The organism is Noviherbaspirillum autotrophicum (assembly GCF_000818395.1).
Classification (GTDB): domain Bacteria; phylum Pseudomonadota; class Gammaproteobacteria; order Burkholderiales; family Burkholderiaceae_D; genus Noviherbaspirillum; species Noviherbaspirillum autotrophicum.
Map to the genome: position 1 here is coordinate 1,803,167 of NZ_JWJG01000028.1, position 57,671 is coordinate 1,860,837.

52 protein-coding genes and 1 tRNA gene are annotated in these 57,671 nt (G+C 61.6%); 31 read left to right on the forward strand and 22 right to left on the reverse strand.

What is annotated here, in order from left to right:
• A partial coding sequence (locus TSA66_RS27685; protein WP_232429439.1) for a hypothetical protein occupies nt 1–245 on the forward strand: 245 nt, incomplete at its 5' end.
• A gap of 400 nt (nt 246–645) precedes the next feature.
• Here TSA66_RS27685 and TSA66_RS09675 read toward each other — a convergent pair.
• Nucleotides 646–1,071: a hypothetical protein gene (locus TSA66_RS09675; protein ID WP_040039848.1), complete on the reverse strand. Its 426-nt coding sequence runs from the start codon at nt 1,069–1,071 to the stop codon at nt 646–648.
• 247 nt (nt 1,072–1,318) lie between these two features.
• On the opposite strand from TSA66_RS09675, the gene TSA66_RS09680 reads away from it, so the two are divergent.
• Nucleotides 1,319–2,293, forward strand: coding sequence for a class I SAM-dependent methyltransferase (locus TSA66_RS09680; RefSeq protein ID WP_157691649.1), 975 nt, complete (start codon nt 1,319–1,321; stop codon nt 2,291–2,293).
• Nucleotides 2,294–2,296: 3 nt separating this feature from the next.
• On the opposite strand, the gene TSA66_RS09685 is transcribed toward TSA66_RS09680, so the two are convergent.
• Nucleotides 2,297–4,309, reverse strand: a complete 2,013-nt coding sequence (locus tag TSA66_RS09685) for an EAL domain-containing protein (protein WP_157691650.1) — start codon at nt 4,307–4,309, stop codon at nt 2,297–2,299.
• Nucleotides 4,310–4,577: 268 nt separating this feature from the next.
• Between TSA66_RS09685 and TSA66_RS09690 the strand changes: the two genes are divergently transcribed.
• Nucleotides 4,578–4,988: a MerR family DNA-binding protein gene (locus TSA66_RS09690; protein ID WP_040039850.1), complete on the forward strand. Its 411-nt coding sequence runs from the start codon at nt 4,578–4,580 to the stop codon at nt 4,986–4,988.
• Nucleotides 4,985–5,941 (forward strand): NAD-dependent epimerase/dehydratase family protein, encoded by a 957-nt coding sequence (locus tag TSA66_RS09695; RefSeq protein WP_040039851.1) that lies wholly within the window; start codon nt 4,985–4,987, stop codon nt 5,939–5,941. Before TSA66_RS09690 ends, TSA66_RS09695 begins: the two co-directional genes overlap by 4 nt.
• Before the next feature lie 336 nt (nt 5,942–6,277).
• Here TSA66_RS09695 and TSA66_RS09700 read toward each other — a convergent pair whose 3' ends face one another.
• Together TSA66_RS09700 and TSA66_RS09705 are read right to left on the reverse strand one after the other, a co-directional pair.
• On the reverse strand, nt 6,278–6,736 hold the full coding sequence (locus TSA66_RS09700) for a hypothetical protein (protein ID WP_232429440.1): 459 nt from the start codon (nt 6,734–6,736) through the stop codon (nt 6,278–6,280).
• Between the two features lie 72 nt (nt 6,737–6,808).
• Entirely contained in the window at nt 6,809–7,207 is a 399-nt protein-coding gene (locus TSA66_RS09705; RefSeq protein ID WP_040039852.1) for a VOC family protein, read from the reverse strand.
• A 999-nt stretch (nt 7,208–8,206) separates the two neighbouring features.
• On the opposite strand from TSA66_RS09705, the gene TSA66_RS09715 reads away from it, so the two are divergent.
• Nucleotides 8,207–9,193, forward strand: coding sequence for an aldo/keto reductase (locus TSA66_RS09715; RefSeq protein WP_040042401.1), 987 nt, complete (start codon nt 8,207–8,209; stop codon nt 9,191–9,193).
• 459 nt (nt 9,194–9,652) lie between these two features.
• On the opposite strand, the gene TSA66_RS09720 is transcribed toward TSA66_RS09715, so the two are convergent.
• The 4 genes from TSA66_RS09720 to TSA66_RS09735 form a co-directional block, all read right to left on the reverse strand.
• The gene (locus tag TSA66_RS09720) at nt 9,653–11,680 is read right to left on the reverse strand and encodes a sigma-54-dependent Fis family transcriptional regulator (protein WP_232429441.1); all 2,028 of its coding nucleotides are present in this window, start codon (nt 11,678–11,680) and stop codon (nt 9,653–9,655) included.
• Between the two features lie 262 nt (nt 11,681–11,942).
• Nucleotides 11,943–12,449: an acetone carboxylase subunit gamma gene (locus tag TSA66_RS09725; protein WP_040039854.1), complete on the reverse strand. Its 507-nt coding sequence runs from the start codon at nt 12,447–12,449 to the stop codon at nt 11,943–11,945.
• 30 nt (nt 12,450–12,479) lie between these two features.
• Nucleotides 12,480–14,804 carry a hydantoinase B/oxoprolinase family protein gene (locus TSA66_RS09730; protein ID WP_040039855.1) on the reverse strand — a complete coding sequence of 775 codons (2,325 nt, stop codon included), beginning with the start codon at nt 14,802–14,804 and terminating at the stop codon, nt 12,480–12,482.
• An 11-nt stretch (nt 14,805–14,815) separates the two neighbouring features.
• Entirely contained in the window at nt 14,816–16,960 is a 2,145-nt protein-coding gene (locus tag TSA66_RS09735) for a hydantoinase/oxoprolinase family protein (RefSeq protein WP_040039856.1), read from the reverse strand.
• A gap of 753 nt (nt 16,961–17,713) precedes the next feature.
• Here TSA66_RS09735 and TSA66_RS09745 point away from each other — a divergent pair.
• Nucleotides 17,714–18,529 (forward strand): HoxN/HupN/NixA family nickel/cobalt transporter, encoded by an 816-nt coding sequence (locus TSA66_RS09745; RefSeq protein WP_040039858.1) that lies wholly within the window; start codon nt 17,714–17,716, stop codon nt 18,527–18,529.
• Nucleotides 18,530–18,538: 9 nt separating this feature from the next.
• Here the strand turns inward: TSA66_RS09745 and hypA are convergent, their stop codons facing one another.
• From hypA to TSA66_RS09785, 8 genes are read right to left on the reverse strand one after another with little or no spacing between them, the layout of a single operon-like run.
• Complete coding sequence (gene hypA, locus TSA66_RS09750; RefSeq protein WP_040039859.1) at nt 18,539–18,880, reverse strand: hydrogenase maturation nickel metallochaperone HypA; 342 nt, start codon at nt 18,878–18,880, stop codon at nt 18,539–18,541.
• Complete coding sequence (locus TSA66_RS09755; RefSeq protein WP_040039860.1) at nt 18,873–20,006, reverse strand: nickel-dependent hydrogenase large subunit; 1,134 nt, start codon at nt 20,004–20,006, stop codon at nt 18,873–18,875. The genes hypA and TSA66_RS09755 overlap by 8 nt, the downstream gene beginning before the upstream one ends.
• Nucleotides 20,007–20,033: 27 nt before the next feature.
• Nucleotides 20,034–20,258 (reverse strand): HypC/HybG/HupF family hydrogenase formation chaperone, encoded by a 225-nt coding sequence (locus TSA66_RS09760; protein WP_232429442.1) that lies wholly within the window; start codon nt 20,256–20,258, stop codon nt 20,034–20,036.
• 5 nt (nt 20,259–20,263) lie between these two features.
• Nucleotides 20,264–20,755, reverse strand: coding sequence for a hydrogenase maturation protease (locus TSA66_RS09765; RefSeq protein WP_040039862.1), 492 nt, complete (start codon nt 20,753–20,755; stop codon nt 20,264–20,266).
• Entirely contained in the window at nt 20,756–22,459 is a 1,704-nt protein-coding gene (locus TSA66_RS09770; RefSeq protein WP_040039863.1) for a nickel-dependent hydrogenase large subunit, read from the reverse strand.
• Between the two features lie 9 nt (nt 22,460–22,468).
• A complete protein-coding gene (gene hybB / locus TSA66_RS09775; protein WP_040039864.1) occupies nt 22,469–23,620 on the reverse strand; it encodes a Ni/Fe-hydrogenase cytochrome b subunit in 1,152 nt (383 codons plus the stop codon).
• Nucleotides 23,613–24,620 (reverse strand): hydrogenase 2 operon protein HybA, encoded by a 1,008-nt coding sequence (hybA, locus tag TSA66_RS09780; protein WP_040039865.1) that lies wholly within the window; start codon nt 24,618–24,620, stop codon nt 23,613–23,615. The genes hybB and hybA overlap by 8 nt, the downstream gene beginning before the upstream one ends.
• Nucleotides 24,617–25,801 (reverse strand): hydrogenase small subunit, encoded by a 1,185-nt coding sequence (locus tag TSA66_RS09785; protein ID WP_052452213.1) that lies wholly within the window; start codon nt 25,799–25,801, stop codon nt 24,617–24,619. Before TSA66_RS09785 ends, hybA begins: the two co-directional genes overlap by 4 nt.
• A gap of 464 nt (nt 25,802–26,265) precedes the next feature.
• On the opposite strand from TSA66_RS09785, the gene hypB reads away from it, so the two are divergent.
• The 12 genes from hypB (at nt 26,266) to cobA (ending at nt 39,819) form a co-directional block, all read left to right on the forward strand.
• Complete coding sequence (hypB, locus tag TSA66_RS09790; RefSeq protein WP_084199454.1) at nt 26,266–27,240, forward strand: hydrogenase nickel incorporation protein HypB; 975 nt, start codon at nt 26,266–26,268, stop codon at nt 27,238–27,240.
• Nucleotides 27,237–28,397 carry a Kae1-like domain-containing protein gene (locus TSA66_RS09795; RefSeq protein WP_052452214.1) on the forward strand — a complete coding sequence of 387 codons (1,161 nt, stop codon included), beginning with the start codon at nt 27,237–27,239 and terminating at the stop codon, nt 28,395–28,397. Before hypB ends, TSA66_RS09795 begins: the two co-directional genes overlap by 4 nt.
• Nucleotides 28,388–28,645, forward strand: a complete 258-nt coding sequence (locus tag TSA66_RS09800) for a HypC/HybG/HupF family hydrogenase formation chaperone (protein WP_040039866.1) — start codon at nt 28,388–28,390, stop codon at nt 28,643–28,645. The genes TSA66_RS09795 and TSA66_RS09800 overlap by 10 nt, the downstream gene beginning before the upstream one ends.
• On the forward strand, nt 28,642–29,781 hold the full coding sequence (hypD, locus tag TSA66_RS09805; RefSeq protein WP_040039867.1) for a hydrogenase formation protein HypD: 1,140 nt from the start codon (nt 28,642–28,644) through the stop codon (nt 29,779–29,781). The genes TSA66_RS09800 and hypD overlap by 4 nt, the downstream gene beginning before the upstream one ends.
• On the forward strand, nt 29,778–30,830 hold the full coding sequence (gene hypE / locus TSA66_RS09810) for a hydrogenase expression/formation protein HypE (RefSeq protein ID WP_040039868.1): 1,053 nt from the start codon (nt 29,778–29,780) through the stop codon (nt 30,828–30,830). Before hypD ends, hypE begins: the two co-directional genes overlap by 4 nt.
• A 12-nt stretch (nt 30,831–30,842) precedes the next feature.
• Nucleotides 30,843–32,570 (forward strand): enoyl-CoA hydratase-related protein, encoded by a 1,728-nt coding sequence (locus tag TSA66_RS09815; RefSeq protein ID WP_040039869.1) that lies wholly within the window; start codon nt 30,843–30,845, stop codon nt 32,568–32,570.
• Nucleotides 32,571–32,576: 6 nt separating this feature from the next.
• Nucleotides 32,577–34,049, forward strand: a complete 1,473-nt coding sequence (locus tag TSA66_RS09820) for a sigma-54-dependent transcriptional regulator (protein WP_040042406.1) — start codon at nt 32,577–32,579, stop codon at nt 34,047–34,049.
• Complete coding sequence (locus TSA66_RS09825; RefSeq protein ID WP_198358764.1) at nt 34,046–35,071, forward strand: NADH-quinone oxidoreductase subunit B family protein; 1,026 nt, start codon at nt 34,046–34,048, stop codon at nt 35,069–35,071. The genes TSA66_RS09820 and TSA66_RS09825 overlap by 4 nt, the downstream gene beginning before the upstream one ends.
• Nucleotides 35,072–35,078: 7 nt before the next feature.
• A complete protein-coding gene (locus TSA66_RS09830; RefSeq protein WP_040039870.1) occupies nt 35,079–36,539 on the forward strand; it encodes a nickel-dependent hydrogenase large subunit in 1,461 nt (486 codons plus the stop codon).
• A 55-nt stretch (nt 36,540–36,594) separates the two neighbouring features.
• A complete protein-coding gene (locus tag TSA66_RS09835) occupies nt 36,595–37,986 on the forward strand; it encodes a sensor histidine kinase (protein WP_084199456.1) in 1,392 nt (463 codons plus the stop codon).
• Nucleotides 37,987–38,054: 68 nt separating this feature from the next.
• On the forward strand, nt 38,055–39,053 hold the full coding sequence (ybiB, locus tag TSA66_RS09840) for a DNA-binding protein YbiB (RefSeq protein WP_052452215.1): 999 nt from the start codon (nt 38,055–38,057) through the stop codon (nt 39,051–39,053).
• On the forward strand, nt 39,037–39,819 hold the full coding sequence (cobA, locus tag TSA66_RS09845) for a uroporphyrinogen-III C-methyltransferase (protein ID WP_052452216.1): 783 nt from the start codon (nt 39,037–39,039) through the stop codon (nt 39,817–39,819). The genes ybiB and cobA overlap by 17 nt, the downstream gene beginning before the upstream one ends.
• 133 nt (nt 39,820–39,952) lie before the next feature.
• On the opposite strand, the gene TSA66_RS27305 is transcribed toward cobA, so the two are convergent.
• Complete coding sequence (locus TSA66_RS27305; RefSeq protein ID WP_040039872.1) at nt 39,953–40,183, reverse strand: hypothetical protein; 231 nt, start codon at nt 40,181–40,183, stop codon at nt 39,953–39,955.
• Between the two features lie 39 nt (nt 40,184–40,222).
• Between TSA66_RS27305 and TSA66_RS09855 the strand changes: the two genes are divergently transcribed.
• From TSA66_RS09855 to dnaG, 6 genes are all read left to right on the forward strand, one after another.
• Nucleotides 40,223–41,440 carry a cation:proton antiporter gene (locus tag TSA66_RS09855; protein WP_040039873.1) on the forward strand — a complete coding sequence of 406 codons (1,218 nt, stop codon included), beginning with the start codon at nt 40,223–40,225 and terminating at the stop codon, nt 41,438–41,440.
• Nucleotides 41,441–41,457: 17 nt separating this feature from the next.
• Nucleotides 41,458–42,612 (forward strand): YbdK family carboxylate-amine ligase, encoded by a 1,155-nt coding sequence (locus tag TSA66_RS09860; RefSeq protein WP_052452217.1) that lies wholly within the window; start codon nt 41,458–41,460, stop codon nt 42,610–42,612.
• A 72-nt stretch (nt 42,613–42,684) separates the two neighbouring features.
• Nucleotides 42,685–43,881: a BaiN/RdsA family NAD(P)/FAD-dependent oxidoreductase gene (locus TSA66_RS09865; RefSeq protein ID WP_040039874.1), complete on the forward strand. Its 1,197-nt coding sequence runs from the start codon at nt 42,685–42,687 to the stop codon at nt 43,879–43,881.
• Nucleotides 43,882–43,983: 102 nt separating this feature from the next.
• A complete protein-coding gene (gene rpsU, locus TSA66_RS09870) occupies nt 43,984–44,196 on the forward strand; it encodes a 30S ribosomal protein S21 (RefSeq protein ID WP_005665410.1) in 213 nt (70 codons plus the stop codon).
• Between the two features lie 126 nt (nt 44,197–44,322).
• Nucleotides 44,323–44,772: a GatB/YqeY domain-containing protein gene (locus TSA66_RS09875; protein ID WP_040039875.1), complete on the forward strand. Its 450-nt coding sequence runs from the start codon at nt 44,323–44,325 to the stop codon at nt 44,770–44,772.
• A gap of 110 nt (nt 44,773–44,882) precedes the next feature.
• Nucleotides 44,883–46,682, forward strand: coding sequence for a DNA primase (gene dnaG, locus TSA66_RS09880; protein ID WP_040039876.1), 1,800 nt, complete (start codon nt 44,883–44,885; stop codon nt 46,680–46,682).
• A gap of 59 nt (nt 46,683–46,741) precedes the next feature.
• On the opposite strand, the gene TSA66_RS27690 is transcribed toward dnaG, so the two are convergent.
• The gene (locus TSA66_RS27690; protein WP_232429443.1) at nt 46,742–47,188 is read right to left on the reverse strand and encodes a hypothetical protein; all 447 of its coding nucleotides are present in this window, start codon (nt 47,186–47,188) and stop codon (nt 46,742–46,744) included.
• Between TSA66_RS27690 and rpoD the strand changes: the two genes are divergently transcribed.
• The 4 genes from rpoD to TSA66_RS09905 all read left to right on the forward strand — a co-directional run bounded on the left by rpoD (nt 47,178) and on the right by TSA66_RS09905 (nt 50,945).
• Entirely contained in the window at nt 47,178–49,394 is a 2,217-nt protein-coding gene (rpoD, locus tag TSA66_RS09885) for an RNA polymerase sigma factor RpoD (RefSeq protein ID WP_232429444.1), read from the forward strand. The genes TSA66_RS27690 and rpoD overlap by 11 nt on opposite strands.
• A 65-nt stretch (nt 49,395–49,459) precedes the next feature.
• A tRNA-Ile gene (locus TSA66_RS09890) sits at nt 49,460–49,538 on the forward strand.
• Nucleotides 49,539–49,869: 331 nt separating this feature from the next.
• Nucleotides 49,870–50,076 carry a hypothetical protein gene (locus TSA66_RS09895; protein WP_040039878.1) on the forward strand — a complete coding sequence of 69 codons (207 nt, stop codon included), beginning with the start codon at nt 49,870–49,872 and terminating at the stop codon, nt 50,074–50,076.
• A gap of 73 nt (nt 50,077–50,149) precedes the next feature.
• A protein-coding gene (locus TSA66_RS09905; RefSeq protein ID WP_408639473.1) for an IS5 family transposase occupies nt 50,150–50,945 on the forward strand; the annotation gives its coding sequence in 2 pieces (ribosomal slippage) (nt 50,150–50,427 and nt 50,426–50,945; 798 coding nt in all).
• 666 nt (nt 50,946–51,611) lie between these two features.
• Here the strand turns inward: TSA66_RS09905 and TSA66_RS09910 are convergent.
• The 3 genes from TSA66_RS09910 to pqqA all read right to left on the reverse strand — a co-directional run bounded on the left by TSA66_RS09910 (nt 51,612) and on the right by pqqA (nt 53,025).
• Nucleotides 51,612–52,505: a cache domain-containing protein gene (locus TSA66_RS09910; protein WP_094298978.1), complete on the reverse strand. Its 894-nt coding sequence runs from the start codon at nt 52,503–52,505 to the stop codon at nt 51,612–51,614.
• Nucleotides 52,506–52,678: 173 nt separating this feature from the next.
• On the reverse strand, nt 52,679–52,891 hold the full coding sequence (locus tag TSA66_RS09915; protein ID WP_094298979.1) for a pyrroloquinoline quinone biosynthesis protein PqqD: 213 nt from the start codon (nt 52,889–52,891) through the stop codon (nt 52,679–52,681).
• 59 nt (nt 52,892–52,950) lie between these two features.
• The gene (pqqA, locus tag TSA66_RS28200; protein WP_084199171.1) at nt 52,951–53,025 is read right to left on the reverse strand and encodes a pyrroloquinoline quinone precursor peptide PqqA; all 75 of its coding nucleotides are present in this window, start codon (nt 53,023–53,025) and stop codon (nt 52,951–52,953) included.
• A 683-nt stretch (nt 53,026–53,708) separates the two neighbouring features.
• Here pqqA and TSA66_RS27695 point away from each other — a divergent pair.
• On the forward strand, nt 53,709–54,575 hold the full coding sequence (locus TSA66_RS27695; protein ID WP_232429373.1) for a transposase: 867 nt from the start codon (nt 53,709–53,711) through the stop codon (nt 54,573–54,575).
• Entirely contained in the window at nt 54,542–55,108 is a 567-nt protein-coding gene (locus TSA66_RS27700) for a transposase (protein ID WP_232429374.1), read from the forward strand. The genes TSA66_RS27695 and TSA66_RS27700 overlap by 34 nt, the downstream gene beginning before the upstream one ends.
• Nucleotides 55,109–55,326: 218 nt before the next feature.
• Here the strand turns inward: TSA66_RS27700 and TSA66_RS09925 are convergent, their stop codons facing one another.
• Nucleotides 55,327–56,535, reverse strand: coding sequence for a glycosyltransferase (locus tag TSA66_RS09925; protein WP_040039879.1), 1,209 nt, complete (start codon nt 56,533–56,535; stop codon nt 55,327–55,329).
• Between the two features lie 57 nt (nt 56,536–56,592).
• Between TSA66_RS09925 and TSA66_RS09930 the strand changes: the two genes are divergently transcribed.
• A complete protein-coding gene (locus TSA66_RS09930; RefSeq protein ID WP_052452218.1) occupies nt 56,593–57,246 on the forward strand; it encodes a TetR/AcrR family transcriptional regulator in 654 nt (217 codons plus the stop codon).
• Nucleotides 57,247–57,671: the final 425 nt, after the last annotated feature.

A 57,671-nucleotide genomic window follows, 5' to 3' on the forward strand; every position in this document is an offset into this window, starting at 1 on the left:
TATTAACAGAATCGACAACCGACGCAAGAAGGTATGGACTTCCATCCTGTCACGGACTATTACTGCAGGGGAAAAGAGATGTCGAAGGTCCGGTATTGAGTGCTCCAAACCGGCTGCTACTGACTGCTTATGGCCGGAAGTGCATGGTCGACACCCTTGAGGCACCGGCTGCTATCGGCGGCCTTTCAGACGATCACAAGGGTGGAATGAAGGAGGACAGCCGCCCCAAAGCGGCCATCTACTGAACCAGCAGCAGACAGTGCGGCCAAGCTGTTCATTCTTTACCAAGAAGTCGAGAGATGCGCTGACAGGTGTGGTGTTCACTATGGGGATCGCAATTCTGAAAATGAGCGACACCTTAGCTTCGCTGATGAAGCGCTCGACAATGCGCTATATAAGGTCAAGGAAAATGGCCGTAATCAGGTCGTCTCTGAAGCGACTGACACTGTCGTGCGCCTGCACATAAAATAGCCATATTACTGGGCAGCCCTCCGAAATGTTTGGAAGAGACGTGCTCACCAATGTTGCTCGTCACTGGGGCGACTCTTCTTCATTGCCCCTTTCGTTAGGAAGTACTCTTCTCAAATGTATTGTGATCCGAAACTCTCAGGACAGGTCAGTCATTACGCTGCCCCTCCCCGCTGTTTAAAAACTTCCACGAGAAGGTCTGACCCTGAGGGTGAGTGTATAGGAGCCTTCCCGACGCTGACGAATCCAGGGGTCGTAATTCGACAGCGGAAGAGAATGTAACAGCGACACCATTGACGGCGTCAAGTCGCATGTACGTAACGCACGCTCCGTGTTCAACAAATGATATTTGGTTCGTAAAAGCGCGAAGGTGACGAACCATGCCATTAAGGATGGCAACAACTGCCCGGTCAGACTGTCGTGGAACATCGTCTCCATGCTTTGACCAAGCCAAACCACCAGCCAAACGACCCACATCAGGATCATCGCACGAACGCTGCGCCATTCAAAGGATTGCTTGACCCGGATAAAGCAGGTGATCGCCTCCACTTGGGTGCCTGAGAGATGCTCGAAACGCGGCGGTTCAGACTGCAGCGCGTGCATAGTTGGCCTCCTCAAATTTTTACTCTTTTAAAATTTAGCACGGATGATTTTTTCAACTGCACACAAGCTCGTGTCGGCTCGATTAATGTCTTTTAATCAACATAGCGTTTTGTTAATATTCGTTGCAGCTAAAATAATTTCCCATCTGCATTTTTCTCAAAATCCATCGAATTGTTCCTAATGTGCAAGGGACATAGGGTCAATGCAGTCCAATTAATTAGCATATAAACAACTAAAAGGAGTAGACATGAGTATGAGTAATCCAGTGACCGCAGTGCATTCGCGCTTCAGTCAATTCCTTGCCGTCCATCCTGATATCGGCCGACTGGTTGCCGACTTGAGTCCGGTATTTGCGTACGTGCGCAGTAATCCAGAAGCGGCCGAAAGTATTGTGCCCATGTACAAGCGCTGGATATTTGCGTCCCCTATCCGCCATTTTGCACTGCTTCAGGCGAGGCCACTGTGGCAGCGCGTGCTGTTGATGGCCTTCGGGATGACCTTGGGACCGTTGTGGACCCTGTTTCTGCACCAAATGGCGAATATTCGGGATGTGCGTTGGCGCGCGCATATGGTGAGCGCGATCCTCAAAGACGAAGCGTCCAAACGTCAGGCGCGCTCACAGACCATGACCGTGGACGTGCTAGGATCCGGGTCCGGGTTATATGTGATTGACGCATACCGGCGTCTACCGAGCAATTGCCGCACGCAATTTGGGCTAATCGACCATCTCCCGGAAACCTACGATCTCGCGCGACAGTATGCGAAAACGACCGGTCTGGACGTGACCACGTTTAACTCAACATTCCAACAGCACTGTGCCGATATTACGGCGCTGGAATTTTATGCGAATCAGGCCGGCACGCGCGATATGGTGTTGATGATTGGCGTGGGTGACCATATCGACAAGGTCATCAAGAGCCGGGTGCTGCGCGCATTGAAGGGCAGCGAACATCCGCAGGATGTGGCGTCGACCAACCCGGACATGATTCGTCTGATGAGCAAGATTAAATCGACGTTGAAGCCCGGCGGCGTGTTTGTCTATTCCTTCGTGCAAGCCAACGTGGAAGACGCGTATCTCGAAAAAGTCATTCGCTGGCGCCATCGCTACCGCACCCGCACCATGGTCGAGCAAATGTTTGCTGCAGCTGGCTGGGACAGTGACCAGATCGAATATGTGGCAGGCCCGACGGGCGTGCAGCATATCGCGATTGCCCGCGCCTGATTATCAAGACACTTTAACTGCCCTGCCGGCATCAGGGAACGCTCCCTGATGCCGGCAGGCGTACCACACCTCGAGATCGTCCGCCGTCATTGGCTTGGCAAAGAGGAATCCCTGCACATAGTCGACACCGATATTGCGCAAGAATTCGGTCTGATCGGCCGTTTCCACACCTTCCGCAATGGTTTTCAGTCCAAGCGATTGCGCTGCCGACACCATCGAACAGACCAAGGCTCGGGATCGATTGTCTTCGATGGACGAGGAAATAAAGGATCGGTCCAGCTTGACGACATCCAGCGGCAGACGCGCCAGACGCGACAGCGACGAATAACCGGTGCCAAAGTCGTCCAGATGAATCTGAGCGCCCAGTTGGCGGAATCGTTCAATGCGCTCCAGTGCAAGCGTTTCATCTTCAGCCAGACAGCTCTCCGTCAGTTCAATGTCCAGGAGGGATGGCGCGAGCCGGTTATCTAACAGCGCATTGGTGAAGTCCTCCATCAAGGTCGTGTGACACAGCTGTCTGGCGGAGATATTGACCGCAATACGCAGGTTCAGTCCGGATTTCTGCCATTTGTAAGCCTGGGCCGCCGCTTCACGAATGACCCATTTGCCGAGCTGAATGATCAGGCCGGATTCTTCGGCATAAGGAATGAACGCCGCCGGGGAAATCATGCCGCGTTCAGGAGATCGCCAACGCAGCAGCGCCTCTACACTGCGTGTCTGCCCAGTGGTCAGGCATACCTTGGGCTGATAGTACAAGTCGAGTTCGAACTTCGCCATTGCGGCGCGCAGATGGGTATCGAGCCAAATGTGTTCTTCGACGCGCGCATGCATGTCTTTTTCAAACGTAAGGAATGTTCTTCCGCCGTTTTCCTTGGCGACGTACTTGGCAGTGTCCGCGTTGCGAATCAACTCTGTGGCCGTGCTTCCGTGATCCGGATAAGTTGAAATTCCAATTTTGAAATCCGCATAGACAAGGCCGCTGCCCAGATCAAATGGCTCCTTCATGCGCGCCAAAATACGAGCAGCAACACGTTCTGCCGACTCCGTGCCCGCGCCACCGCCGAGCAGCACAAGGAAGGCATCTCCGCCCGAACGCGCCAGCAAATCGCATTCACGCAAACAACTGAGAATGACATCTCTCGCACGCTCGAGCAGTTGGTCGCCGACGGCATGGCCATACAGGTAATTGACCTTGGCGAAACCGTTCAGATCAAGCATCATGATGGAAAACGCCTGATCGGGCTGCTGCGCAATCTGGTTCTGGATAGTCTCCTGAATGGATAACCGGTTCGGCAGTCCCGTTAGCTGATCGATATGCGCCAGCGCCAAGAGCTTCTTCTGTGCGGCACGCTCTTCGGTGATGTCCGTTCCAGCCGAGATCAGGTGCCATTCATCCGGACCAGACCCACTCCTGACCAGCTTGTTGCGCCACCGGATTAAACGTTCGCCGCGTAAGGTTACGACCGGCCTCTCCATTTCAAAGGGAACGAGTTTTTGGAAAATCTCGGCGACTTTTTCTCGCGATTGCTCGCGCTGAAACCCTTGCGGAATAAAATCGAAAGCCGGTTGACCCAACACCTGCGCTTCACTATATCCAAACGTTTCTTCACACAACTTGTTGCACCGGCGAATCCTGCCCTCGTGATCAATCACGACCACTAGACAATTGACCTCGGCGAGCACGGTTTCAGTGTAAGCCAGCCCATTTTGCAAGCTGCGCACGACGGAATCCGTATCGGACAACATCGCTGCTGTCCCGTGCCATTCAGATTGGTTCATCCGCCGACCAACCAAGTGCATCCGGATCGTTTCCCCGCCAAGGACCGCTTCGACTTCCATTGCAGTGACCGTTCCCGAACTCGCGCGCAGTTGTTCCGTTTCGAGGGAATTAATGGTGACCGTGATCGCTTCGTATCCTTCTGCTCCAACCAGGGTCATGGAGCAACCTGTTGCCGGCAAGATCCAGCGCGGCGTTGCGGTTCCAAGTAAGCGTTGAAATGGATGGATGGAATTCAATGAGACCTCTGTCTGCTAACAATCTTGGCATTTCCTTAAGTCAATAATTTAGAGGCTATGTAATTTGATTGCAAGAAAGGAATCCCATACACCTTGGCCGACACCGGATACGTTGACACGATGGAGCCAAAGATGACTTCACAAGCCAACTGATGTGACGAGCCAATCAGAACGAGAGATACATGAAGCTCGCCGCACGTCTGAATGCAAAAGATGCCCAATATGCGCTTGATCTGGTAGTGCACTACCGACTTTATACTTTTTCCGTATGAACGCCGAACAACATTTCAGAACCAGCCAAATCTGCAAGGAGGCCGGCATCGATCGCGAAACCTTGCGTTTCTATGAAATACGAGGGCTGGTGCCTGAACTGCACCGATCGTCCAACAGTTACCGGGAATATCCGTCGGATACATTGCTGTGCCTGGACTTTATCCGCCAGGGCAAGGCCGCCGGGTTCACGCTCGCTGAGATTGGCCGGCTGCCGAGCCTGACGGCCGATAGCGATTTCACCGAGCTGCGTGCGGCAGCGGAATCGCAAATTGCCGCGCTGAATGTACGGATCGCCGAATTACAGGAAATGCGGGCCTTGCTTACCGAGCTGGCGAGCAAGCCGATCGCCGATGCCGACGTGGGGTGCCCGATTCTACGTTTATTTGCCAGGAAGGGAAGAAAATGAAGGTGTTCGTGACGGGCGCATCCGGTTTTCTCGGCAAGCACTTGGTGCAGCGCTTGCGCCAGGCTGGACATGAGGTGGGCGCGAATGGCCGTAGCCAGGAATGCCGCAAAGCGCAGATGCTGGCGGGCGTGACGCAGGTCGTCGACGGCTCAATGGAGAATATCGATGCCTGGGCTAGCACGCTGAGCGGCTACGATGTACTGGTGCATGCCGCCGCCCCGATCGAAATGTGGGGGCCGCGGCCGCGCTTTCGGGAGCAGATTGTTGATGCGACTGCCAGGCTGATTGACGCCGCATCGCGCCAAGGTGTCAGCCGCTTTGTCTACATCAATTCGGAATCGGTGTGGCAAGATGCCGATCCGCTCGTCGGCATCGATGAAACACTGCCGCCGGCGGCCGAACCGAATTCCTATTACGGGCACGCGAAGAAGCTGGCAGAACAGGCGGTGTTCGGGTACGACGGGCCGATCGAGCGGATCGTCCTGCGTCCGACCTTTATATGGGGCGAGGACTGCCCGGCGCTAGCCGGGATACTGCAGCAAGCCGCACATGACGGGTTTGTCTGGATTGATAGTGGCCGGGCGCCGTTCGAGGCGGTCCACGTCGACAACGTGGTCGAAGCGATTGTGCTGGCGCTCGATCATGGGCGCAGCGGCGAAGCCTATGCCGTGACCGATGGCCGCGAGTGCACCGTGCGCCAGTTTTTCAGTGCGATATTCGAACGGACTGGAATACGTGTTCCGCACCTGTCGCTGCCGGGCAGGCTGCTGCGGCCGGCGGCGAAACTGATGGAAAAGACGTGGCGCGCTTTCGGCGCTGCCACGAAACCGCCGCTCACGCGGTTCGAGGTGGCATTTGTGTCGCAGCCCCTGCACTACCGGATCGACAAGATCCGGCGCGAACTCGGATACCAGCCGGTCTTCGCCGACATGCCTTCGCAGTTGTATGCTTGAAGCGGGCGCCTGTCCCGCTGTGAAGCACGAATGGCGGAAAACGGAAAAATTGCTGAATGCGGGCTTCTGGCCGGATATACCTAGCCTGCATTTTTCCGGTACCGGCGGCTATACGCACGGTTGCAGACCTTCGCCTGTCGGTCGTGAACAGGAGCAGCCGACCCAAAGCTGCCTCTCGGTAAGTCAGAAAGCTGCCGTTCAACGCTATGCTGACCGGCGCCTCTGCAGCGCTGGGCACATGGCTAACATCGTCCGGGATATGCATCCGATGCGCGCCCAATTGCGAGGCTATCCAAAATCAGCTTTGTCTGAAAAATCGGTCAGGTGACTGAGGCATTACAGCGTTTGCCAAAGGGAGAGTGTCCCGTAGGCGTACGCCAGGCCAATGAGGCCACAGATGCCAGAGGAAATCCACCAAAAGGTATTTGAGTTTTCAGGAAATGCAGGCTTAAGAAACGGAAAGGCTATGGCCCTGACGAGATAGACGGCGCAGGCTAGAACTAGCACGAGTCGGATCAGTGGCAGTGGGCCGATGACTCCAGCGCCGGATAGGGCATACACCGACCATAGCAAGAGAATCATTGTGATCACCAGCGTGACAAGTGTCGGTCGGAGCCTTCCAGCCTCGGCTGCGCGAGCCATGCGTTCGCCAGCACCCATGAAGCGATAGGCAGGTGCGCCGATCAGGATGCAGGCCAGGTGCGCCATGGCGGCAGTCGCACTAAGCGCTGCGCCAACAACTAGAGCTTGAGCACCGGCACTAAGCATAGAGGAATGAGTTTTAACGTTCAACATGAGCGGATGTCCTGCAGCTGATTACGCCAGCGGCAGGACATCCGCTTGATGGGGGGGAAGGCCACGGTTGGTTCACTCACCTTCCTCCGCATGGCAGACAACGCACAGCTTATTTCTGTCCGGATCGCGGAAGTAGGCTCCGTAGTATGACGAGTGGTACTCGAGCCGCAAGCCTGGCTTGCCTTCTGATGATCCACCGCACGCCAGCGCAACTTCATGCGCCTTGCGGACCACAGCCCGACTCGCTGCTTGAAAGGCAACCATTTGTCCATTGCCCGCCGAATGAGGCTGACGATCGTACGGCACCCCGATGAGGAAGAGGGGCCTTGGGCCGCCAGCAGTTTGCCAACCTGCCCAAGGCCGACCGCGATCACAGAACCGACGCTCAATGCCCAGCGTAGCCATTAGAGGCTCGTAGAACGCCAGCGCTCGATCAAAGTCGGATACGCCGACGAAGACATGAGAGAACATGTGCTTGCCCTTTTTTCCCTGTGTCTAGCTTCAAATAGGGTGAAAAAATTTCTGTGTAACCTGGCAAGCTGTTCACCTATCCCGGCTCACCAATTCAGTTGGAACCCTTGCCGTTCCTGCCTTCCGATAAGGTACCGTGTTTTCATGCGGCATTAAATAAGCGGGAAAAGCAGACAGCTTCCGTGGATGCCCCATCCCGCATCGTCACCATCTTCCCAAGCTACTCGACCGAGTCCGGCGGTGCATTCGTGACAGGCATTACAGCTTACGCACCGAAGACGCGTACGTCTACTGGAGCTGATGGTATATCCGGTTTCACAAATTGAAAGGCCCCATGGGCATGGGAGCCGCCGAGGTTAAAGCTTTCCTGTCCTATCTAAGCAACGAGTGTCAAGCCAATCTCGCTACCCGCAAGCAAGCGCTTTGTCTGCTCGTCGTAGCGGGTGGGCCGGGCCGTGAGCGCGAGGTGCTGAACGTTGGCGCCAGCACTGTCGCAGTGCGCGGCGCGAGTGCACTCTTGGGTGTGCGCCAAGCATCTTTCGTGGCTAGTATTCTTCACCATCGGCACACGTGGCGCATATGCAGCTGGCATCTAAACCCTCCGCCTAGCGAACGCTTTGGAGTCCGCTGCGGTGGCCTAACTCTGCCACTCGTGTCGAACTGTCGATATAACGAAAGGGAGACCATGGGAAGATGCTCTTATCTTGATGCGCCGGAAAAAATGCAGAGCCTTCCGCTTGCGCTGCCGCAAGTATGAGTGACACGGGGCGGTCCCGTGTTCGGGGAAGCGCAGCTCGGACCATCCTGCTTGCGTAATCGATCCGGCGTTGAATGAGGCTGTGGCAAGTTGCTGCGGCACGTTCCGAAACCTGCGCACCGAAAGGCTGTCGTGAACAGGATGGCGCAGCTTGCCATTGCATCCGCGACGCTGCAAATTATCCTGTATTCGCGGAAAAGGAAACGCGCGGTTTTTCCATATTTTCAGAGGATGGTGAATCTATGCAGACACGAAAACTGGGACAGCAAGGGCTGGAAGTTTCGGCGCTCGGCCTTGGCTGCATGGGCATGTCCGAATTTTATGGCCGCGGCGACGAGGCAGAGTCGATGGCGACCATCCACCGGGCACTGGAACTGGGCATCAACTTTCTGGATACCGCAGACATGTACGGCCCGTTCGTCAATGAAGTACTGGTCGGCAAGGCCATAGGCGATCGCCGGGACAAGGTGATACTGGCGACCAAGTTTGGCAACGTGCGCGGCGAAAAAGGAGAATTCCTCGGCATTCGCGGCGATGCAGCCTACGTCCGGCAAGCCTGCGATGCTTCACTGAAGCGATTGGGTGTCGACCACATCGATCTGTATTATCAGCATCGGGTCGACCCGAATGTACCGATCGAGGAAACCATTGGCGCCATGGCCGAACTGGTTAAGGCCGGCAAGGTGCGCTATCTCGGTATGTCGGAAGCGGCGCCGGAAACCATCCGGCGTGCGCACAAGGTGCATCCCATCAGCGCATTGCAAACGGAATACTCGCTGTGGAGCCGTGATGTGGAAGCGCAGGTCCTGCCGACCGTGCGCGAACTCGGCATCGGCTATGTGGCGTATAGCCCACTGGGGCGCGGGTTTCTTACTGGTCAGATCAAGCGTCCCGAAGACCTCGCGGAAGACGATTACCGCCGGCATTCCCCGCGCTTTCAGGGCGAAAACTTCCAGCGCAATCTGAACCTGGTGGCGGAAGTCGAGCGCATGGCGCAGGAGAAGGGCTGCTCCCCGGCCCAGCTCGCCCTGGCCTGGGTGCTGGCGCAAGGCGAGGACATCGTGCCGATCCCCGGCAGCAAGCGCCGGCGCAATCTGGAGGACAACGCCGGCGCGCTGACGGTGCAGCTCAGCGCGGAGGATCTCGCGCGCATGGACCGCATTCTGCCGCCCGGTGCGGCGGCAGGCGACCGCTATGCGGCAGCGGCAATGCAGGCGCTTAACCGGTAGCGCGCCATGAACATGTCGCGGCGACGATACAACGCCGGCGCTGCGGGTTGCGGCTGCAGCCGCTCATGAGGCGGCGCGCGGAAAGAAACGCAATGCATGGCCTGCTCCGGTGCCGTCCGTTCCGCATGGAGACTGTTAACCCCGAGTCGATAGGCGCGGCAAGGAAGCGCTGACGCAGGATCTGCACCCGGCATGAAGGCAGGCCGCAGACGGCCGGTCGTTACTCCGGCTGCTATGTCCGCACCACTGTGTCGGGCGAAATCGTCCGACCATACATAGACGGCTTTGCCGCTAGTTCTGCGCTGACGGTGAAGTGGGCCTGACGTCCAAAAACGAAAGCTACGCGATCCCGAAAGCGGCCTTTCATCTTCGCTTGGCATGCGGCTCAGAAGTGTCGATGAAAGCCATGGCGATTCGTCCTGAAACTTATTCGGCGCGAAACCGGTTGTCAAGGAACCGCTATGCGTGTGTATCGCCCCGTCCGTTTCTGGTATTGCTTACGGCATCGGAAAGTCTGTATTTCCGAATCTTTTCATACAAGGTGCTTTTCGCTATGCCTAAATGCGTAGCCGCCTTGGTCAGATTGCCTTCGCAATGCGCGAGCGCATTACGAATCGATTCGACTTCAGCAGATTCCAGCGAATAGATTTTTGCCTGCGTGGATGCCAATGGCTCTTGCCTCGTGCCTGACGGGAGAGCGGCGCTGGGCAGGATTTCGGGTGGCAGACTGTCCGATGTGATGACGCTGCCTTGTGCCATGAGCAGGGAGCTCTCGACTGCGTTTCGAAGTTCTCGTACATTGCCGGGCCAGTCGTAGCGTTCAAGGCAGGCGGCGGCTTCATCGTCGAAGGTGGGCGGTGCCATGCCGTAGCGCTCGCAAAGACGATGCAGCCACTCGGCGACGAGCGCGGGAATATCGCTTCTGCGCTCCCGCAGCGGCGGTATGCAGACGTTGGTGACGGCGATCCGATAGAACAGATCCATGCGGAATTTGCCCTGCGCAACCTCTTCGCGCAGGTTACGGTGAGTAGCTGCGATGAGGCGGATGTTGACCTTGCGCGGGGCATTCTCGCCGAGCCGGTAGATTTCCCCCTCTTCCAGCACGCGAAGCAGGTGCGGCTGTATATCGATCGGCATTTCGCCGATTTCGTCGAGGAACAGGGTGCCGCCATTCGCGGCTTCGATCTTGCCGGCGGCGCCAGACTTGCGGGCGCCGGTAAACGCGCCCTCGGCATAGCCAAACAGTTCGCTGGCAAGCAGGTCGCGCGACAGGCCGCCGCAGTTCAGGGCAACGAAGGGGCCGCTGGCGCAGCTGCTGCTCTGGTGGATACCCTGCGCAAACAACTCCTTGCCCACCCCGGTCTCACCGAGGAGCAACACGGGTACCCGCGACGGCGCAAGTTTTTCCGCCTTGGCGACGGCGGCACGGAGGGCGGCGCTCTCGCCGACGATCCGGGCAAACGGCGTTGCGCTCTTCTCTTTCGTCCTGGCCGCCCGCAAGGACATGGATGCGGCGATGCGTGCCGCGGCGGGCATGACGATCAGGAAGCCGAGCACCGCTCCGTGATCGCGCATGGTGTCGATATGCGCACTGCGCAGCCATTCGGGCAGGAGCGCCGGAGCGTCGCCCGCAAGGGCGCTCGTGCTGGCTACCGGCGCCGTATCTCCCAGCTTCACGGTCACGCCGCGTTGCGCAAGCATCGTCGCCGCGTGCTGGTTGGCCTTGACGATGCGCCCGTGTTCATCGATCACGAGCACGCCATCGTTTCGGTCGGAACCAAGGTACTCAGCACACCGGTCGAGCAGACGCATGCGGCGCTCCATCAGGAGCCGCGCCAGCCGCCCCTCGATCCGGTCCGCCAGTGAAACGGCCAGTGCCAGGCTGTGGCGGCTATAGGTATGGGCGAGGCCTGATACATCGATCACGCCGAGCACGCCATGGTCAAGCGGATCGCGGATCACCGTCGCCGAACAGGTCCAGCGCTTGATGCCCGCGCAGAAGTGTTCGGCGCCGTGGATTTGGACTGGCTGCTGGAGTGCAAGCGCGGTGCCGATGGCGTTGGTGCCGCAATTGATTTCCGTCCAGTTGCAACCCGGGATCAGCCGTACCTCGCCGGCCGGTTCCACGATGCGTGCATCGCCTGCCAGTTGCAGGATCACGCCGTCCGGGTCCGCCAGCAGCATGATGGTGCCGGTCTGGGAAAGGAAGTCGCGGGTCTGTTCGATCAGCGGCATGCTCGCATCCATCAGCCGCGCATTCTTTTCGAGACTGGCGGCAAGCCGGCCGTCGTCCAGCGGTGGCGGCGCGCTCTCGGCCTTGGGATTGACCCTGCTGTCCAAGCAGCGGCGCCAGGACTTGTCGACGACGCTGCGAAGTCCGCCGTCCGGCAACTTGTCACCGCTAATCATATGTTCCCAGGCAAGAAGAACGCTGGCGTCGTGGTCGGGCCGGGAAATCCAGTCCATCGGCGTGCTTGTCATCGGCATTCCGTGTCTCCTTGGGGACCGGATTCTCCGGATGGGCGTCCGGTTCCGGCTTGTCGATATTGTGTATTTGGAAAGGAATGGCTTCTATCCTACTCCCATCCGCCGGGGCGATGCCAGCGGCCGTAGGTGATGACGATTAAGCAAGATGCAAACCAGCGCAGGTCCCGGGCCAAACTGTCTTGGCAGTAGCGAAAACCGTTCGAAAACACGACGACCGTCCGAAAATCGGACGGTCGTATTCCGGACGTGGCAAACGTGAGTATCAGTCGGCGCGCTCAGGCACCGGCAGCTTCACCCATTCCGCATAGAAGGCCTCGATGTCCGGCTCGAAGTCATGCACGACCGGGTACCACGGCGTCGGCGCTTCCACGTCGTGCATGGTGCCGCATTCCGGGCAGTAATACTCGCGGTAGACCTGCCATTTGGTATCGGGCGCCATCATCTTCGGATAGACCTCGGTCATCGCTTCCTCGTTGTCGCGCACGTAGATATTGGCATGCAGCTTCCAGTTTTCCCGGTAGTCGCAGAACACGTGGCCACAGTCGCATTGCGTAACCCATTTCTTCGTCTTCGCCTGCTGCACGATATACATGTGCGGCCCGAGCGGCAGGACGATGCGGTCTTTCCAGCCAAGCTTCTTTTGCAGCGTATCGACATACATCTGGAAGCGCTCTGCATCCTTGGGCATCGACAGCATGCGCAAGGTGGTGTCCCAATCGAGCTTGCCGTCGACCAGGTTCTTGATCTGTTCACTGGTATAGGTAGTCATGTTGATTCCTTTCTGTTTGATCTGGCAGGCTCATTCTTCGACCAGCACGACGGTGTTGACGTCGGGCATCTGAGACAGGTCCATGCGGAACTTCGAGCCGTAGGTCGGCACGTCGAGTTCGTCCTCGGTCAGCGTCCAGGATTCCGGGAGATCCCAGAAGTCGCGGAACTGCTGCTCGAACTTCTGCGACAGGCCAAAGCTGGTCGCAAACATGTGCTGTACTTGCGGAGCGGCATGCTTGACCAGGATGTGGTCGCGCTCGGCTTTCATCCACTCGGCGGTTGGCTGCGAACGGGCCAGTCGCTGCTTGCGGATTTCCAGGCGCTGCAGCGCAGTCTTTTGCGCGTCGACATGCCATACGCCATTGGCATCCATCGTCGCGACCGCGCCGTAGACCTTCTGCGCGTACTCCGGCAGCAGCAGCGCATTGTTGAGATCACGCGCGATGCCTTCCGGCTCGCGGTCGAGCGGGTCGCCGAAGCCTGGGCCGCCGCGCAGGTAGTTCAGGTACAGGTCGTAGTTGTCGTAGCAGTCCTCGGTCGTCATGCACTGCTTGTCGCGCTTGACCACCGCACCCGCGTTGAGATGGTTTTCGTAGTCGGGCAGGTCCGGATTGAGGTCGCCTCCGAGCGGGAGGGAATCGCCCGCGGCAATCCGCTCCTTCAGGCCGGTCTTGTGCGCCTCGAAGCGGTAGCCGGTCGCCGCCGGATAGCCACCCATCAGGCCCCAGTCGCTGTTCATGTAGCCATTGCCCATGAAGAACATGGTCCAGTCCTGCGCGTTCCAGACCATGCGCAGCGTCTCGAATCCGCAGCCGCCGCGATATTTCCCGTAGCCGCCGGAGTTGGTCTTGATGTTGCGGCCAAGGTAGAGCAGCGGCTCGGCCATTTCCCATATCTCGATGTCGCCCATGTCGCCTTCGGGATTCCAGATCGCCGCCGCGTGGCTCAGGCCATCCTTGATCGCGCAGGCGCCGGTGCCGCAGGACGACGCTTCGAAACTGTTGACCGCATGGATCTCGCCATCCTGGTTGATACCCCCGCCCTGCAGCCAGTTCGAGGTGTTGGCATTGCCCGCGTTGACTTCCTCGAGGTAGCCGCGGCTGAAGTAGGCCTGCGACAGGCCGCGCCACATCGCGCTCCAGCCGGAGACGAGGAAGTGCCAGGCGTAGGCGTGGCCGGTGCGGCGGTCATCCGGATTCATCCATGTGCCCTTGGGCAGGTGGAACTCCGTGCCGAAGTAGGCGCCATCATTGATGCGCTGCGTCGGCACCAGGGTCTGCGTCATCATCACCCAGATACCGCTGGTGAAGGCGACCTGGTGCGCGTTGTACGAGTGCCAGCCCCAGCGGCTCGCGCCCTCGAAATCGAGGCGCCATGTGCCGTCCTTGCGGATCTCCATCTCGACCGGCGAATGCATGATCGAATCGAGCTTGGCGAACGCGTTGGATGTCTGCACGTCCTCGTGCGCATAGGGCACGTCGACGAAGGCCACCTTGCGGTACTTGCCCGGCAGCGTCATCGCCTTGATGCGCGTTTGCAGCCCGCGCCGTCCTTCCTCGATCACTTCGAACGCGAACTTCTCGTAGGCTTCCAGGCCTTCCTCCGCAATCACCTCTTCGATCAAGTCCCGGATCATGTGGCAGCCGGCGATACGGGTACGTTCGTCGAGAATCCAGTATTTCGGCGTACGCACCGAGCGCTGGCTCTCGTGCAACCAGTCGCGCAACGGCGTGTCATTCACGCCGGTCTTGCGGCAGGTGATCATGTAGCCGTCGCCGAAGCGCTGCGTCTGGCCGGTGGACATCGAACCCGGCGTGACGGCGCCGGTGTCGATCACATGGGTGACGCCGCCGACCCAGCCGACCAGCTTGCCATGCGCGAAGATCGGCACAATGGTGGCGATGTCGCACGGGTGCACGTTGCCGATCGAGCAGTCATTATTGGTGAACATGTCACCGGGGTTGATGCCGGGATTGGCTTCCCAGTTGTTCTCGATCATGTACTTGATCGCTGCGCCCATCGTGCCGACGTGGATGATGATGCCGGTCGACGTCAGGATGCAGTCGCCGGCGGCGTTGTAGAGCGTGAAGCAGAGTTCGCCTTCCTGCTCGACGATCGGACTGGCGGCGATCTTCTTCGCCGTTTCGCGGGCATGCACCAGGCCGCCGCGCAGTTTCGAGAACAGCTTTTCGTAGCGGATCGGGTCCTTCTCGCGCAGCTCCAGGCGGGTCAGGCCGTTGTAGTGGCCGGTGTCGGCGGTGCGCTTGAGAATGCCGTCGCGGAATTCCTTGAGCGTTTCGCCGGTCTTGAGCAAGTCGGCAAAACCAACTTCCTTGGTGGACATCATGTTCATGGCGTGTCTCCTTAGTTCGTTTCTTTGAGATGAAAGAGGCGATGCTTGTCGAGCGTGGTCGAGAAACCGTTCGGTACGACAAAGGTGGTGGCGTCGGATTCGATGATGGCGGGGCCGACGATCGTGTTGCCCGGCTTGAGGGCCTCCATCTTCCACACGATCGCGTCATGCCACTTCTTGTGGCGGTACAGCGGACGGGTACCGATCAGTGCTTCCTTCGGCGGCATCAGGTCGCCTGCCGGGTCTTCCGGCAGCACCGGCTTTTGCGTAACGACCATGCCGCGCATGATGGCGCCGGTGACGGAGAAGCCCAGCTCGGGAGACTGTGCCGAACTCGCGTACACCCGGCCATAGGTTTCCTCGAATGCGTCGACGATGCGGTCCCAGTCCTCGGCGGTCGACGCAGTGGCGATCGGCGAGCTGATTTCGAGGTCGTTGAGCTGCCCCATGTACTGCATGCGGTAGCCAGGACGCAGAATCACCTCCTCCGGCTTGAAACCGTTGATCTTGAATTCCTCGATCACCTTTGCCGCGAGGTCGGCCCATGCATCCTGGATGGTTTGCGCTGCCTGTACCTTCGCCTCATTGCCGGCATGCTGCGGCAGCGCCAGGTCCACGCTCTTGTCGTAACGGTATTCAAAGTCCGCGCATGCGCAACCGAAGGCCGAGAAACCTGCCGCCCACGCCGGCACGACGACGTCCTTGAAGCCAAGTCCCTCCGTATAGCCATAGGTATGCACAGGGCCGGCACCGCCGTAGGAGAAGCAAACGAAGTCCGTCGGGTTGTAACCCTTGGCGCTGACGTTGGAACGCAGGTACTCGCGCAACTGCAGATCGAGCAGTTCGATCACGCCGGCGGCCGCATCTTCGACCGACAGGCCGAGCGGATCGGCGATCTGCGCCTTGATGTGCTGGCGCGCGCGGTCGACATCGAGCTTGATGGCACCGCCAAGGAAGTTGTTCGGATTCAGGTAGCCGAGCACCACGTGGCAATCCGATACGGACACGGTATCGAGTCCGCTCTCCGGCCAGCAGGTGCCGACGCGGTAGCCTGCGCTGTCCGGACCGAGCTTGATCGCGCCGCTATACGGGTCGAGGCGCACAAAACTGCCCGCGCCCGCGCCGACGGAATCCATCGTTACCAGCGGCAGCGAAAGCACCAGACGCGCCATGTCGGGATCCGAAGCAATGGCGAAATTGCCCTTGGTGATCAATGCCATGTCGAAGGAAGTGCCGCCGATATCCGAGCAGGCGACGTTGTCGTAACCGAGCACCTCGCCCAGCAGCTTGGAGCCGATCACGCCGCCGATCGGGCCGGACACGATGGTGCGCGCCAGCTCCTTGGCCTTCCAGCTGATCGTCCCGCCATGCGTGGCCATCACCCGCAGGTCGAATTTCGCACCGTGCTTCTTGAAGCGGTCGCTGACTTTTTTCAGCGTCTCGCGCGACGGTTCAGCCGCATAGGCTTCCAGCACCGTGGTATTCATGCGGTGGCTTTCCTTGCGTTGCGGGTAGTAGTCGACCGATGCAAAGACTGGAACCTGGGAACCTATCTTCTTCAGCTCATCTCGCACCACGTCACGTGCACGCTGCTCGCTGGAGCCGTTTTTGTGCGACTGCAGGAAGCAGATGACGATGGCCTTTGATCCTGCAGCAACCAGCTCACGCGCCGCCTTGCGCACCTCGTCCTCGCGTAGCGGGATCACGACCTTCCCCTGGACGTCGGTGCGCTCGGTCACGCCGCGCGTGCGTGACAGTGGCACCAGCGGTTCGTCATAGCGGTGGGTGTTGAGGTGGATGCGTTCTTCCAGTGCATAGCCGAGATAGCTTTGTATCGCGCGGCCCATGGAATGCACATGCTCGAACCCCTTGTTGACCATCAGGCCGACATCCAGCCCCTTGCGCTGCACGACGCGGTTCAGCATCGCCGTACCGGAATACACGCAGGTCAGCAGTTCCGGATACACGTCGTCAACAGTTCGTTCCCAGTGCGCGAGCGCGTCCTGTGAAGAGTTGAAAATGGCGAGCGACTCATCCTGCGGGTTGCTCTGCGCCTTGCCCACGACGAAACGTCCGTCGGAGCGCACAAAAAAGGTGTCGGTCATCGTGCCGCCGGCGTCGATGCCCATCACCTGTACTTGGGACTGTACTTGCATAGCGATATCTCCTTCCGTTGTTGTCATCCACGCGTGCAGAAGCGCAGTACGTGGTCAAACGCACCCGATCAAGCGAGGTGGTCGGAGCGCTGTTTCGCAAGGGCTGTGCCAGAGGGAGGAGGAGGACGTTTTCCCTTTTCGATCAATTACTTACAGCTTGGGAGAGGCTTGAAAGCCGGCAGATCAGAGAGGCGTACGACGCCGAGCGCCGTGATTTCGGACGGGAGTGTCGTACGATTTTCGAACAGCGATTCTCGCTATGGCTTTACATTGATCGGTGTATCGATATCGTGCAGGTCGGTTGGCCGGGCCTCACGTTGGGAACAACTTTGGCCATGATATTTTTCCTATCGGCGGAAAGCATGGAATGAACAGTGCGTTTACTGCCCGGTTGTTGCATACGAAGCTTAGTAACGGCAATGGCCGTTTCAGGTCACAAAGTAATCGCTCTAGCCCATGATCACGTCATCAAAACGGACGGTTCTCGCAGCGGCGCAACGGCCGACAAGACACCGGGCAGGCTTTGACAGGAAGCATATCGGCTGCAAGCGCGGCTTGCGGCTTGCGCAGGCGCTGCAAGCGCACTGAGCGCCAGGAATGCTGCCGCCGGCAAGCGGCTTAGCGGAAGGGTGCGCAAAACCGCCGCAACCGAAGCCGGATCATGCGCGCACCGGCGTTCCTCATCCTCGTGTAACGCGTGGCATGGTTCTTGTATGGAACACCCGAACCATTCCTATAAGGTCGGAGACTCACATGCCTGAAGCATCCCTGGCGTTTGGCAGCCTGATGGCGTTTTCCCTGTTGTTCGGACTCAAGCATGGCTTCGATGCGGATCATCTGGCCAGCATCGACGGTCTGGCGCGGCTGCATGTGCAGCGCGGCGTGGGCCGCCTGGCGCGTTCGGCCGGGTTGCTGTTTTCGCTTGGGCATGGGGGCACGGTGCTGGCCGCCGCCTGGATCTTCGAATGGCTCGGCGCCGGCAGCCTGCCAGACTGGTTGGACCCGCTGGGCGCCTGGATCTCGATGCTCTTTCTTGGCGCGATAGGCATCACGAACCTGCGCAATGCATTGCGTCCGGCCGGGCATGCGCCGGCGATGTCGCCATTGGCGCGCTCGGTCATGCGCCTGCCGCTGCCGCCCGGCATCTGGGGTGCATTGAGCGTGGGGGCGGTCTTTGCGTTGTCGCTCGATGCGCTGTCGCTGGCCGCGTGGTTCGGCATGGCCGGCGGCAGGCATGGCGGACTGACGTCGACGCTGGCGCTGGCGGTGTGCTTCGTCATCGGCATGGTGCTCACCGATAGTATCAACGGCGTGGTGGTGGCCAGCCTGATCCGACGCAGCGAACGGTTCGTGGAACGCGCCGGGCGGATGTTTTCGCTGCTGGTGGCCGGCAGCGCGCTGCTGGTGGCGGGCTTCGGCGCGTCGAGGCAGGCGTCGGGCTTCATCGACGGCTGGGCCGACGGCAAGGAGCTGCTGTTCGGCCTGTCGGTACTGGGGATTATCCTGTGCGGCTACGCGCTGGCGCGGCGCATGCATCAGTCCGCCGCGCGGGCGATGCCGGAGTGCTGACCCGCAAACCTAATCGACTTCGAGTTCCCGCACCTTCAGTTCCAGCCCGCCGGTCGGCTGCACCTGGTAGCCGCCGCAATGCGGGCAGGGGTCGTAGCGCTGGCTGATCGGCACGGTTTTGTCGCAATGCATGCAATAGCCCTCGCCGGGTGTCTCGATGATGTCCAGCCGCGCGCCGTCGGCGATGCTGTTCTTGACCACCGCATCGAAGCAAAAGCGCAGCGCGTCCGCCTCCACGCCGGCGAGCGCCCCGACTTCCAGCCACACCGTCTTCACCTGCGAAAAGCCGTTCGTTCTCGCGCTGTCTTCGATTACCTGGAGCACGCCTTCGGCGAGTGACATTTCATGCATGGTCAACCTCGATCTGATGGGAAACGCACGGGTCCAGCGCCTGCACCAGCCATTCGGCGCAGGCGCGCGCCTCATCTTGGCTCGCTGCGGCGCACCCGGTCAAGCCTTGCGCGCAGGGGCCGGCCGGATGGAAGTTCCACTCCGTCGGCGCAACGATGCGGTAAGCGCTGATCGCGCCCTGCGAATCCAGCGCCACATGGTGCAGCAGCAAGCCGCGCGCATTCTGCACCCAACCCACGCCAATGCCGGGCGCGGGCGACAAGCCCTGCACCCAGCGTTGCCGGGACGGGGTTTCGGCGAGCAGATCCGCGAACAGTTGCGGGATTTCATACAGCCGCGCAATCAGGCGGGCAAATGGCGAAGGCCCTGCATCGCGCAGCAGCGCGTCAATCAGCGGATGATCCTGCATGCGCGCCAGGGAACCGGTTTCCATGCACTGGCCGTTCCAGTGCGGCAGCAGCGCAAAATCCGGATCGTCCGCGAGTGCGGGCAGCAGGACGGCTTGTACGTGTTCCGCATGCACCGGCGGCATCAGGGTCGCGGTGCAGGATGCACCCGGAATGGATGGCTGATGGCAGCGCAGCAGGCTGGCGCCGGTAACGGTATTCGCTTTTGCCAGCACGGCAAGCAGCGCCTGCTCATCGATGGACTCGCGCAGCGCAGCCATGCCGCTGCCGAGCAGCGCCGAGCCGGCCTCCGATTCGATCTCGTGCAGCTGACGGCGCCAGCCGGCGTCGTCGATGCCGGGAGCGGCAAGGGCGGCAAAGCGCCGGCGCAGTGACGCCAGACACTGCACATCGGGGGGAAGACCGGCCAGGCGCGGCAAGTCGAGCAGGAAGCGCCACAGCAGCTCCTGCAATGCTTCCATCAGCACCAGCCGCTCGCGCCGTGGCGGCACGGCGGGCACGCCGCCGGATTGTGCGGCATCCAGCGCCGCTGCCGCAGCGGCGGCCTGCGCCTTGCCGCACAGGCTGAAGACGGCGGGAATGATTTGCAGCGCTTGCGACGGCTGCTTGCCGCATAGCAGAGCATCAATGGCCGGCAATGCGCGCGGCGTGATGCTCGCGCTGGTGATGCGGCTGCCATCCCAGTGCAGATGCAGCCCGATCTTTCCTTCGGTATTCACAGTTCGCAGCCGGAAAACAGTATGCGGTTAGGCCGGTGCATGATCGACGATCGTCGCCAGCAGCGCCAGCGTTTCCAGCGCGCGCTCGTGTTCCACGCGCTCGTACGCAAAGCCGCCCGCCTGGATCAGCAGGTAGTCGCCGGTCGCAACCGGCTCCGAAAGGAGCATCAGGCTCACATGGCGTAGTTTGCCGAAGGCTTCCACCGTCGCCATGTCGCCTTGCATGGCGACGATGCGCGATGGAATGGCCATGCACATTACGCTGCCTCCGCCGTCGCAGGCTGCACGCGCACTCCTAGCAGCGCCAGTTCGGCGGCGATGTGACCACACAGGACCGGCAGCAGCGCTTCGACTTGCGGCGTGAGCGCCATGCCGGTTTCCAGCGATACCGGCTCCACGCCGAAGACCGTCACGCCGCCGGGCTGTTCGTCGTTCAACGTCAGGGTCGCCAGCACATCGGACAAGCCGACCTGATGCGGAGACAGCTTGGTCTTGAAGAACACCGGCACGTCGTCGCCGGCGATCTTGACGATGGTGGCCGGCGCCTTCCTGCTGCGCACTGCATCGACGATGATCAGGTGCGTCGCGCACGCCAGGTCTTCCAGCATCTCCATGCCGGTGGTGCCGCCGTCGATCACTTCCACCTCGGGCGGCAGGCGATACTCTTCCCTGAACCGTTCGATTGCGCGCACGCCGACACCTTCGTCGGAAAGGAGGATGTTGCCGACACCGAGGATGATGATGCGCATTTACAGCACCTGTACTTTCACGACTTCGTTCTGATCGGTATCGAGCACATGCACCGCGCAGGCCAGGCAGGGGTCGAACGAGTGCACCGTGCGCAGCACTTCGAGCGGACGTTCCGGGTCGGCCACCGGCGTATCGAGCAGCGATGCCTCGTACGGGCCGATCGCTTCGTTTTCGTTGCGCGGCGCCGCATTCCAGGTGGTCGGCACGACGCACTGATAGTTGCTGATCTTGCCGTCCTTGAGCACCACCCAGTGCGACAGCGCGCCGCGCGGTGCCTCGTGGAAGCCGACGCCGGTCACCTCGCCCTTGGGGAAGGTCGGCCGGTTGAAAGTCTTGTGGTCGCCCTTGGCCAGGTTATCGATCAGCATCTGCCACTGTTGTGCCAGCAGGTCGACCTGCACCGCGCAGGACACCGCGCGCGCCGCATGACGGCCGATGGTCGAGTGCAGCGCGGCGACCGGCACCTTGGTCTTGGCGAGCGAACTGACCGTGTCGAGCGTCTGGTTCACGTACTTGACGGTCGGCGCATGCTCGGCGGCCACCATCGCCAGCACCCGCGCCAGCGGGCCCACCTGCGCCGGCTTGCCGTAGAAGGTCGGCGACTTCACCCACGAGTATTTGCCGTTGTCCTGGAAGTCGGTGTAGTCCGGATCGGTCTCGCCCTTGAACGGATGCAGCGCGCCCTTGCCGCCCTTGTACCAGGCGTGCTTGACGCTTTCCTCGACGCCGTCGCGGAAGAACGCGTCGCCGAAGCTCTTGATCGCCTTGAAGGTGGCCAGGTCGCCGTCCTTGATATAGCCGCCGGGAAGCGCGAACTGCGTGCCCTTGGTGTCGAGCGGCAGGTCCGGCACCGCCAGGTATTCGGTGACGCCCTTGCCGATCGCGGTCCAGTCGGCATAGTAGGCGCCGATGGCGGCGACATCGACCAGATAAACGTTCTTCACGAAATCGGCCAGTTCGTCGATCCAGCCCTTGACCGCCAGCAGCCGCTCCATCGTCAGCGACGATTGCGAGTCGAAATCGATCGGGTTGGACACGCCGCCGACCGCGATGTTCTGGATGTGCGGCGATTTCGAGCCGAGCACGGCGACGATTTTGCTCGCCTTGCGCTGCACTTCCAGCGCCTGGAGGTAGTGCGTGGTCGCCAGCAGGTTCACTTCCGGCGGCAGCTTCATCGCCGGATGGCCCCAGTAGCCGTTGGTGAAGATACCGAGCTGTCCGGTGCCGACGAATCCCGTCAGGCGCTCCTTCACCTTCGCGAATTCATGCCGGCTGTTGCCGGTCCAGCTCGACAGGCCCTCCGCCAGCTGCGCGGTCTTGACCGGATCGGCCTTCAGCGCCGAGGTGACGTCCACCCAGTCCAGCGCGGACAGGTGGTAGAAGTGCACGATGTGATCATGGATCGCATGCGCGGTGAGGATCAGGTTGCGGATGTATTGCGCATTGAGCGGAATTTCCATGTCGAGCGCGTTTTCGATCGCGCGCACCGACGTGATCGCATGGACGGTGGTACACACGCCGCAGATGCGCTGCGTGATCGACCAGGCGTCGCGCGGATCGCGCCCGAGCAGGATCTGCTCGACGCCACGCCACATCTGGCCCGATGCCCATGCTTTTTTGACCTTGCCGCCGTCGATTTCGCAGTCGATCCGCAGGTGGCCTTCGATGCGGGTGATGGGATCGATCGTGATTCTTTTTGCCATGCTTCTCTCCTAAACTGTTTCTTCTTTCGGAAGGATCGGCAAATACCGAACCAATACGATGTAACCCAGCACTTCCATCGCGATGATGCCGATGGTGACCATGATTTCCGGCACCGACGGGAAATAGCTCCAGTCGGAGCCGCTGTTGTAGCCGACCAGATAAGCGTTGATGCGCAGCAGGAAGGCGCCGGTCATCAGGCTGAATGCCGCGAGGAACAGCTGTGCCGGCTGGTGGCGCGCCTCTTCGTTGCGCAGCAGGATGAGCGGCGCGACGAAGGCGGCGAGTTCGAGCCAGCACATGACGGCGGTCAGCTCGGGGCGGAGCAGCTGCCCGAGCGCGCCGCGCAGCGCCAGGTCCGCCACGCGCACCACGAGATAGGCTGCCACCGTCCATACCATCAGCCTGGCCAGCTTGGTGAGCAGGTGCATTTCGAGCTGGAGCTTAAAACCCGAGGACGCGAGGCAGGATTCGAAGATCACCACCGAGAAGCCGGTCGTCACCGCCGTCATCAGGAACAAGAGCGGAATCAGCGTGGTCTGCCACAGCGGGTGCACGTGGTTGCCCATTACGATCAGCATCGAGCCGAGCGACGACTGGTGCATCGTCGGCAGCACGATGCCGAGCGCGATGAAAAAGAACAGCACCTTGTTCAGCTTGCGCTGCGCGACCCGGAAGCCGAACTTCTCGAAGATCGCCGGCGCGAACTCGATCCACATCACGAGGATGTAGGCCGACACGCACAGCGCCACTTCCAGCATCACGGAATTGACCTGCGCATAGCCGGGCCAGAACACATGCCAGAAGTTCCAGTAGCGGCCGAGGTCGATCGCCGCCGACATGCCGGCCAGCGTATAGCCGAACAGGCTGGCCAGCAGGGCGGGGCGCACCATCGGGTGGTATTCGCCGCGGTTGAAGATATACACCAGCAGCGCCATCACATAGCCGCCGCACGCCAGCGCCGAGCCGATCATGACGTCGTAGACTACCCAGATGCCCCAGGTCTGGCCGTCGCTCAGGTTGCTGACCGCCCCCATGCCGTAGACAAAGCGCACGCCGAGGATGGCAACCGCGATCGCCACGAAGATCGCCAGCGTGATCGTGGTCGGCGTGACCAGCGGTCCGCCCAGCGGCGCGGCCGGTGCATGATGTGCATTAGACATCGGAACCTCCTTGCTTCTTGTCGTCGGGGGCAGTGTGGTCATCGCCGTCGTTGTCCTTGGTGGTGCGCTTGGCAAGGAAGCTCAGCACGCCGAGGAAGGCGATCGGCAGCGCCATGCCGCTGTAGAGCGTGTGCTGCAGCGTCTCCGAGGTGGCCGCATAGGAGCGTTCCGGCAGCGTCGGCATGCCGAGCTTCTCGAACGGCACCGCCGACAGCTTCAGCACCTGCGTGCCGCCGACTTCCTTGTCGCCGTACAGATGCTGCACATAGGTGGCGGCCGGTGCGGTATGCGGCACTTGGTCGCGGGTGGTGAGATTGCCGCGGGGGAAAGACGTTTCCTCGCCTGGCTTGAGCGCCAGGCGGCGCTTGGCCTCGACCTTCAGGTCCTTGACCTTGCCGAACAGCGTCGCGCCGGTCGGGCAGACTTCCGCGCATGCTGCGTACTTGCCGTCCTTCATCCGGTGCCGGCACAGCTGGCACTTGGAAATCTGCGGAATCGCCTTGTCATACTCGAAGCGCGGCACGCCGAACGGGCAGGCGGCGACGCAATAGCGGCAGCCGATGCAGGCATCCTTGTTGTAGCTGACCACGCCGGTCACCGGGTCCTTGGTCATCGCCTTGGCCGGGCAGGCTGACACGCAGGACGGGTCCGCGCAATGCATGCAGGAGTTCTTCATGAACGCAAAGCCGTCGGTCTCGCTGTTGCGCGTCTCGCCGGTGCCCTGCTTGTAGAACTTGATCACGTTGAGCGTCTTGCCCGACAGGTCAATCGGCGTGTCCCACAGCTGGTCCTGCGTCGAGAATTCGGGCGGCATGCCGTTGACTTCCTTGCATGCCGCCACGCAGGCCTTGCAGCCGACGCACAGCGTGCTGTCGAACAGCAGGCCGACTGCCTCGGAGGGCATCGGATTGTTCTCGCGTGCCTCCACCGTGGCGGACGAAGCCAGCAGCGCGCCGCTGCCCAGCGCACCCTTCAGGAAATCGCGCCGGTCGATGCTCATGGTTCTTTCCTCTCGCTGCCGGCGGCCGGCTTGTCCGCAGACTGGCTCGGGCAGCCGCCGCCGGCGCTCGGGCATTTGCCGAGATTCTTAGCCATCGTCACAACACTGCCGGCCACCGCGCCACCGGCCGCCGCCACCACCGCCACTGCGCCCAGCGACGCACCCTTGCCTCTTTCCTCGGAGACGCGCGGATAGCTGACCGGCGGCACCGTGTTCTTCAGCTCGGCCAGCGCATGGATCGGCTTGGCAAAGCCCACGCCCTGTTCGGTGCAGCCGATGCACGGGTGGCCGGTCGCCACCGGCCAGCTGGCGCAGCCGACGTCGCCGAACAGGATGGTCGGGCAGTTGGAGTAGGTTTCCGGCCCCTTGCAGCCGAGCTTGTACAGGCAATAGCCCTTGCGGTGGCCCTCGTCGCCGAATTCCATGGCAAAGCGTCCGGCGTCGAAGTGCGCGCGGCGCTCACAGTTGTCGTGCACCAGGCGCGAGTAGGCGAACTTCGGTCGGCCCTTGCCATCGAGCTCGGGCAGCTTGCCGAACGTGAGGAAATGCACGACGGTCGACAGGAAGTTATAGGGGTTGGGCGGGCAGCCGGGAATCGTCGCCACGGTCTTGCCCAGCACGTCGGACACGCTGGAGGCGCCCGTCGGGTTCGGCCCGGTGGACGGCATGCCGCCCCAGGAGGCGCAGCTGCCGATGGCGATCACGGCCGCCGCATCCGCCGCGCATTCCTTGAGCAATTCCAGCGCGGTCTGGCCGCCGATCTTGCAGTACACGCCGTTGTCCTTGGTCGGGATCGCGCCTTCGACCACCAGCAGGTACTTGCCCTTGTTGGCGGCCATCGCCGCCTTGCGCGCCGCTTCCACCTGATGGCCGGCGGCGGCGAACAGGGTCTCGTGGTAGTCGAGCGAGATCACGTCGAGTATCAGCTTTTCCAGCGTCGGGTGTTCCGCCCGCAGCATCGACTCGGTACAGCCGGTGCATTCCTGGAAATGCAGCCAGATCACCGACGGCCGCTTCTTGCTCGCGACCGCGCTGGCGATCGCCGCATCCGCGCCCTTGGGCAGCCCCATGGTTGCCGCCATCGCCGTGCAAAACTGTAGAAAACTACGCCGTGAAATACCGAGGCGCTTCTCGACCGCGGCAATGCCGTCGCCATTACCGCCGTGCTCGTTCCTGCTCATCTCGCTCCCCTTTTCCGTTGATGTTCGAAGCGCATCGACTGGAAGTTGTCATACCAATCATGAAGAGCGCCGCGTGATTCGCCGTGCGCGGCGCCGTTTGTTGTTTTTGCCTGGGGCTGTCACGAATATTGCAAGGACAGTGGCCAGGGCGAAACGGCGGTGACTGCGCAACTTCTGTGCCACGGGCGACCGAGGGATGGAAAAGCGCGGCAAACCAAGACGGCGCGTTACACGGGGGATGGCTGCAAAGCCTGATGCCACAATGCTGCCCGGGAAAAACCGCGGTTTCGGCTGCAATCGCAGATTCCAGTTTGATCGGCGATTGCAAAGCGCGTGACCGGCAAGTCGGGCCGATTGCCGGCGCCGCACAGGGCGTGTGGTGGCAATTCACCTTCCAGGTTGGACACGCAGGTGGAAGCTGACTAAGATGATGTGCCGGTGAAGCGCCGGCGGGGAGAGCGAAGATGTGCGTGGTATGCGGATGCAGTGGCAAGGGGGGCGCGCAGGCGTCCGGCGATCAACTGGAAAGTAAATTGCCATATCGGCAAGTGAGCAGACCGCTGGGCGCCTTGCATCACCATCATCATCACGGCCATGCTCACGAACACGTCCATCAGGCGCCGGCCGAGGAGGATGTCCACGTTGCCGCCGACCCCGATACCGGCGATCTGCATTACGGCCACGGCCCGGCGTGCGCATCGGTGCCCGGCATCAGCCAGTCGCGCGTGGTGCGGCTGGAGCAGGATGTGCTCGGCAAGAACAACCAGTACGCCGCGCAGAACCGCGCGCATTTCGCCCACCACGGCATCCTCGCGCTCAACCTCGTCTCCAGCCCGGGATCGGGCAAGACCACGCTCTTGTGCGCCACGATCGAAGCGCTCAAGCAGCGCGCCGCAGCTCTTCCGGTCGCGGTGATCGAGGGCGACCAGCAGACCAGCAACGACGCCGACCGCATCCGCGCCACCGGCGCGCCCGCGATCCAGGTCAATACCGGCAAGGGCTGCCATCTCGACGCGCAAATGGTCGGCAATGCATTTTCCCGTCTGCCGCTGCACCACCATCATGAACACGATCACGATCATCACGATCACCACGCCGGGCAGGGCGGCATCCTGTTCATCGAAAACGTCGGCAACCTTGTCTGCCCGGCCATGTGGGACCTCGGCGAAGCCGCCAAGGTGGCGATCCTGTCGGTGACCGAAGGTGAGGACAAGCCGATCAAGTACCCGGACATGTTCGCTGCGGCGCGCTTGATGATCCTGAACAAGGTGGATCTGCTGCCTTACCTGAATTTCGACGTCGACAAGTGCATCGAATATGCGCGGCGCGTGAATCCGCACATCGAGATCCTGCAGGTGTCGGCGACCAAGGGACAGGGCATGGATGCCTGGCTCGACTGGATACTCGCCGGCCAGCGCGCCGTCGCGGAGGCGCAATGAGCGTCCCGGCCCTGGAACTGCCGGCCGCAGCCGGCGGGCGGGTGCTTGCCTGCGGCGCCTGGCTCAAGAATGCCGCCTGCCTGCTGCACGGCACGCACGTGCAGTGGTCGCCGATGCACGGTGACCTGGGGGATCCCGCCAATTGCATCGCGCTGGAACAGTCGGTGGACGCGCTGCTGCGCCAGACGGGCGGGTGCGTGGAGGCGCTCGCGCACGACCTGCATCCCGATTTCTTCAGCAGCCAGCTCGCGCAGCGCGTGGCCGGGCAGCTCGGCGTGCCGGCCATCGCCGTGCAGCATCACCATGCGCATATCGGCGCGGTGGCTGCCGAGTACGGCTTGCACGAACCGGTGATCGGACTGGCGCTCGACGGCGTCGGCCTCGGCACGGACGGCGTGGCCTGGGGCGGCGAATTGCTGTGGGTGCAGGGCGCCCAATGGCAGCGGCTCGGCCACCTGCAAACGCTCGCGCTGCCCGGCGGCGACACCGCCGCCCGCGAGCCGTGGCGCATGGCGGCGGCGGTGCTGCATGCGATGGGACGCGGCGCGGAAGTCGGCACCCGCTATGCCGGCAAGGTCGGCGCGCCGGCGGCGCAGACGGTGCAGGCGATGCTGGCCAAAGGGGTGAACAGCCCTCCCGCCACCGGCGCCGGGCGCTGGTTCGATGCTGCCGCCGGTGCGCTCGGCATCAGCGTGAAGCAGGCGTTCGAGGCGGAAGCGGCGATGGCGCTGGAAAAGCTGGCGGCCGGCTATCTGGCCGAGCACGATGCGCCGCAGGGCGAATATGCCATCGGCGATGACGGCGTGCTCGATTTGCGGCCGCTGTTTGCGCAATTGTTCGCGCTGACCGACAGCGGCGATGCGCAGGAAGTCGCGCGCGGCGCGGCGCTGTTCCATGCGACGCTGGCCGATGCGCTCGCCGAGTGGGCCGCGCAGGCGGCGCAGCGCCATGGTGTGCGCGCGGTGGCGCTGGGTGGCGGATGTTTTTTCAATCGCGTGCTGACGTCGCGCCTGGCTGCCGCGCTCGACCGGCGCGGTCTGGCTGTCTTCCTGCCGCAGAAGGTGTCGTGCGGCGACGCCGGCCTGGCGCTCGGCCAGGCCTGGGTCGCGGCGCAGCAGTTGCCATCCTCCCCGAAAGGAGCAGAAGTATGTGTTTAGCCATCCCGGTCCGCGTGGTCGAAGTGCGGCCCGGCCAGCAGGCGGTGATCGACCTGGCCGGCGTGCGCAAGGAAATCTCGACCGCGCTGGTGGAAGACGTGTCGGTCGGCGAGTATGTGATCGTGCATGTCGGTTATGCGATCGGCAAGGTCGATCCGGATGAGGCGCAGCGCACGCTGGAGATGTTCAACGAAATGGAACAGGCGCAGGCTTCGCCGCCGCCAGCCGCACCGGAGCAGCTCACATGAAGTACATCGACGAATTCCGCGACGGCGAGGTCGCGCAGAAAATCGCCGCACGCATCCATGCCGAAGTCCAGCCCGGACGGCGCTACAGCTTCATGGAATTCTGCGGCGGCCATACGCATGCGATTTCGCGCTACGGCGTTTCCGAGCTGCTGCCGGAAAGCGTACGCATGATCCACGGCCCCGGCTGCCCGGTCTGCGTGCTGCCGATCGGGCGCATCGACCATGCGATCAAGGCCGCGCTGGAGCACAACGCGATCGTCTGCACCTACGGCGACACCATGCGCGTGCCGGCGTCCGACGGCCTGTCGCTGATCAAGGCCAAGGCGCGCGGCGGCGATATTCGCATGGTGTATTCGGCCGCCGACGCATTGAGGATCGCACTGGAAAATCCGCTGCGCGAAGTGGTGTTCTTCGCGATCGGCTTCGAGACCACCACGCCGCCCACCGCGCTGGTGCTGCGCGAGGCGGCCGCGCGCAAGATCGACAACTTCAGCGTGCTGTGCTGCCACGTGCTCACGCCGTCGGCGATCACCCACATCCTCGAGTCGCCCGAGGTGCGCGACTACGGCACGGTGCCGATCGACGGCTTCATCGGCCCGGCGCACGTGAGCATCGTGATCGGTTCCGGCCCCTATGAGCATTTCGCCGAAGAGTATCGCAAGCCGGTGGTGGTGGCCGGCTTCGAGCCGCTGGACGTGATCCAGGCGATCCTGATGCTGGTGCGCCAGGTCAATGAAGGCAGGTCCGAGGTCGAGAACGAATTCGTGCGCGCCGTCACCACCGAGGGCAACCTGGTCGCGCAGACGCTGGTGTCCGACGTGTTCGAGCTGCGCACCACCTTCGAATGGCGCGGGCTGGGCGAGGTGCCGTACAGCGCGCTGCGCATCCGCTCCGCCTTCGCAAGCTACGACGCGGAAAAGAAATTCGGCCTGGCCTACAAGCCGGTGGCCGACAACAAGGCCTGCGAGTGCGGCGCGATTTTGCGCGGCGTGAAACGGCCGACCGACTGCAAGCTGTTCGGCACGGTCTGCACGCCGGAGAACCCGATGGGATCCTGCATGGTGTCGAGCGAAGGCGCGTGCGCGGCGCATTATTCCTACGGACGTTTCAAGGATATCCCGGTGGTGACGGCATGAGCGGCATGGTGAAAAAAAACTACACGCGACCGATCGACTTCAAGAACGGGCGCATCGACATGGGCCATGGCGCCGGGGGGCGCTCATCGGCGCAACTGATCGAGGAACTGTTCGTCGCGGCATTCGACAATGAATGGCTGCGCCAGGGCAACGACGGTGCAAGCCTGTCGCTACCCGCCGGCCGGCTCGTGATGGCCACCGACGCCCATGTGGTGTCGCCGCTGTTTTTCCCTGGCGGCGACATCGGCTGCTTGTCGGTGCACGGCACCATCAACGATGTGGCCATGATGGGCGCGACGCCGCTGTATCTGTCGGCCAGCTTCATCCTAGAAGAGGGCTTTCCGCTGGCTGAGCTCAAGCGCATCATCGAATCGATGGCGGCCGCCTCGCGCGAAGCCGGCGTGCCGATCGTCACCGGCGACACCAAGGTGGTCGAGCGCGGCAAGGGCGACGGCGTGTTCATCAGCACCACCGGCATTGGCGTGGTCGCGCCCGGCATCGATATCGACGGCGCTTACGCGCGGCCGGGCGACGCGATCCTGGTGTCGGGTCACATCGGCAGCCACGGCGTGGCAATCATGTCGCAGCGCGAATCGCTCGCGTTCGAGACCGAGATTCTTTCCGATACGGCCGCGCTGCACGGGCTGGTGGCGGCGATGCTGGCCGCCGTGCCCGCCGTGCATGTGCTGCGCGACCCGACGCGTGGCGGCGTGGCGACCACGCTCAACGAAATCGCCAAGCAGTCCGGCGTCGGCATGCTGCTCGACGAAGCGGCGATCCCGGTGCTGCCGCAGGTGGAGGCGGCCTGCGAATTCCTCGGCCTCGATCCACTGTACGTCGCCAACGAGGGCAAGCTTCTCGCCATCTGCGCCGAACAGGATGCTGAACAACTGCTGGCGGCGATGCGCGCGCACCCGCTCGGCGCGGACGCGGCGCGCATCGGCACGGTGATCGAGGATGCGCACGGCTTCGTGCAGATGAAGACCCGCTTCGGCGGACGGCGCGTGGTGGACTGGCTGTCCGGCGAGCAGCTGCCACGCATTTGCTGAGAAAGGTCGGTAATGCGCATCCTGTTTTTGACACATAGCTTCAACAGCCTCACGCAGCGCCTGTTCGTCGAGCTGCGCGAGCGCGGGCACGAGGTGGCGATCGAGCTCGACATCGCCGATTCCGTCAGCGAAGAAGCGGTGGCGCTGTTCCAGCCTCACCTAATCGTTGCGCCGTTCCTCAAGCGCGCGGTGCCGGCTTCCATCTGGCAGCACCATGTGTGCCTGATCGTCCACCCCGGCATCGTCGGCGACCGCGGCCCGTCCTCGCTCGACTGGGCGATCCTCGATGGCGAGCGCGAATGGGGCGTGACCGTGCTGCAGGCCAATGCCGAGATGGACGCCGGCGACATCTGGGCCAGCCGGACTTTTCCGATGCGTGTGGCGAAGAAAAGCAGCCTCTATCGCAACGAAGTGACGAGCGCCGCGCTGGACGCGGTGCTGGAAGCGATCGGCAAGTTCGAGCGCGGCGAAAGGCCGCTGCCGCTGGCCGAAGCCGGCGCCACCTGCGGCCGACTGCGGCCGCTGCTGCGGCAGGAGCAGCGGCGCATCGAATGGTGCGCCGACGACACCGCCACCGTGCTGGCGAAGATCAACAGCGCCGATGGCTTTCCCGGCGTACGCGACAGCCTGTTCGGCATCGACTGCTTCCTGTATGACGCGCACGCGGCCACGCGGCGCGCGCTGGATGCGGTGGGCGGGCAGGCGGGTGAGGTCGTCGCGCGGCGCGAAGACGCTGTCCTGCGGCGCACCGCCGACGGTGGCGTGTGGATCGGTCACACCCGCCTTGCGCCGGGCGACGCAGTCGCCGACAAGCCGCTCAAGCTGCCGGTTGCGCTGGCGTTTCCGGCGCAGGTTGCGCGCCTGCCGGAGCTGCCCGCGTATCCGGAGCGCCCGGACGACGAGTGGGGCGAGTTGCGCTACCGCGAGCAGGATGGCGTTGGTTATCTGTCTTTCGATTTCTACAACGGCGCGATGTCCACCGCGCACTGCCGGCGGCTGCGTGAAGCCGTGGCCGAGGCGCGGCAGCGGCCGGTCCGCGTGCTGGTGCTGTTGGGCGGCGAGGATTTCTTCAGCAACGGAATCCATCTGAACTGCATCGAGGCTGCGGCCCACCGGCCGGATGGAAGCGCCGCCGACGAGTCATGGCACAACATCAATGCGATGGATGATCTGGCGCTGGAAATCCTGAGCGCCACCGACCAGCTGACGATCGCCGCCATGCGCGGCAACGCCGGCGCCGGCGGGGTGTTTCTGGCGCTGGCGGCCGATTCCGTGTGGGCCCGGGAAGGCGTGCTGCTCAACCCGCACTACAAGAACATGGGCAACCTCTACGGCTCCGAATACTGGACCTACCTGCTGCCGCAGCGGGTAGGCGCAGAGCAGGCGCGTGCGATCACGCAAAACCGCATGCCGCTGTCGGCCGCGCAGGCCGCCCGCATGGGACTGATCGACGCCGCCTTTGACGCCGACGAAGCGTCGTTCATGCGGGAAGTGACGCGGCGCGCGAGCGCACTGGCCAAGGCCGGTGACTACGCCGAGCGGCTGGCGGCCAAGCGCGAACGCCGGGCGCGCGACGAAGCGGCCAAGCCGCTGCAGGCTTACCGCGACGAGGAACTGGCGAAAATGCGGCGCAATTTCTTCGGATTCGATCCCAGCTACCACGTCGCGCGCTATCATTTCGTGCACAAGATGCCGCATGCCTGGACGCCGCGCCACCTTGCCATCCACCGCGATGCCTGAATGATCATGAATGTCATCTCCCCGAACAACCTGTCGACCGTCCTCGTGATCGACGATGAAACACGCTCGCAGGATGCGATCCGGCGCACGCTGGACGAGGATTTCAACGTGCTAACCGCCGGCAGCGCCGACGAGGGGCGTGCCGTGCTGGAGCGGCAGCAGGTAGCCGTGGTGCTGTGCGACCAGCGCATGCCGGGCATGACGGGCGTGCAGTTCTTGAAGGAAGTGCGCGAACGCTGGCCGGACGTGGTGCGCATCGTCATCTCCGGCTATACGGATTCCGAAGACATCATCGAAGGCATCAACGAAGCGGGCATCTACCAGTACCTGCTCAAGCCCTGGCTGCCGGACCACCTGCTCGACACGGTGCGCAGGGCGGTCGATGCGCGCAGCCTGCAGTCCGACATGCACCGCATCAATCTCGAACTGCGCACCAGTGCGCCGGTCTTGCGCGCACGCGCCGCCGAGCGGCAGGCGGTGGTGCGCGACGCCTTCGATTTCCGGCGCATCGTGCGCGCGCCGGGCAGCCCGATGGATCAGGTATGCGAAATCGCCACCCGCATTGCGCGCTACGACTTGTCGGTGCTGGTGCTGGGCGAATCCGGCAGCGGCAAGGAACTGCTGGCGCGCGCGATCCACTATGCCAGCCCGCGCGCGCCGCGCGCCTTCGTGATGGAAAATTGCGCGGCGATGTCGGAAACGCTGCTCGAATCGGAGCTGTTCGGTCACAAGCGCGGCTCGTTTACCGGCGCGTATGAGGACCATGTCGGGCTGTTTCAGCGTGCCGACGGCGGTACCGTGTTCTTGGACGAGATCGGCGATACCTCGCCCGGCTTCCAGGTCAAGCTGCTGCGCGTGCTGCAGGAAGGCGAAGTGCGCCCGGTCGGCGCCACCCGCGCCATCCCGGTGAATGTCCGGGTGATCGCCGCCACCCACCGCAATCTGGAAGAGGATGTGCGCGCCGGGCGCTTCCGCCAGGACCTGTATTACCGTCTGGCCGGCATGACGCTGTCGATGCCGCCGCTGCGCGAGCGCTCCGGCGACATCCCGCTGATCGCCGACGCGCTGCTGCAGCAGGCGTCGCGCGAACTGGGCAAGCCGGCGATCCGCTTCACCCCCGGCGCGGTCGCCGCGATGATGGCCTACCCATGGCCCGGCAACATCCGCGAGCTGCGCAATGAAATCTTTCGCGCGCTGGCGCTGAGCGACAGCGACGAGGTCGCTGCGCATGCATTCTCCAGCAAGGTGCTGCAGGGCCAGCCGGGCACGACCACGCTGAACGGCCGGCACGCGCCCGGCCATGCCGGCATTCCGCAATCCGGCACGCTGCAGGAGCGGCTGGACGCGATCGAGGCGGTGATTCTGAAGGAAACCCTGCTGCGCTACCGCTGGAACAAGACGCATGCATCGAAGGAACTCGGCCTGTCGCGCGTCGGCCTGCGCGGCAAGTTGGTGCGCTTCGGGCTGGAGGAAAAATGAACGCTCCCATCGCGGCCCGCGCCGGCATGAATGTACTGTGGCTGCAGTCCGGCGGCTGCGGCGGCTGCACCATGTCGCTGCTGTGCGCCGACACCACGGATTTCTTCGGCACGCTCGGCGGCGCCGGCATCAATTTGCTGTGGCATCCTTCGCTGTCGCTGGAGAGCGGCGACGACGCGCTCTCGATCCTGCGCGCCTGCCGCGACGGCGCGCTACCGCTGCATGTGCTGTGCGTGGAAGGGGCGATGCTGCGCGGCCCGCGCGGCACCGGGCGTTTTCACCTGCTGGCCGGCAGCGGCACGCCGATGGTCGAGTGGGTAAGAAGCCTGGCTGCCGTGGCCGACCATGTGATCGCCGTCGGCACGTGCGCCGCGTATGGCGGCATCGCCGCCGGCGGCGGCAATCCCACCGACGCCTGCGGCCTGCAGTACGACGGCGACCAGCCCGGCGGCCTGCTCGGCGCCGCATACCGTTCGCGCTCCGGACTGCCCGTAATTAATATCGCCGGCTGTCCGATCCATCCGCAATGGGTGATCGAAACCCTGATGTCGCTTGCCGCCGGCCCCTTCGACGCCACGCAGCTCGACGCGCTCGGTCGCCCGCGCTTCTATGCGGACCGGCTGGTGCACCACGGCTGCACCCGCAACGAATTCTACGAATTCAAGGCCAGCGCCGCCAAGCCTTCCGATCTCGGCTGCCTGATGGAGAACATGGGCTGCAAGGGCACCCAGGCGCATGCCGACTGCAGCGCACGGCTGTGGAATGGCGACGGCTCCTGCCTGCGCGGCGGCTATGCCTGCATCAGCTGCACCGAACCCGGATTCGAAGAGCCCGGCCATCCGTTTCATGTCACGCCGAAGATCGCCGGCATTCCGATCGGCTTGCCGGCCGACATGCCGAAGGCATGGTTCGTCGCACTGTCGTCACTGTCGAAATCGGCCACGCCTAAACGCGTGCGCGACAATGCGCGCTCCGACCATCCGGTCGTCACGCCCGCGATCCGCAAGACCCGCCTGAAGTGAGTCCATCATGTCACGCCTGATCGTCGGCCCATTCAACCGCGTCGAGGGCGACCTCGAAGTCCGCCTCGACATCGATGGCGCGCGCGTGCGCGAGGCATGGGTGAATGCCCCGATGTATCGCGGCTTCGAGCAGATACTGCAGCACAAGCATCCGTTCGATGCGATGGTATACGTGCCGCGCATCTGCGGCATCTGCTCGGTGTCGCAATCGGTGGCCGCCGCCAGGGCGCTGGCCGACGCGATGCAGGTCGCGCCGCCGCCCAATGGCGCGATCGTCACCAACCTGATGCTCGCTACCGAAAACCTGGCCGATCATCTCACGCACTTCTATCTGTTTTTTATGCCGGACTTCGCGCGCCCGGTGTATGCCGGAATGCCATGGCATGAAACGGTGCGGCAGCGCTTTGCCGCGCAGCAGGGCGAGCATGCGCGGCAGGCGCTGCTGGCGCGCCAGCGCTGGTTCACGCTGCTCGGCACGCTCGGCGGCAAATGGCCGCATACGCAATCGATTCATCCGGGCGGATCGGCGCGCGCCATCGACGCGTCGGAGCGGATTCGCCTGCTCGCGCGCATACGCGAATTCCGCGCCTTCCTGGAGCGCACGACGTTCGCCGCGCCGCTGGAGCAGATCGCCGCGATAGACAGCGAGCCGGCGCTGGCGGCGTGGCATGCCGGTGCGGCGCCGGATGCCGGCGACTTCCGACTGTTCCTGACGCTGGCGCAAGGCGCGGCGCTCGACACGCTCGGCAAAGGCCCCGGACGGTACCTGGCCTACGGCTCGTATGCGCAGCATGACGGCACGCCGCTGTTTGCGCGCGGCTTGTGGGATGCCGAGCAGGACATGGCGATGCCGCTCGACCTGTCCGCGATTGCGGAGGACGCCACCAGCGCCTGGCTCGCCGATCAGGGCGGTCCGCGCCACCCGCGGCAGGGACTGACCCTGCCGGCGCCGGACAAGGCCGATGCCTATACCTGGAACAAGGCGCCGCGCCTGGGCGGGCACGTGCTGGAAACCGGCGCGCTGGCGCGACAACTGGTGCACGGCCATCCGCTCATCCGCGACGCGGCGCGCCGCTGCGGCGCAACCGTCTATACGCGCGTGCTGGCGCGCCTGCTGGAACTGGCGCTGGTGGTGCCGGCGATGGAAAGCTGGCTGGCCGCGCTGCGCATCGACGAACCGTATTTCACCGATGCCCCGCTGCCGGAGCATGCCGACGGAACGGGGCTGACGGAGGCGGCGCGCGGCAGCCTCGGGCACTGGATCGCGATTCGCGACGGGCGCATCGCGAACTACCAGATCGTCGCGCCGACCTCCTGGAATTTCTCTCCGCGCGACGCTCAGGGTGTGCCGGGCGCGCTGGAAGCGGCGCTGGTCGGCGCCCCGGTGCGCGCCGGCGAAACGGCGCCGGTGTCGGTCCAGCATATTGTGCGTTCATTTGATCCATGTATGGTGTGCACCGTGCATTGATCGGGTACCGTGGCGAAAAAGAACAGAAGAACAGGCGAAACCGGGAACACAACACATGCCGCAACGCAGACCGAAAAGCAGAGTGCCGGCGCGCGCGCCGCTCGGCGGACTGGGCAATCAGCCGCCGATCGAGGGTGTCGACGAGGCGACCTGGGTCGACGTGATCCAGAAGATGGACGAGGTGTATTCGCAGCTCGTGCGCGACGAGATCGCGCTGGAAGAGAAGAACGAAGAACTCGAACGTTCGCAGCGCTTCATCTTCAGCCTGTTGTCGGCGATGTCGGATGTACTGGTGGCCTGCAACCAGCTCGGCGAAATCGAGGAAACCAATGTCGCGCTGCGCGAGCTGGTCGGCCTGAGCGAAGCATCCTTGCGCGGCATGCCGATCTACCGCCTGCTCGCCGACGAGGCAAGCGTGCGCCGGGTGCGCGAAGTGATCGAGCAGGGCGACACGCAGCGGCTGTGCGAGGTGGTCGAACTTGCACTGGCCAGCGCGGCAAGGGATGCGGTGCCGGTCGAGGTCAACTGCACGCCGCGCATCGACAGCAGCGGCCGTCGCGTCGGTTACGTGTTCGTCGGCCGGCCGGTTGGCGAGCTCAAGCGCGCCTACCATGAACTGCGCGAGACCCACGAGGCGCTCAAGCGCACTCAGCGGCAGCTGCTGCATTCGGAAAAGATGGCCTCGCTCGGCCGGCTGGTGGCCGGCGTCGCGCATGAACTCAACAATCCGATCAGCTTCGTGCTCGGCAACGTCCATGCCCTGAAGCGCTACAGCGATCGGCTGTCGTCCTATCTCGACGCGGTGCACGACGCGGGTCGCAACGATACGCCGCACCATGATCTGGACGCATTGCGCCAGCGCTTGCGCATCGACCGCATTCTCGACGACTTGCCGTCGCTGATCGAAGGCACCATCGAAGGCGCGCAGCGCACCGCCGATATCGTCAGCGGGCTCAAGCGCTTCTCGGTCGTCGACCGGGAGGAAAAGGGCGTGCTCGACCTTTGCGCGGTGGTCGAGCGGGCGATCCACTGGGTGCGCAAGGGCACGGCGCCGGAATTCGCGGTGCACTGGCAACCGGGAGGGGCGCTCAATGTGACCGGCAACCCCGGCCAGTTGCTGCAGGTGCTGATGAACCTGATCCAGAATGCTTACGATGCCGCCACCGCCGCCCGCGTCGCGCAGCCGCAGCTGTGGATCGAGGGGCGGGCCGACGCGAACCTGGTGTCGCTGGCCTTGCGCGATAACGGCCCCGGGATTGCAGCCGAGCACATGTCGCAGATCTTCGACCCGTTCTTCACCACCAAGCCGGTCGGCAAGGGGACCGGGCTGGGCTTGTCCATCAGCTACGGCATCATCGAGCAGCATGGCGGCCGGCTCTATGCGCGCAATGCGGCCGAGGGCGGCGCGGAATTCGTGATCGAGCTGCCTGCCGGGCCGGCATACTGAACACTGCGGCGCACTTCGTGCAGAGTGCGCCGGCTTCGTAGTACCCTCTCGTGATGAACACTACCACTATGACTCACATCGACACCCCGGCTGCCGGAGCGTTTTCCGCAGCCCTTTTCATCAAGGAAATCGGCCGCGGCAGCAAAGGCGCGCGCGGCATATCGCGCAGCGATGCCTGTCAACTCTACGCCGCCATGCTCGACGGCCGCGTTTCCGATCTGGAATTGGGCGCGCTCGTGATGGCGCTGCGCATCAAGGGCGAATCGGTCGACGAGATCGCCGGATTTCTCGATGCGGCGGAAGCGTCGTTCGACAAGCTGGACAATCCCGCCGGCCAGTATGCGCCGGTCGTCATTCCGAGCTACAACGGCTCGCGCCATATGGCGAACCTGACGCCGCTGTTGGCGCTGCTGCTTGCGCGGCAAGGCGTTCCCGTGCTGGTGCACGGCGTGAGCGCCGACCCCGGGCGCGTGACGACCGCCGAAATCTTCCGCGAACTGGGGCTGCCGTTGGCGCAGTCGCGCCAGCAGGTCGCGGCAGCCTTTGCCGCGCGCGAGCCGGTCTTCATGCCGATCGAGGCGCTGGCGCCGAAGGTGGCGCGCCTGCTGGCCTTGCGGCGCGTCCTCGGCGTGCGCAACACCACGCATACGCTGGTGAAGATCCTGCAGCCGTTTGCCGCGCCGGCGCTGCGCCTGACCTCGTACACGCATCCTGAATACCTGGAAATGCTCACCGCCTATTTCACCACGGCCGTGCCGACGGCGCGCGGCGACGCCTTCCTGATGCGGGGAACAGAAGGGGAGGCCGTGGCCAACGCCAAGCGCGCGCAGCAGATCGAATGGTTCCACGACCATCAGTGCACGACCGTGGTGCATAAACAGGAGCCGGTGGACGAACTGCCGCCATTGCCGCACCAAAGTGATGCCGCCACCACGGCCCGCTGGATCGAAGCGGCCCTGCGCGGCGAGCAACCGGTGCCGCAACCGATCGCGGAGCAGGTGGAACACTGTTTGCATGTAGCAAAGCGTCTACAGGCAAACAGTGTGTCCCATGAAAACGCAGGGTAAAGTCTTCCTCGTCGGCGCCGGTCCCGGTGATCCCGAACTCCTCACCATCAAGGCGGCCAGGGCAATTGCCTTGGCCGACGTGATCCTGGTCGACGACCTGGTCAATCCGGATATCCTCGACCATGCGCGTTTCGACGCGCGCATCGTCCAGGTCGGCAAGCGCGGCGGCTGCCAGTCCACGCCGCAGGAATTCATCGAGCGCATGATGATCGCCGAAGCCCGGGCCGGCCGCTGCGTGGTGCGCTTGAAGGGCGGCGATCCGTTCATCTTCGGGCGCGGCGGTGAAGAGCGCGCGCACCTGCAGGGCGCGGGCATCGCCGTCGACGTCATCAACGGCATCAGCAGCGGCCTGGCCGCCCCGGCGTCGATCGGTGTGCCGCTCACCCATCGCGACTGGAGCCAGGGCGCGGTGTTCGTGACCGGCCACGGCAAGACGCCGCACGCCAATCCCGACTGGGCGGCGCTGGCAAGGCTGGACATGACCCTCGTGATCTATATGGGCGTGGCGCGCTGCGGCGAGATCCAGGCCGCCTTGCTGGCCGGCGGCAAGGCCGCATCGACGCCGGTGGCGGTGATCCATGCCGCGACCCTGCCCTCGCAGGCCCAGCTTGTCACCACCCTGGGCGAACTGCCGCAAGCGCTGGCGGCGTGGGGCCTGGGCAGTCCCGGCATCATCGTCGTGGGCGACGTGGTGCGATGCGCCGACCAAGATGTTGGCGCAGGCAGCCGGCATCTCCCATATCAATCTCAATCGCCGCGCGTCTGACGTTGCATCGACGTTAACCCGCGGATCATTTCCCCAGCGAGTTGGGTCGCCTTCGCGGGCGGCCTTTTTTCTTGCCAGCGCCTGCGCTCCTTGTCAATCCATTCCTTCGTTTATCCGTCGCAAAAAAGATACTTCAAAACATTGCTGAGCGGAACTTTATAGCGCGCCGGTAGACAAAGAATGCAGTGCCGCCCGCCTTTGAGGCGGCATCAACAAGGTGCCCCAGGGAGTTCTCAAAGCTTGTTTGATAGGCCATAACTCGCTTCCATATCGGGCGCATGATGTCGTGCAGGCAGCTCTGCACGGTGTTCGCAGGACGATGTCGATGCGTTGCATCCGGCTTCCAGGCAATCTCTTGATCCAACTCTCTTCCCTATAAAAAGTATTTCATGCTGGAGGAGTTATGAGCTGGTCTCTTCCGCCCCTTGACCTGGCACAGCCGCTGCAATGGAACGCGTTGCTGCTGTTCGGCAGCCTGCTGCTGCTGGGTCTGATGGGCGGTTATATCGTTGCAAAAAATTCGTGGATCCCACGCATCACCGGCTATCTGCTGATCGGTTTTGCGCTGGGCGCGGGCGGGGCCAACTGGCTCACCGGCGATATCCTGAAGCTGGCCAATACCTTTTCCGATATCGCCCTGGCGCTGGTGGTCTACCAGCTCGGCCGCTATGTCGACATCGGCTGGCTGCGACGCGAAAAATGGCTGTTCGTTACCGTTGTCACCAGTGCGATCCTGTGCTTCACGTTCGTGTGGGGCGGGCTCGAACTGATCGGCGTCTCCCGTTCCTTGGCCACCCTGGCCGGCGTGTTTGCCATCGGTACCGCACCCGCGGTCATCATGGTCGTGGTGCGCGACCTCGGTGCGGAAGGGCATGTCACGCGCCGCCTGGCCGCCATGACGGCGCTCAACAACCTGCTGGCCCTGCTGGCCGCCTACATCGTGCTGCCCATCGTCGCCACCGACGCCGGCACGCCGATCGAGACGCTCTTGTCGAGCACCTTGTATGCGTTGTGCGGTTCGGCCCTGCTGGCCTATTTCACCTATCGCCTGATGATGCCGCTGGCGCGCCTGCTGGGGCGCGAGCGCAGCCGGCAATTCGTGCTGGTGATCGCCATCATCACGCTCACCATCGGTGCCGCCCATGCGCTGCATCTGCCGGTGCTGCTGACGATGCTGGTGTTCGCGATCCTGTCGAAGAACCTCGACCTGCAGTACGACCTGATGGAGCTCGAGTTCGGCGTGGCCAGCGAATTGTTCATGGTCGTGCTGTTCGTGGCCATCGGCGCATCGATCACCTTGCCCGAGCTGTTCGCCACCGGCGCGCTGGCCGTCGCGGTGCTGATCGGCGCCCGGCTGCTGGCCATGACGTGCGGCATCTTCGCCTTCGCCCGACCGGCCAAGCTGCAATGGCGGCAGGCCGGCTACCTCGCGCTGGGCGCGTTGCCGATGGCCGAATCCGGACTGAGCCTGATGCAGCTGTCCACGATCTATCCGCAGACGGCGGCGGCGGTTGCGCCGCTGCTGGCAGGCAGCCTGATCGTGCTGGAACTGCTGGGCCCGATCGCCACCCAGTTCGCGCTGATCAAGTCAGGCGAAGGCGGTCACGAACAACACTCGTAGAAACCAAGGAGATCAAGATGGGTAGCCTGCCATTCACGTCCTCGACGCCCAACACGATGGGCATCGAGCTGGAACTGCAACTGGTTAATCGCCGCAACTACAACCTCGCCACCGATGCGCTCGATCTCTTGAACTGGATCGAGCCGCGCGAGCTGCAGGACAAGATCAAGCTGGAAATCACGCAAGGCATGATCGAGCTGAATTCCGGCATCCATACCCGCGTCGACGAGCTGATGCAGGAACTGAAGGAATTGCGCGGCGCGCTGATCAAGAGCGCGCAGCGCTTGAACATCGATATCGCCGGCGGCGGCGCGCATCCGTTCCAGAGCTGGAGCGAGCAGCGCATCACGCCTTCCGAGCGCTTCCACCACCTGCACCGCAAGTACGGCTACCTGGCCAAGACCTTCACCGTGTTCGGCCAGCACATCCATATCGGCGTGGCCAACGGCGACGACGCGCTGTACCTGACGCACGGCTTCTCGCGTTACGTGCCGCACTTTATCGCATTGTCCGCGGCGTCGCCGTTCTACCAGGGGGTCGATACCGCGTTCGACTCCTCGCGCAGCAACGTCGTGCGCGCCTTCCCGCTGGCCGGCACGGTGCCGGTGCTGACCAAGTGGAGCGAGTTCGAGAATTACTACGATGAACTGCTCAAGCTCGGCATCATCGGCAGCATGAAGGACTTTTACTGGGACATCCGGCCCAAGCCGGAATACGGCACGGTCGAAATCCGCGTGTGCGACACGCCGCTCACGCTGGAGCTGGCCGCGCTCCTGGGCTGCTATGCGCAGCTGCTGGCGCGCTGGCTCTTGACGGAGAGGCCGATCGAGATCCACGAGGATTACTACCTGCTGTACCAGTACAACCGCTTCGCCGCCAGCCGCTACGGCCTGGACGGGGAGATCGCGCTGCAGGGGGCAGACAAGAATTCGCCGGCGGTTAAGCAGACCATCTACACCAGCATCATCGAGCGCCTGCACGACCTGAACCGCTATGCGAAGAACGACGCCGAGCTCAAGGCGCTGATCCGCCTGCGCCAGATGGCGCACGACCGGCAGAACGACGCGTCCTGGCTGCGCCAGACCTACAAGCAGCGCGGCTCGCTCAACGACGTCACGCGCATGGCGTCGGAGCTGTGGATGAAGCACACCTCGCTTCCCTACGTGCAATAGAGATTGGCGCGCTCCAGGCCGCGAAGGCGGATGAACCCGTACAATCACGGCTGATCCGAATTCGCACAAGCCATGACAAATCAATTTGATGTTGCAGTAATCGGCGCAGGCGCGGCCGGCATGATGTGTGCCGCCGTCGCCGGCCAGCGCGGCAAGAAAGTCGTACTGATCGACCATGCCTCCAGGCTGGCCGAGAAAATCCGTATCTCCGGCGGCGGCCGCTGCAATTTCACCAACCTGCACGCCGGCCCGCAGAACTACCTGTCGAACAACCCGCATTTCTGCAAGAGCGCGCTGTCGCGCTACACGCCACAGGATTTCCTGGCGCTAGTCAAACGCTACCGCATCGCGTACCACGAGAAGCACAAGGGGCAACTGTTCTGCGACGAATCGGCCGAACAGATCATCGACATGCTGAAAGCCGAGTGCGAGCGCGGCGGCGTGGCCTGGCGCATGCCGTGCAAGATCGACGCCGTCGGCAGGGAAGGCGAGATGTTCCGGCTCGATACCAGCGCCGGAACAATCACGGCGAGCCATGTCGTGATTGCCACCGGTGGCCTGTCCATTCCCAAGATCGGCGCCACGGATTTTGCCTATCGCATCGCCAAGCAATTCGGGCTCAAACTGGTCGAGCCGCGCCCCGGGTTGGTGCCGCTGACGTTCGACGAGGCGGCATGGCAGCAGTTCGTCGCGCTGGCCGGAATCGCCCTGGAAGTCGATATCGAAACCGGCGAGAAGAAGTCGCGCGCGCACTTTCGCGAAGACTTGCTGTTCACGCATCGCGGCCTGTCCGGCCCGGCGGTATTGCAGATATCAAGCTTCTGGCAGCCTGGCGCGGCCCTGACCCTGAACCTAGTGCCGGAAACGGATATCGCCGAAACTCTTATTCAGGGCAAAGGCTCGCTCAAGAAAAACCTCGGCAACCTGCTGGCGCAATGGCTGCCGGCGCGCCTGGCGGAGGGCTGGCTGCTGGCCAATGATTTCAAACCCGATGCGCGCATTGCCGACATGCCGCACAAGCAGCTGCGCAAGCTCGGCGAGTCGCTCAACCGCTGGGTGGTGGTGCCCAACGGCTCGGAAGGCTATCGCAAGGCGGAAGTGACCTGCGGCGGGGTCGACACACGCGAATTGTCGCAGCAGACGATGATGGCGGCCAAGGTGCCAGGCCTGCATTTCATCGGCGAGGCAATGGACGTGACTGGCTGGTTGGGTGGCTATAATTTTCAGTGGGCATGGGCTTCCGGGACGGCGGCAGGGATGTCGATTTGATTAATATTGCAAATTGGCGACAAAACTGTTAACACTCTTTTCAAGCTGATTCAATGCTGATATACTCTCCCTCTTTCCCTAAAAACCCTCGGTTGAGTTTACATGACCACAATTCGCCTTAAAGAGAACGAGCCTTTCGAAGTTGCCATGCGTCGCTTCAAGCGCACCATCGAGAAAACCGGTCTGTTGACCGAGTTGCGTGCGCGCGAGTTTTACGAGAAGCCGACCGCAGAGCGCAAGCGTAAGCTCGCCGCTGCCGTGAAGCGCCACTACAAGCGCATCCGCAGCCAGCAATTGCCGAAAAAGCTGTACTGATTTTTGCTGCCGCACGTTGTGTGCGGTATCGCGCAAACCCGCTCCGGAGTTGTCCCGCAGCGGGTTTTGGCGTTTCAAGCCGTGAGTGCGGCTTGATGGCCTGGCTGATCTGATATTGGAGAAAACATGAGTCTCAAAGAAAAAATCAATGAAGACATGAAGGCCGCCATGCGCGCCAAGGACATGGCCAAGCTCGGCACGATCCGGCTCTTGACCGCCGCCATGAAGCAAAAGGAAGTCGACGAGCGCATCGAGCTGACCGACGCGCACGTGCTCGCCATCATCGAAAAGATGATCAAGCAGCGCAAGGATTCGATTTCCCAGTTCGAAGCAGGTGGTCGCCAGGATCTTGCCGATAATGAAAAGGCCGAGATGGCCGTGCTGTCCGTCTATATGCCGGCCGCCATGTCGGAAGCCGAGATCCAGTCCGAAGTCAATGCCGCCGTCGCCGCCACCGGCGCCGCCGGTCCGCAGGACATGGGCAAGGTGATGGCGGTGTTGAAGCCGAAGCTGGCCGGTCGCGCCGACATGACTGCCGTCTCCGGACTGGTGAAGGCTGCGCTGTCCAAGGCGTGACAGTCGGCGGTTTAAAAACGGCCGCCTGCCCCCATTTTCAGGCCATGACGCGATCCATTTGAATCGCTTCATGGCTTTTTCGTCAGTACTCCGGATCTTTCAGGCGCGCAGTGATTCCACAGTCTTTCATTCAGGATTTGCTCAACCGGGTCGACATCGTCGATGTGGTCGGCCGCTACGTGCAACTGAAGAAGGGTGGTGCCAACTTCATGGGCTTGTGCCCGTTTCATAACGAAAAATCCCCCAGCTTCACCGTCAGCCCGACCAAGCAGTTCTATCACTGTTTCGGTTGCGGCGCGCACGGCACCGCGATCGGATTCATGATCGAATATTCCGGCATCGGCTTTGTCGATGCGGTCAAGGAATTGGCGCAAAACGTCGGGATGGTCGTCCCGGACCAGGATCGCCTGTTGCCGGCGCAGCGCGCCGAAGTGCAGGCCAAAAGCCTGGCGCTGTCGGACGTGATGGTCAAGGCAAGCGACTATTACCGGCAAGAGTTGCGCGGCGCGCAGAATGCCATCGCCTACCTGAAAAAACGCGGCCTGACCGGCGAGATCGCTGCAAAATTCGCGCTTGGCTATGCGCCGGACGGCTGGGATGGCTTGCGCGCGGTGTTTTCACGGTACGACGCGCCCGAGCTGGTCGAGGCTGGCCTGGTGATCGACAAGAGCGAGGAGGAGGGCGCTGGGCGCAAGCGCTATGACCGCTTCCGCGATCGCATCATGTTCCCGATTCGCAATGCCAAGGGGCAGGTGATCGGTTTCGGCGGGCGTGTGCTTGATGGTGGTGAGCCGAAGTACTTGAACTCGCCGGAAACACCCTTATTTCAAAAGGGGAATGAGCTCTACGGCTTGTTCGAGGCCCGGCAAGCGATTCGCGAAGCCGGTTATGCGCTTGTCACCGAGGGGTATATGGATGTGGTTGCGCTGGCCCAGCTTGGCTTTCCGCAGGCGGTCGCCACCCTGGGAACGGCGTGCACGCCGACCCATGTGCACAAGTTGCTGCGCCAGACCGACCACGTGATTTTCAGCTTCGATGGCGACGCCGCCGGGCGGCGCGCGGCGCGGCGCGCGCTCGATGCCTGCCTGCCGCATGCGACCGACAACAAGACGCTGAAATTCCTGTTCTTGCCCGCCGAGCACGACCCGGACAGCTATATCCGCGAACTGGGCGCCGAGGCGTTCGAGCAGCAGGTGCGCGACGCGATGCCGCTGTCACAGTTCTTGCTCAATGAGGTAACGCGGGACAACGACTTGCGCACGTCGGAAGGGCGGGCCAAGGCGCAGTTCGAGGCCAAGCCATTGCTGCAGGCGATGCCGCCATCGGGCTTGCGGCTGCAAATCGTACGCAGCCTCGCGCAGGCGACTCAGACCACGCCGGCCGAGATCGAGGCGCTGTTCGAATTGGCGCAGCCGGTGGCGCGCACAAAAGTGGCGCCGGCGCGCACCAGGCGCACGCCGCCGATGGGGCTGGAGCGCCAGATGATGCGTATTCTGGTGGCACACCCGGACTTGGCTGCGGAGCTTGATCAGGGTGCATTGGATGCTGCCGCGCAGCTTGCGCCGGACAATGCCGAGATGCTGCTGCAGTTGATTGGCGCCTGTCAGGCGCTTGGCGAGCAAGCTAGTTTTGCGGCACTGGCCGAGCAGTTACGCGCAGTAAGTACCGACTTCGATCCACTGATTACGGAAATTGCCGCCGATGATACGGAATCCGATCCGCAGGCGGCACGTCTGGAACTTGCCGGCGCGGTGCGCAAGACTAAAATGCAATTATTGAAAGCGGAACTGGATAGGTTGGTGGCAACCGGATTGACAACTGACGAAGCGCGTACACGATATCGCGAAGTGATGCAACTGCAGGAGCAACTCCGGCGGCAAGCTGAGGTCGAACGTATGCCGCGAACGTAACAGTAATGCTTTTAGCTGGAGAAATATTGCTCTCTGTAGTATAATTAAAAGCTTTTGATTCAAGGCCTTACGAAATTTCGACTGTCGAACCGGCTTGCATCCCAGCCATAAATCGATGAACGAAAAGTAAGCAAATTGTCGCGCGGGCGAATGCCGAAACAGGTCAATAATCGGCTCCACCAGGCGCAATCCCTCGGCGCACGAGAGCATCTAGATGGTATTGATTCCATGGCAAACGCAATGAAAAAACCCGCGAAAACGACTGTTACCGCAAAAAAAGCGAAACCGGCTGCAACTAAACCGGCCTCGAGCAAGTCGATGGCTAAGCCTGCCGTGAAGAAGGCCGCTGCCGCCAGCAAGACGAAGACTCCCAGCAAAGCCGTGACGAAGACCGCTGCGGCGACGCCAAAGAAGGCGCCAACCGCGACTGCGACCAAGGCGAAAACTTCATCCCGAGCCGCTGCCAAACCGGCTCCCGAGAAATTGAAAGCACCCGTGACGACCAAGAAACCTGAATCGAAGACAGCACCCAAGGCCAAGGCCAAGGCCGAGCCGAAGACCGAATCCAAGGTGATGGCAGTCAGCCAGACGACGGACGCCGCCGCCCTGGCTGCGATCGACACCTCCAGCTACGTGCTGCCAACGGTTAAAGTGCCCGGCCGCCGCGGCCGCAAGCCGAAGGATTTCCAGCCCGAGAACGACGAAGTCGCCGCGCTGAATGCCGTCGAGCGTGCCGAACTGAAGGCGGCCGACAAGGCGCGCGCCAAGGATCGCAAGGCCAAGGAAAAGGCGCTGTTGAAAGATGCGTTCTCGTCCGACACCGAGGCTAGCGAGGAGGAGCTCGAGCAGCGCCGTCAGAAGCTCAAGACCCTGATCAAGCTGGGCAAGGAGCGCGGCTTCCTCACCTATTCCGAAATCAACGACCATCTGCCGGAAAACATTGTTGATCCGGAAGCGATCGAAGGCATCATCGGCACGTTCAACGACATGGGCATTGCCGTGTACGAGCAGGCGCCCGATGCCGAGACGCTGCTGTTGTCCGATAACGTCGCCAATGTCACCGGTGACGATGATGACGCCGAGGCCGCTGCCGAAGCCGCCCTGTCGACAGTCGATTCCGACTTTGGTCGCACCACCGATCCGGTGCGCATGTACATGCGCGAGATGGGGTCGGTCGAGCTGCTGACGCGCGAAGGCGAAATCGAAATCGCCAAGCGCATCGAAGAAGGGCTGAAGGACATGATCCAGGCGATTTCCGCCTGCCCGACCACGATCGCTGAAATTCTTGCCGCTGCCGAGCGCATCGAAAAGGATGAGATCAAGATTGATGAAGTCGTTGACGGCCTGGTAGACCCGAACGCTTCGGAAGAAACTGCGGCCGCTCCTGTTGCCGCTGCCTCCGATGACGAAGAGGACGAGGACGAAGAGGACGAAGAAGACGAAGAGGAAGAGGAAAACAGCGGCGGCGGTGCCGCCGGCTTCTCCGCAGAGCAGCTGGAACAGTTGAAGCGCGACTCGCTTGGCAAGTTCGAGTTGATCGCTTCCCAGTTCGACAAGATGCGCAAAGCCTACGAAAAGGAAGGCTACAACTCCAAGCCGTACGTGAAGGCGCAGGAATTCATTTCCAACGAACTGCTGTCGATTCGCTTCACCGCCAAGTTCGTTGAAAAGCTGTGCGATACGCTGCGTGGCCAGGTGGACGAAGTGCGCCACATCGAAAAGCAGATCCTTGATGTGGCCGTGAACCGCTGCGGCATGCCGCGCGCCCACTTCATCAAGGTCTTCCCGGGCAATGAAACCAATCTCGACTGGATCGACGGCGAAGTCGCCGGCAGTGAGTCGTATAGCGCCGTGCTCGGCCGTAATGTCCCCGCCATCAAGGAACTGCAGCAAAAGCTGATCGACTTGCAGGCGCGTGTCGTGCTGCCGCTGCCGGACCTGCGCAACATCAACAAGAAGATGGCGGCCGGCGAGATGAAGGCTCGCAAGGCCAAGCGCGAAATGACCGAGGCGAACCTGCGTCTGGTGATTTCGATTGCGAAAAAATACACCAACCGTGGCCTGCAATTCCTTGACCTGATCCAGGAAGGCAACATCGGCCTGATGAAGGCGGTGGACAAGTTCGAATACCGTCGCGGCTACAAGTTCTCGACCTATGCGACATGGTGGATCCGTCAGGCCATCACGCGTTCGATTGCGGACCAGGCGCGTACCATCCGTATTCCGGTGCACATGATCGAAACGATCAACAAGATGAACCGCATTTCGCGCCAAATCTTGCAGGAAACCGGCGCCGAGCCAGATCCGGCAACGCTGGCGATCAAGATGGAAATGCCCGAGGATAAGATTCGCAAGATCATGAAGATCGCGAAAGAGCCGATTTCGATGGAAACACCGATCGGCGACGACGACGATTCGCATCTGGGCGATTTCATCGAAGACAACAATACGCTGGCCCCGGCCGATGCGGCCTTGCATGCGTCGATGCGTGGCGTGGTCAAGGACGTGCTCGATTCGTTGACGCCGCGCGAAGCGAAGGTGCTGCGCATGCGCTTCGGCATCGAGATGTCGACCGACCATACGCTGGAAGAAGTCGGCAAGCAATTCGACGTCACCCGCGAGCGCATTCGTCAAATAGAAGCAAAAGCGCTGCGCAAGCTGCGCCATCCATCGCGCTCGGACAAGCTGAAGAGCTTCCTCGAAGGCAGTTAATCGTTTAACATTGTCAGGAATTTTTCGGGCGGGTAACACCGCCCGAGTTTTTGACAGCGTCAATCGGGCCTCTAGCTCATGCTTGGTTAGAGCAGCGGACTCATAATCCGTTGGTGCCGTGTTCGACTCACGGGAGGCCCACCAAGCATCGCCGAGGGTTGCGTTCTTACGTAGTGCGAACTTCCGGGAGGATCGTGTAGCGCGCCAATTTGTAGGCCGCGCTGCGAGTCGTTTCAAACTTTTCCATGAGATCTTGTTGGCGTGATCGAGGTGTGTCGGAATCTTAATTGACCCCGATACCATCCGCAATCTACATTCCGGCCTACCGGCTGCGGTTCAGGATTCCGTCTTCGATTGTGCCGGCAAATGGCCAAAATTAATCTGGCACTTGCTAGCTAAGCCATCACATATTCAAGGGATTGCAGCTGAATGTGACCAAAAGTATATTAGACTGCAATACATAACGGCGAACAACATGGATCAGGAAAAGACAGTCGGGCTAAGCTTCAGAGTGACTCCCAAGATGAAGGGCATGCTTGAAGCCGCGGCGGGGCGTGAGCGACGAAGTCTCACCAACATGCTTGAAGTGTTGGTGGAAGACTATTGCGTCCGTCACGGAATCATTGAACAACCGGAGGGGACCGAGGACAAGGTCGCCGCCATAGGGAAGGCGACCAAATGAATGAGGTCTCTAAGAACCTGTTCAGTGTCTTTGAATCAAACGCTGGAGATGCACTGAATGCGGAGCAGCTGGTATGGAGCGAAAAGTTTATCCGAGCGACGTCAGCCGGGAACAATTTGAAGTTATCCGGCTGATGCTGGAGGGGGCGAAGCACCGGACAGCGCCACGGAAGGTGGATTTATACGATGTTTTCTGCGCGATCCTGTATTTGCTAAAGAATGGAAGTACCTGGCGTGCAATTCCGGGCGATTTCCCGGGCTGGAATATCGTGCGCTACTACTTCGATCACTGGACGATCAGTACAGCGGCGGATGGGACGAGCCTGTTTGAGCAAGCTTTAAAAAAATCTGGTCAGGCGCGAGCGTATCGAGAATGGACGCACCGCAAAGACGAGCTTTTGCATCGTCGACGCGCAAAGCGTGAAGAACACGGATACAGCGCGGGCCAAAGGCTATGACGCGGGCAAGAAGGTATCGGGTATCAAGCGACATCTGGCGGTGGATACGCAGGGACTACCGCATGCGATCGAAGTGACGACCGCCGACGTGACCGACCGCAATGGCGCCCTGTTGATGTTGTTGCTCAATGACGAAACGCTGTGTGAGGTGAAAACCGTGCTCGTGGACGGTGCTTATACTGGCGCACGCTATGAAGAGTTGGTCTGGCAAATCCTCGGCGCAAAAATCGAGGTGGTCAAGCGCAGCGAGCTGCATCACTTTGCCGTGCTTCCCAAACGTTGGGTCGTTGAGCGTTCGTTCGCCTGGTTAGAGAAATGCCGACGGCTGTGGAAGAACTGCGAGCGCAAACTGGAAACCAGCGCCCAACTCGTAGCGCTCGCCTTCCTGTCATTGTTATTACGGAGACACTGAACAGGTTCTTAGTACTGCGCGTCCAGGTTATGGCATGTGAACAATCACCGCGCCTTGCGAGAAAAAATCGACAGCACTGTCACTCACTAACCGCCGGTTTTCGCGCCTTCACAAGCGTTGGAGGCCTGCACCGATTTCAGGAAACTCGGAATCACGACTGCACATTTCATGTGCCGGTCACCGGCATGAGGTGAAACTGGTTGCCGCGACGCTGGCGAGCATGATGTATGCGCGGCCAATTGATGGCCACACAAGCAAGTGGTGTCTGGGCGTAGGCTATGATTACGACGAGTGCGGCGCCTGGTGCGTAGTGCCGGGTATGAACCGGTCATAGTCAGCAGGCGTGACGAACGGGATAACAAGAAGCAACGCAGTGCACGTGCCCGACGCTGGGTCGTCGAGTGCACGTCTAGTTGTCTCACGCCGCTGCTCGTGTGCTGGGTAATACGGGAAGACACTTACCTCGCCATGCAGCAGCACGCCTGCGGATTCATCGCCTGGCGACCGGCCCTGACGAAATAGGCAGTAAATCGCATAAGCAAATCAGGCGGTTAAGTTTTGACCTTCTGGCTAACTGTATTCCTCGGTATCATTGAATGACACGAAGATAACCGAATCTGAGGAAATCGCCGCGCCCGGCGTCCCGGTCGCGGCGAGGATTACTTCTTATTTCGAGTAGTACCCGACTCCGACCAGCACATCGCCCACGCGCTGAATCAGCGAGTGCTTGGCTTCGATGGCGTTGGTGGCCGGATTGCGCCACACATAATCGACTGTTCCGCTGCCTTTCTCTTTAGCCAGCGTAATTATTTCCTGTATCAGCGGTTTGCCGGCAGCGTCATGCAATTCGCGTGCGTCGGTTCCGACGAGCTGAGGCGAGGCGCCGGACGCGCGATATTTGCCATCGTCGATGCCGATTGCGAACACATACAGATCACCGCGGATGAAGCCGCCTTTCGGATCGTTGAAGCTCTGGTATGCGGGTGCCACGCCGGCCGTCTGCATCTGCGCGACCGCCTTTTCAAGCAGTGCCTGCGCCTCTTCGGCCGCCGAGCGCGGAATGTAGTAACCGACGCAAACGATGTATTTGCCGACCTTGCGGAAGGATACCGTCTTGTTTTCGATGTGGTTGTTGGCCCGGTTCAGCCAGCGATATTCGACCACGCCGGCGTCGCCGTTGCGGGCCTTGTCCAGCAATTCGCGCATGAACGGTTTGCCGGCCTCGTCGTGCAGATCGCGTACATCGACCCCGACCAGGACATCCGGCGCTCCGCCATTCGCATACATGATGCCGTCGCTGCCGACGACATAGACGTAACGGGCGCCATGCACGAATGCACCCTTGCGGTCGTTGAATGCGGTGAACGCCTTGTCGGGACCGTGCTTGTGCAGGTAGCCGACCGCATCGGCGAGCAGAGCTGCCGATGCCTTCGCTTCCGCGCGTTCAATCGCGCCGGGCGTGCCGGCCGAGCTGTCGGTTGGCGTGGCTGCGAGCGCCGGGGCAGCATTCAAGGCGGCCGCCAGGGCCAGAACCAGTAAACCAGCGTGCTTCATTTTCATCGGTGACTCCGTTGCAGTGGATGGTGAAATCAATCTAGTAAGGCATGCTGAGCTACAGAATTAATGCGAATCGGTTATCTGCAAACTCACCCTCTCCCCCGGCATCAGCAGCGCTGCCAGCGTTTGGCCCGGGCGAGGTGGATAAAGGATCTGGCGCCTTTGGCGACATCGGCTCATGAACCGGGGAAAGCGGACTGCAGCTCGGAATCAATGGGCGTCACGCTGCTCTTGCCGTCACAGCGCTTCAGGACTTCGCTGGCCGAATTGTTCAGGCCTTCCGGGTACAGCAGTGTGTTGGCGTCCTGGCTGTCTTGCCAGCGGAAGACGAAGTGCGGCGCAAGCCGCGAACAGGCGCGGTCGGGGGGGGCGATGATTGTGGTCGTCATGGCTGTATGGGCGCCGGACGGAAGCAGTCTTCCCGTCCGGGCTTCCAGTTAGCGCACGCTTAGCGTACGTAGACGTAAGCGGTCACTTCAAAGCCGAGGCGGATTTCGCAGTACGCAGGTGTTTCCCAGATCATCGCAAGTCTCCTTAAATTGGGAAGCGACTAGATGCCGATTCCTGATTGATTATCAGCACCGGGTCAGAGGCGGGCCACCATAGTTTCGCCAAAAGTAGCTCATGAAAATCATGATTGGAGGTCATTGCGCTCCATCGAGGTATCGGTGCCCCAGCCCTCAATGCACATGTCCGCATAGGCGAGCATCATGGCGCCGAGCATGGTGGCCGGGGGAAGCGAACCACCGATACAAGGATTTTCAGTCTTTCGTGGACACCGGAAGGGCAATTTCATAAAAGCAGGGCCCACTGGCATAGCAAGCTCATATTGCCGCAGAGTTTTTCAACAGAATTTAGTGCAAAACGGTCATTCCCAAGAGCCGAGCATCCGGCTCAGTTCGACCCAAAGCAGGGATGCGGGCTTCCCGGTAACAGTCGCTTAACGTAGGATGCATTGTCATGGGCGAGCCCTTAAGGCGGCCGGAACGCGTTTAGGCGTCAGCAATGAGAAGAGAAATGACGGCACCTATTTGAGACGGCTTGATTTGTACTGAAACGGGTTATGTCAGCTTCGTGGACGCGAACGGCCCAGAGTGTGTAAAAACGCGGTTGCGCAAATTGTTTACTCATTGTTGATCCTCTCGAACACCGCGATTAATTCTTGAGTGTTGAATAGGCTGTCGGGCTGAAGACACCGGAGGATCGATGAAGCGATTCATTCAAGAGGAACATCGGACGCAGAGCACGTTGCTGCCGGATCGGCTGGACGACTACATCAGCGAAGAGAATCCGGTGCGTGTGGTCGATGCGTTCGTCGAGGAGCTCGATCTGGCGACCCTGGGTTTCGACGGTGTGACGCCGGCCAGAACAGGAAGACCGTCTTACCATCCCGCCGTCTTGCTCAAACTCTACATCTACGGTTACCTCAACCGCATTCAATCCAGCCGCAGGCTGGAGAGGGAAGCGCAGCGCAATGTCGAGTTGATGTGGCTGATTGGCCGGCTCGCTCCCGACTTCAAGACGATCGCCAACTTCCGCAAGGATAACGGCAAGGGCATTCGCAATGTTTGCCGCCAATTTGTTCTCGTATGCCGCAAGCTCGATCTGTTTACTGAAGCCTTGGTTACCATTAGCGGCAGCAAGTTCAAGGCAGTGAACAACCGTGACAGGAACTTCACCCAAGCCAAGCTGCAACGCCGGATACAGGAAATCGAATCGAGCATTGCACGCTATCTGTCTGAAATGGATTCAGCCGACCGGCAGGGGCCGGATATTGGCCAGTTGCGCACTGAACGCCTGCAGGAGAAGATTGCAGCGTTGAAGGAGCAGATGCGAACCATGAAGGTGATCGAGGCAGAACTTGCTCAAGCACCTGACGGCCAAATCTCGCTCACTGATCCAGATGCGCGATCAATGAAGACGCGCGGCACGGGCGTTGTCGGCTATAACGTCCAAACTGCGGTCGAGACGCGGCATCACACCTCATTGTCGAGCATGAAGTCACGAATACCGGTTCAGACCGTGGCCAGCTCTCCTCGATGGCAAAGAAGGCATGTCGTGCAATGGGAATGAACAGTGTCACCGCCATTGCGGATCGCGGTTACTACAGCGGTGAGGAAATATTCAAGTGCGATCAGGCTGGCATTGCCGCGATTGTTCCCAACTCTGCCACCTCCAATGCCACGGCAGAAGGTCCTTCGGGAAGGACGATTTCATTTACGATCCGTTCAGGGATGAGTGCCGATGCCCGGCAGGAGAGCGGCATGACGCTGCACCGGTATTGGAGTTCGAATTGCCAAACGTGCGCCATGAAGGATCGTTGCACACCAAGCCAGCAGCGACGCGTGACACGCTGGGAGCATGAGGACGTGCTCGACGAAGTGCAGGCACGGCTGGACCGGTTCCCTGAAGCGATGCGTATCCGTCGCTCGACAGTCGAGCATCCATTCGGCACACTCAAGCTATGGATGGGCTCAGCCCACTTCCTGATGAAGACGCTCAGGCACGTCAAAACCGAAATGAGCCTGCATGTGCTTTCCTACAACATGAAGCGGGTCTTCAATATCATGACAATACCGGCGCTAATGCGAGCAATGAGGGCCTAAAGCCCAATTAATATCGCAATCCATCCGGAAGGCACTTCAAAGCCGGCATCAAAGAATACAAATTGCCGCTGCCACTGGCAAAGTGAGCCGAAGCTCTCATCGCTCCTTTACGCATCAAAATCTGGTGTTTTTATACGGTCTGGGCCGAAGGCTGAATTGTGTCCACGGGCGACCTGCGACCACAAACCGTCATATCAATTGCACATCTCCACACCACACTACCGCTTGATTAACTTCTCAATCTCGTCGACGGCCATAGCCAGTCCATCTTCGCGTTCCATCCGCTTGCCGAGCTCCGCTGCCCGCTTCCTAACAACCACGCGTTCAACAAAGTCAATCGCCTGCCGCAATGGCTCTGCGGCCAGCTTCGCCCCATTGATCGCTGGCGGCGCAATGCCCAGGCGATTAAGGCGTTCTGCCCAGAAGGGTTGGTCGCCAGCAAATGGGATGACGACTGACGGTCTGCCAGCGCGGGTGGCGGAATGGGTCGTCCCGGAGCCGCCATGGTGAATGACAGCGGTAGTACGCGGCAGTAACCAGCCGTGCGGAGTGATACCGATGCGCAGAATGTTGTCAGGCATCGCGATGTCATCCATACCGCTCCAGCCAGGGAAAAACAGAGCGCGACGACCGGCCAAGGCTGCGATCAACGTCTTTGCAACGTGCTGACCATCAATCCCGGCCATGCTGCCGAAGCCGACATAGAGCGGCGGCGGGCCGGCGCGAAGGAAGTCGGCGAGCTCATTCGGTGGCGTAAAGTCTGCCGCCGGGGTCTGCCATTGGCCGCACAGGCGGGCGTGGGCAGGCCAATCGGCGGGCTGGGGCAGGATCGTCGGCGAAATACCGTAAAGCATTGGGTGTTCGGTCGGCAGTGTTTGGCGCGGCGCCAGCCTGAGCACAGTCTGCCGCGCTTCATTCAGGCTTCTCCTGAAGGCCAGCCAGAACAGTTGGTTGGTTAGCCTGAGGCTGGCGTGGTTGAGCCAGCGCGGGACCAGGTTGGCAGGTAGGAACGGCGAGCGAAATTCGCGCGAAGGCGTGAGCGGAATCATGCCGGCGCCAATGGCTGGAATGCCCAGGCGTTCAGCCACCGACAGTCCGATAAAACCCGCCAGGCCGGAGGTGAGGATGGCGTCGCAGTCTTCAGCAGCAGCAAGGGTTTCAACCGTCCAGGCGTGAGTATTGGCATTGGTCAGTCGCACCAGCGCCTTGGCCGTGCCTTTCGGCCCTTCGCGGCTCCAGTCGGAAAACAACTGGCGGATGTCGCCAGACAGTGCCGAGTTGGCGAGGCCAAGTTCTTCGGCCGAGCCAAGCGTCCGGGCGTCGCCCAGCAGACGTACATCGTGTCCGCTGCGGCGCAGCGCGTGGCCAAGGGCGACAAGCGGCCGGGTGTCGCCGTCCGTGCCGTAGGTAAGGATCAGCAGCCTCATGCATTTTCCACTAAAAGTATACGACGTATACTTTAGCATCCTCTATACTTCTCCGCCATGACCTCCTTGACCGACCTAGAAAACGAACCTGGAGCGCCTGCCAGCGGTGGGCGACCGCTGAAGAAGGCGCGCCTGAGGGAACGCATCGCCGCGGCTGCCGCTGAACTTTTTCAGGCCCAAGGTTACACGGCGGTGACGATGGAGCAGATTGCGGCTGCAGCCGAGGTGTCGAAGCGCACGCTTTACAAGTATTTTCCGGCCAGGGAGGCGGTGCTGGCGTATTGGCTGGAAGGCGAATTGGCGCGCGACCTCGCCGGCCTTGGTTTCCGTTTTGACCTGAACGCGCCGTTTCATGTCAACGCCTCGGCCCTTCTGGCCGAGTCGGCCGCCTGGTGCGAACGCCATCCTGACTACCTGCTGCCCTATATCCGCTACAAGTTCGCCAATTTCGATCCGAACGTCGAAAAGGCCGGCAAACACGCCGACAGCGGTGACATGGTGCAGGTGTGGACGTTGTTGATCGTTACGGCGCAGCAGCGCGGCGAACTCGATCCAACGCGCCCGGCCGAACAGCTGGCGGTCTATTTTCACTACTTGTATTTCGGCGCGCTGATGCGCTGGATCACGGACCGGCGACTCAATCTGCAGCAAGAGTTCACAGCTGTGGTTCAACTGTTCGTAAATGGCGCCTGCGCTACTGGCCGACAGTAGTATTCCTTGGCAAAACAGGGCGATTTCACAGTATCAGCGGCCACCATGCGTGTGTTACTGGCACATCTCAAGCAGACAGCAATTTGCTCTGATAGTTGACGCCGCACATTTGCGGTGATGAGGATTGCTTCTGCTCGACAGCGTGAGTTTGTAGGCAAGTCTTGGATGTCCGGTTAAGAACTTCAAGCGGTCAGACAGAACGTGATGAACATAGACGCCAGGCTGCCAAAAGAAGACGTTCAGCAATCCCACGAATATGATGTTGCTTTGACAATATTTCTATGGGAGCATACAGCGATTGTCGTTCAAGCACCCTTTACAGACACCTGACGTCTTTCACACTTATTTAGCACTGTGTTTTTAATCGGTTTAGGGACCCGCTTGTACTTTGGTTCTGCAGTAATACCCAAGTCGGTATCCACTCA

Coding starts and splice junctions, on each gene's coding strand:
- TSA66_RS09675 (WP_040039848.1), bottom strand. CDS start 1,071: ATGCACGCGCTGCAGTCTGAACCGCCGCGTTTCGAGCATCTCTCAGGC.
- TSA66_RS09680 (WP_157691649.1), top strand. CDS start 1,319: ATGAGTATGAGTAATCCAGTGACCGCAGTGCATTCGCGCTTCAGTCAA.
- TSA66_RS09690 (WP_040039850.1), top strand. CDS start 4,578: ATGAACGCCGAACAACATTTCAGAACCAGCCAAATCTGCAAGGAGGCC.
- TSA66_RS09695 (WP_040039851.1), top strand. CDS start 4,985: ATGAAGGTGTTCGTGACGGGCGCATCCGGTTTTCTCGGCAAGCACTTG.
- TSA66_RS09700 (WP_232429440.1), bottom strand. CDS start 6,736: ATGTTGAACGTTAAAACTCATTCCTCTATGCTTAGTGCCGGTGCTCAA.
- TSA66_RS09705 (WP_040039852.1), bottom strand. CDS start 7,207: ATGTTCTCTCATGTCTTCGTCGGCGTATCCGACTTTGATCGAGCGCTG.
- TSA66_RS09715 (WP_040042401.1), top strand. CDS start 8,207: ATGCAGACACGAAAACTGGGACAGCAAGGGCTGGAAGTTTCGGCGCTC.
- TSA66_RS09720 (WP_232429441.1), bottom strand. CDS start 11,680: ATGCCGATGACAAGCACGCCGATGGACTGGATTTCCCGGCCCGACCAC.
- TSA66_RS09725 (WP_040039854.1), bottom strand. CDS start 12,449: ATGACTACCTATACCAGTGAACAGATCAAGAACCTGGTCGACGGCAAG.
- TSA66_RS09730 (WP_040039855.1), bottom strand. CDS start 14,804: ATGAACATGATGTCCACCAAGGAAGTTGGTTTTGCCGACTTGCTCAAG.
- TSA66_RS09735 (WP_040039856.1), bottom strand. CDS start 16,960: ATGCAAGTACAGTCCCAAGTACAGGTGATGGGCATCGACGCCGGCGGC.
- TSA66_RS09745 (WP_040039858.1), top strand. CDS start 17,714: ATGCCTGAAGCATCCCTGGCGTTTGGCAGCCTGATGGCGTTTTCCCTG.
- hypA (WP_040039859.1), bottom strand. CDS start 18,880: ATGCATGAAATGTCACTCGCCGAAGGCGTGCTCCAGGTAATCGAAGAC.
- TSA66_RS09760 (WP_232429442.1), bottom strand. CDS start 20,258: ATGGCCATTCCATCGCGCATCGTCGCCATGCAAGGCGACATGGCGACG.
- TSA66_RS09765 (WP_040039862.1), bottom strand. CDS start 20,755: ATGCGCATCATCATCCTCGGTGTCGGCAACATCCTCCTTTCCGACGAA.
- TSA66_RS09770 (WP_040039863.1), bottom strand. CDS start 22,459: ATGGCAAAAAGAATCACGATCGATCCCATCACCCGCATCGAAGGCCAC.
- hybB (WP_040039864.1), bottom strand. CDS start 23,620: ATGTCTAATGCACATCATGCACCGGCCGCGCCGCTGGGCGGACCGCTG.
- hybA (WP_040039865.1), bottom strand. CDS start 24,620: ATGAGCATCGACCGGCGCGATTTCCTGAAGGGTGCGCTGGGCAGCGGC.
- TSA66_RS09785 (WP_052452213.1), bottom strand. CDS start 25,801: ATGAGCAGGAACGAGCACGGCGGTAATGGCGACGGCATTGCCGCGGTC.
- hypB (WP_084199454.1), top strand. CDS start 26,266: ATGTGCGTGGTATGCGGATGCAGTGGCAAGGGGGGCGCGCAGGCGTCC.
- TSA66_RS09795 (WP_052452214.1), top strand. CDS start 27,237: ATGAGCGTCCCGGCCCTGGAACTGCCGGCCGCAGCCGGCGGGCGGGTG.
- TSA66_RS09800 (WP_040039866.1), top strand. CDS start 28,388: ATGTGTTTAGCCATCCCGGTCCGCGTGGTCGAAGTGCGGCCCGGCCAG.
- hypD (WP_040039867.1), top strand. CDS start 28,642: ATGAAGTACATCGACGAATTCCGCGACGGCGAGGTCGCGCAGAAAATC.
- hypE (WP_040039868.1), top strand. CDS start 29,778: ATGAGCGGCATGGTGAAAAAAAACTACACGCGACCGATCGACTTCAAG.
- TSA66_RS09815 (WP_040039869.1), top strand. CDS start 30,843: ATGCGCATCCTGTTTTTGACACATAGCTTCAACAGCCTCACGCAGCGC.
- TSA66_RS09820 (WP_040042406.1), top strand. CDS start 32,577: ATGAATGTCATCTCCCCGAACAACCTGTCGACCGTCCTCGTGATCGAC.
- TSA66_RS09825 (WP_198358764.1), top strand. CDS start 34,046: ATGAACGCTCCCATCGCGGCCCGCGCCGGCATGAATGTACTGTGGCTG.
- TSA66_RS09830 (WP_040039870.1), top strand. CDS start 35,079: ATGTCACGCCTGATCGTCGGCCCATTCAACCGCGTCGAGGGCGACCTC.
- TSA66_RS09835 (WP_084199456.1), top strand. CDS start 36,595: ATGCCGCAACGCAGACCGAAAAGCAGAGTGCCGGCGCGCGCGCCGCTC.
- ybiB (WP_052452215.1), top strand. CDS start 38,055: ATGACTCACATCGACACCCCGGCTGCCGGAGCGTTTTCCGCAGCCCTT.
- cobA (WP_052452216.1), top strand. CDS start 39,037: ATGAAAACGCAGGGTAAAGTCTTCCTCGTCGGCGCCGGTCCCGGTGAT.
- TSA66_RS09855 (WP_040039873.1), top strand. CDS start 40,223: ATGAGCTGGTCTCTTCCGCCCCTTGACCTGGCACAGCCGCTGCAATGG.
- TSA66_RS09860 (WP_052452217.1), top strand. CDS start 41,458: ATGGGTAGCCTGCCATTCACGTCCTCGACGCCCAACACGATGGGCATC.
- TSA66_RS09865 (WP_040039874.1), top strand. CDS start 42,685: ATGACAAATCAATTTGATGTTGCAGTAATCGGCGCAGGCGCGGCCGGC.
- rpsU (WP_005665410.1), top strand. CDS start 43,984: ATGACCACAATTCGCCTTAAAGAGAACGAGCCTTTCGAAGTTGCCATG.
- TSA66_RS09875 (WP_040039875.1), top strand. CDS start 44,323: ATGAGTCTCAAAGAAAAAATCAATGAAGACATGAAGGCCGCCATGCGC.
- TSA66_RS09895 (WP_040039878.1), top strand. CDS start 49,870: ATGGATCAGGAAAAGACAGTCGGGCTAAGCTTCAGAGTGACTCCCAAG.
- TSA66_RS09910 (WP_094298978.1), bottom strand. CDS start 52,505: ATGAAAATGAAGCACGCTGGTTTACTGGTTCTGGCCCTGGCGGCCGCC.
- TSA66_RS09915 (WP_094298979.1), bottom strand. CDS start 52,891: ATGACGACCACAATCATCGCCCCCCCCGACCGCGCCTGTTCGCGGCTT.
- TSA66_RS27695 (WP_232429373.1), top strand. CDS start 53,709: ATGAAGCGATTCATTCAAGAGGAACATCGGACGCAGAGCACGTTGCTG.
- TSA66_RS27700 (WP_232429374.1), top strand. CDS start 54,542: ATGGCAAAGAAGGCATGTCGTGCAATGGGAATGAACAGTGTCACCGCC.
- TSA66_RS09925 (WP_040039879.1), bottom strand. CDS start 56,535: ATGAGGCTGCTGATCCTTACCTACGGCACGGACGGCGACACCCGGCCG.
- TSA66_RS09930 (WP_052452218.1), top strand. CDS start 56,593: ATGACCTCCTTGACCGACCTAGAAAACGAACCTGGAGCGCCTGCCAGC.